Annotated in this window: 58 protein-coding genes and 3 tRNA genes (1 of these 61 running past the window's edge); 28 read left to right on the top strand and 33 right to left on the bottom strand. The window is 68.9% G+C overall.

Annotation, left to right across the window (positions count from 1 at the left end):
* Window positions 1-546: 546 nt before the first annotated feature.
* Window positions 547-1,236: an NUDIX hydrolase gene (locus tag IG04_RS44255; protein ID WP_051770697.1), complete on the top strand. Its 690-nt coding sequence runs from the start codon at window positions 547-549 to the stop codon at window positions 1,234-1,236.
* A 4-nt stretch (window positions 1,237-1,240) separates the two neighbouring features.
* Here the strand turns inward: IG04_RS44255 and IG04_RS0125895 are convergent, their stop codons facing one another.
* From IG04_RS0125895 to IG04_RS0125905, 3 genes are all read right to left on the bottom strand, one after another.
* Window positions 1,241-2,812, bottom strand: a complete 1,572-nt coding sequence (locus tag IG04_RS0125895) for a tyrosine-type recombinase/integrase (RefSeq protein WP_051770699.1) — start codon at window positions 2,810-2,812, stop codon at window positions 1,241-1,243.
* Window positions 2,813-2,925: 113 nt separating this feature from the next.
* Window positions 2,926-2,998 (bottom strand) — tRNA-Arg (locus IG04_RS0125900).
* Window positions 2,999-3,127: 129 nt separating this feature from the next.
* Window positions 3,128-4,207: a LacI family DNA-binding transcriptional regulator gene (locus tag IG04_RS0125905; protein WP_030479319.1), complete on the bottom strand. Its 1,080-nt coding sequence runs from the start codon at window positions 4,205-4,207 to the stop codon at window positions 3,128-3,130.
* A 72-nt stretch (window positions 4,208-4,279) separates the two neighbouring features.
* On the opposite strand from IG04_RS0125905, the gene IG04_RS0125910 reads away from it, so the two are divergent.
* Together IG04_RS0125910 and IG04_RS0125915 are read left to right on the top strand one after the other, a co-directional pair.
* Window positions 4,280-5,443 carry an MFS transporter gene (locus IG04_RS0125910; RefSeq protein ID WP_030479320.1) on the top strand — a complete coding sequence of 388 codons (1,164 nt, stop codon included), beginning with the start codon at window positions 4,280-4,282 and terminating at the stop codon, window positions 5,441-5,443.
* An 84-nt stretch (window positions 5,444-5,527) separates the two neighbouring features.
* Window positions 5,528-7,459: a bifunctional copper resistance protein CopD/cytochrome c oxidase assembly protein gene (locus tag IG04_RS0125915; RefSeq protein WP_030479321.1), complete on the top strand. Its 1,932-nt coding sequence runs from the start codon at window positions 5,528-5,530 to the stop codon at window positions 7,457-7,459.
* Here IG04_RS0125915 and IG04_RS0125920 read toward each other — a convergent pair.
* The 3 genes from IG04_RS0125920 to IG04_RS0125930 are packed head-to-tail and all read right to left on the bottom strand — an operon-like array spanning window position 7,456 to window position 9,789.
* Window positions 7,456-8,253 carry an ABC transporter permease gene (locus IG04_RS0125920; RefSeq protein ID WP_036015906.1) on the bottom strand — a complete coding sequence of 266 codons (798 nt, stop codon included), beginning with the start codon at window positions 8,251-8,253 and terminating at the stop codon, window positions 7,456-7,458. The two genes, IG04_RS0125915 and IG04_RS0125920, sit on opposite strands and share 4 nt — an antisense overlap.
* Window positions 8,254-8,261: 8 nt before the next feature.
* Window positions 8,262-9,185 (bottom strand): daunorubicin resistance protein DrrA family ABC transporter ATP-binding protein, encoded by a 924-nt coding sequence (locus IG04_RS0125925; protein WP_030479323.1) that lies wholly within the window; start codon window positions 9,183-9,185, stop codon window positions 8,262-8,264.
* Window positions 9,178-9,789: a TetR/AcrR family transcriptional regulator gene (locus tag IG04_RS0125930; protein WP_030479324.1), complete on the bottom strand. Its 612-nt coding sequence runs from the start codon at window positions 9,787-9,789 to the stop codon at window positions 9,178-9,180. The genes IG04_RS0125925 and IG04_RS0125930 overlap by 8 nt, the downstream gene beginning before the upstream one ends.
* 252 nt (window positions 9,790-10,041) lie before the next feature.
* On the opposite strand from IG04_RS0125930, the gene ssb reads away from it, so the two are divergent.
* The 4 genes from ssb (at window position 10,042) to IG04_RS0125950 (ending at window position 21,795) form a co-directional block, all read left to right on the top strand.
* Window positions 10,042-10,437 (top strand): single-stranded DNA-binding protein, encoded by a 396-nt coding sequence (ssb, locus tag IG04_RS0125935; RefSeq protein WP_159460530.1) that lies wholly within the window; start codon window positions 10,042-10,044, stop codon window positions 10,435-10,437.
* Window positions 10,438-10,696: 259 nt separating this feature from the next.
* The gene (ettA, locus tag IG04_RS0125940) at window positions 10,697-12,373 is read left to right on the top strand and encodes an energy-dependent translational throttle protein EttA (RefSeq protein ID WP_030479326.1); all 1,677 of its coding nucleotides are present in this window, start codon (window positions 10,697-10,699) and stop codon (window positions 12,371-12,373) included.
* Between the two features lie 18 nt (window positions 12,374-12,391).
* Window positions 12,392-16,471, top strand: coding sequence for a histone H1-like repetitive region-containing protein (locus IG04_RS48675; protein WP_030479327.1), 4,080 nt, complete (start codon window positions 12,392-12,394; stop codon window positions 16,469-16,471).
* A gap of 380 nt (window positions 16,472-16,851) precedes the next feature.
* Entirely contained in the window at window positions 16,852-21,795 is a 4,944-nt protein-coding gene (locus IG04_RS0125950; protein WP_030479328.1) for an NAD-glutamate dehydrogenase, read from the top strand.
* A 54-nt stretch (window positions 21,796-21,849) separates the two neighbouring features.
* Here IG04_RS0125950 and IG04_RS0125955 read toward each other — a convergent pair whose 3' ends face one another.
* Window positions 21,850-22,347: a DUF2975 domain-containing protein gene (locus tag IG04_RS0125955; protein WP_030479329.1), complete on the bottom strand. Its 498-nt coding sequence runs from the start codon at window positions 22,345-22,347 to the stop codon at window positions 21,850-21,852.
* A gap of 85 nt (window positions 22,348-22,432) precedes the next feature.
* Here IG04_RS0125955 and IG04_RS0125960 point away from each other — a divergent pair, with 85 nt between their 5' ends.
* Entirely contained in the window at window positions 22,433-22,864 is a 432-nt protein-coding gene (locus IG04_RS0125960) for an acyl-CoA thioesterase (RefSeq protein WP_030479330.1), read from the top strand.
* On the top strand, window positions 22,857-23,483 hold the full coding sequence (locus tag IG04_RS0125965; protein ID WP_030479331.1) for a DUF8010 domain-containing protein: 627 nt from the start codon (window positions 22,857-22,859) through the stop codon (window positions 23,481-23,483). The genes IG04_RS0125960 and IG04_RS0125965 overlap by 8 nt, the downstream gene beginning before the upstream one ends.
* Window positions 23,484-23,548: 65 nt before the next feature.
* Here IG04_RS0125965 and IG04_RS0125970 read toward each other — a convergent pair whose 3' ends face one another.
* The 4 genes from IG04_RS0125970 to IG04_RS0125985 all read right to left on the bottom strand — a co-directional run bounded on the left by IG04_RS0125970 (window position 23,549) and on the right by IG04_RS0125985 (window position 28,714).
* Entirely contained in the window at window positions 23,549-25,141 is a 1,593-nt protein-coding gene (locus tag IG04_RS0125970) for a glycoside hydrolase family 13 protein (protein WP_084402204.1), read from the bottom strand.
* A gap of 57 nt (window positions 25,142-25,198) precedes the next feature.
* Window positions 25,199-25,582: a globin gene (locus IG04_RS0125975; protein WP_030479333.1), complete on the bottom strand. Its 384-nt coding sequence runs from the start codon at window positions 25,580-25,582 to the stop codon at window positions 25,199-25,201.
* 118 nt (window positions 25,583-25,700) lie between these two features.
* On the bottom strand, window positions 25,701-26,531 hold the full coding sequence (locus IG04_RS0125980; RefSeq protein ID WP_051770738.1) for a mechanosensitive ion channel family protein: 831 nt from the start codon (window positions 26,529-26,531) through the stop codon (window positions 25,701-25,703).
* An 86-nt stretch (window positions 26,532-26,617) separates the two neighbouring features.
* On the bottom strand, window positions 26,618-28,714 hold the full coding sequence (locus IG04_RS0125985; RefSeq protein ID WP_051770704.1) for a prolyl oligopeptidase family serine peptidase: 2,097 nt from the start codon (window positions 28,712-28,714) through the stop codon (window positions 26,618-26,620).
* Window positions 28,715-29,001: 287 nt separating this feature from the next.
* Between IG04_RS0125985 and IG04_RS0125990 the strand changes: the two genes are divergently transcribed.
* Complete coding sequence (locus IG04_RS0125990; protein WP_030479336.1) at window positions 29,002-29,535, top strand: HNH endonuclease; 534 nt, start codon at window positions 29,002-29,004, stop codon at window positions 29,533-29,535.
* Between the two features lie 19 nt (window positions 29,536-29,554).
* On the opposite strand, the gene IG04_RS47265 is transcribed toward IG04_RS0125990, so the two are convergent.
* Window positions 29,555-30,079: a DUF2345 domain-containing protein gene (locus IG04_RS47265; protein WP_159460529.1), complete on the bottom strand. Its 525-nt coding sequence runs from the start codon at window positions 30,077-30,079 to the stop codon at window positions 29,555-29,557.
* Between the two features lie 270 nt (window positions 30,080-30,349).
* Here IG04_RS47265 and IG04_RS0126000 point away from each other — a divergent pair, with 270 nt between their 5' ends.
* Genes IG04_RS0126000 through IG04_RS0126010 form a run of 3 tightly spaced genes read left to right on the top strand, consistent with a single transcriptional unit; the run spans window position 30,350 to window position 32,284 of the window.
* Window positions 30,350-31,552 (top strand): MFS transporter, encoded by a 1,203-nt coding sequence (locus IG04_RS0126000; RefSeq protein ID WP_084402202.1) that lies wholly within the window; start codon window positions 30,350-30,352, stop codon window positions 31,550-31,552.
* A gap of 20 nt (window positions 31,553-31,572) precedes the next feature.
* Window positions 31,573-31,818 carry an aa3-type cytochrome oxidase subunit CtaJ gene (gene ctaJ / locus IG04_RS0126005; RefSeq protein ID WP_030479339.1) on the top strand — a complete coding sequence of 82 codons (246 nt, stop codon included), beginning with the start codon at window positions 31,573-31,575 and terminating at the stop codon, window positions 31,816-31,818.
* Entirely contained in the window at window positions 31,805-32,284 is a 480-nt protein-coding gene (locus IG04_RS0126010; protein WP_030479340.1) for a DUF5130 family protein, read from the top strand. The genes ctaJ and IG04_RS0126010 overlap by 14 nt, the downstream gene beginning before the upstream one ends.
* Window positions 32,285-32,334: 50 nt before the next feature.
* Here the strand turns inward: IG04_RS0126010 and IG04_RS0126015 are convergent, their stop codons facing one another.
* Together IG04_RS0126015 and pepN are read right to left on the bottom strand one after the other, a co-directional pair.
* Window positions 32,335-32,970, bottom strand: coding sequence for a GNAT family N-acetyltransferase (locus IG04_RS0126015; RefSeq protein ID WP_036015911.1), 636 nt, complete (start codon window positions 32,968-32,970; stop codon window positions 32,335-32,337).
* Between the two features lie 66 nt (window positions 32,971-33,036).
* Window positions 33,037-35,598 carry an aminopeptidase N gene (pepN, locus tag IG04_RS0126020; protein ID WP_030479342.1) on the bottom strand — a complete coding sequence of 854 codons (2,562 nt, stop codon included), beginning with the start codon at window positions 35,596-35,598 and terminating at the stop codon, window positions 33,037-33,039.
* Window positions 35,599-35,761: 163 nt separating this feature from the next.
* Between pepN and IG04_RS0126025 the strand changes: the two genes are divergently transcribed.
* The 5 genes from IG04_RS0126025 (at window position 35,762) to IG04_RS0126045 (ending at window position 40,844) form a co-directional block, all read left to right on the top strand.
* On the top strand, window positions 35,762-36,370 hold the full coding sequence (locus IG04_RS0126025; protein WP_030479343.1) for a mycothiol-dependent nitroreductase Rv2466c family protein: 609 nt from the start codon (window positions 35,762-35,764) through the stop codon (window positions 36,368-36,370).
* Between the two features lie 59 nt (window positions 36,371-36,429).
* Window positions 36,430-37,275, top strand: coding sequence for a DNA-3-methyladenine glycosylase family protein (locus IG04_RS0126030; protein WP_030479344.1), 846 nt, complete (start codon window positions 36,430-36,432; stop codon window positions 37,273-37,275).
* Between the two features lie 178 nt (window positions 37,276-37,453).
* Complete coding sequence (locus tag IG04_RS0126035; RefSeq protein ID WP_036015914.1) at window positions 37,454-38,806, top strand: aldehyde dehydrogenase family protein; 1,353 nt, start codon at window positions 37,454-37,456, stop codon at window positions 38,804-38,806.
* Window positions 38,807-38,846: 40 nt separating this feature from the next.
* Window positions 38,847-40,061, top strand: a complete 1,215-nt coding sequence (locus tag IG04_RS0126040; protein WP_030479346.1) for a GNAT family N-acetyltransferase — start codon at window positions 38,847-38,849, stop codon at window positions 40,059-40,061.
* Window positions 40,062-40,118: 57 nt separating this feature from the next.
* Window positions 40,119-40,844 carry a hypothetical protein gene (locus IG04_RS0126045; protein WP_030479347.1) on the top strand — a complete coding sequence of 242 codons (726 nt, stop codon included), beginning with the start codon at window positions 40,119-40,121 and terminating at the stop codon, window positions 40,842-40,844.
* A gap of 27 nt (window positions 40,845-40,871) precedes the next feature.
* On the opposite strand, the gene IG04_RS0126050 is transcribed toward IG04_RS0126045, so the two are convergent.
* Window positions 40,872-41,672: an Fpg/Nei family DNA glycosylase gene (locus IG04_RS0126050; protein WP_030479348.1), complete on the bottom strand. Its 801-nt coding sequence runs from the start codon at window positions 41,670-41,672 to the stop codon at window positions 40,872-40,874.
* A complete protein-coding gene (locus IG04_RS0126055; protein WP_030479349.1) occupies window positions 41,665-42,129 on the bottom strand; it encodes a ribose-5-phosphate isomerase in 465 nt (154 codons plus the stop codon). The genes IG04_RS0126050 and IG04_RS0126055 overlap by 8 nt, the downstream gene beginning before the upstream one ends.
* Window positions 42,130-42,156: 27 nt before the next feature.
* Here IG04_RS0126055 and IG04_RS0126060 point away from each other — a divergent pair, with 27 nt between their 5' ends.
* Window positions 42,157-42,822 (top strand): 2-phosphosulfolactate phosphatase, encoded by a 666-nt coding sequence (locus tag IG04_RS0126060; protein ID WP_030479350.1) that lies wholly within the window; start codon window positions 42,157-42,159, stop codon window positions 42,820-42,822.
* Window positions 42,819-43,427, top strand: a complete 609-nt coding sequence (locus tag IG04_RS0126065; RefSeq protein WP_030479351.1) for an MBL fold metallo-hydrolase — start codon at window positions 42,819-42,821, stop codon at window positions 43,425-43,427. The genes IG04_RS0126060 and IG04_RS0126065 overlap by 4 nt, the downstream gene beginning before the upstream one ends.
* On the opposite strand, the gene IG04_RS0126070 is transcribed toward IG04_RS0126065, so the two are convergent.
* The 3 genes from IG04_RS0126070 to IG04_RS0126085 all read right to left on the bottom strand — a co-directional run bounded on the left by IG04_RS0126070 (window position 43,408) and on the right by IG04_RS0126085 (window position 44,424).
* The gene (locus IG04_RS0126070; RefSeq protein ID WP_030479352.1) at window positions 43,408-43,743 is read right to left on the bottom strand and encodes a histidine triad nucleotide-binding protein; all 336 of its coding nucleotides are present in this window, start codon (window positions 43,741-43,743) and stop codon (window positions 43,408-43,410) included. The genes IG04_RS0126065 and IG04_RS0126070 overlap by 20 nt on opposite strands.
* 186 nt (window positions 43,744-43,929) lie before the next feature.
* Window positions 43,930-44,265, bottom strand: a complete 336-nt coding sequence (locus IG04_RS0126080; protein ID WP_030479353.1) for a VOC family protein — start codon at window positions 44,263-44,265, stop codon at window positions 43,930-43,932.
* An 88-nt stretch (window positions 44,266-44,353) separates the two neighbouring features.
* Window positions 44,354-44,424: transfer RNA gene (locus IG04_RS0126085), tRNA-Gly, on the bottom strand.
* Between the two features lie 63 nt (window positions 44,425-44,487).
* On the opposite strand from IG04_RS0126085, the gene IG04_RS0126090 reads away from it, so the two are divergent.
* The 5 genes from IG04_RS0126090 (at window position 44,488) to IG04_RS46680 (ending at window position 46,456) form a co-directional block, all read left to right on the top strand.
* Window positions 44,488-44,561 (top strand) — tRNA-Pro (locus IG04_RS0126090).
* Window positions 44,562-45,037: 476 nt separating this feature from the next.
* Window positions 45,038-45,379: a hypothetical protein gene (locus IG04_RS0126095; protein ID WP_030479354.1), complete on the top strand. Its 342-nt coding sequence runs from the start codon at window positions 45,038-45,040 to the stop codon at window positions 45,377-45,379.
* Window positions 45,379-45,609, top strand: coding sequence for a hypothetical protein (locus IG04_RS0126100; protein ID WP_157512999.1), 231 nt, complete (start codon window positions 45,379-45,381; stop codon window positions 45,607-45,609). Before IG04_RS0126095 ends, IG04_RS0126100 begins: the two co-directional genes overlap by 1 nt.
* Window positions 45,606-46,277, top strand: a complete 672-nt coding sequence (locus IG04_RS44265; RefSeq protein WP_051770708.1) for a DUF2637 domain-containing protein — start codon at window positions 45,606-45,608, stop codon at window positions 46,275-46,277. Before IG04_RS0126100 ends, IG04_RS44265 begins: the two co-directional genes overlap by 4 nt.
* Entirely contained in the window at window positions 46,274-46,456 is a 183-nt protein-coding gene (locus IG04_RS46680) for a hypothetical protein (RefSeq protein WP_144065734.1), read from the top strand. The genes IG04_RS44265 and IG04_RS46680 overlap by 4 nt, the downstream gene beginning before the upstream one ends.
* Before the next feature lie 46 nt (window positions 46,457-46,502).
* On the opposite strand, the gene IG04_RS0126110 is transcribed toward IG04_RS46680, so the two are convergent.
* The 4 genes from IG04_RS0126110 to IG04_RS0126125 all read right to left on the bottom strand — a co-directional run bounded on the left by IG04_RS0126110 (window position 46,503) and on the right by IG04_RS0126125 (window position 48,553).
* Complete coding sequence (locus IG04_RS0126110; protein ID WP_144065733.1) at window positions 46,503-46,688, bottom strand: hypothetical protein; 186 nt, start codon at window positions 46,686-46,688, stop codon at window positions 46,503-46,505.
* A gap of 279 nt (window positions 46,689-46,967) precedes the next feature.
* Complete coding sequence (locus tag IG04_RS0126115) at window positions 46,968-47,813, bottom strand: helix-turn-helix domain-containing protein (protein ID WP_030479358.1); 846 nt, start codon at window positions 47,811-47,813, stop codon at window positions 46,968-46,970.
* 9 nt (window positions 47,814-47,822) lie between these two features.
* Complete coding sequence (locus IG04_RS0126120) at window positions 47,823-48,344, bottom strand: DUF6879 family protein (RefSeq protein WP_051770710.1); 522 nt, start codon at window positions 48,342-48,344, stop codon at window positions 47,823-47,825.
* A complete protein-coding gene (locus IG04_RS0126125; protein ID WP_030479360.1) occupies window positions 48,344-48,553 on the bottom strand; it encodes a hypothetical protein in 210 nt (69 codons plus the stop codon). Before IG04_RS0126125 ends, IG04_RS0126120 begins: the two co-directional genes overlap by 1 nt.
* Before the next feature lie 197 nt (window positions 48,554-48,750).
* Here IG04_RS0126125 and IG04_RS0126130 point away from each other — a divergent pair, with 197 nt between their 5' ends.
* A complete protein-coding gene (locus tag IG04_RS0126130; protein WP_030479361.1) occupies window positions 48,751-48,954 on the top strand; it encodes a hypothetical protein in 204 nt (67 codons plus the stop codon).
* A 484-nt stretch (window positions 48,955-49,438) separates the two neighbouring features.
* On the opposite strand, the gene IG04_RS0126135 is transcribed toward IG04_RS0126130, so the two are convergent.
* From IG04_RS0126135 to IG04_RS46685, 6 genes are all read right to left on the bottom strand, one after another.
* Window positions 49,439-49,792 (bottom strand): hypothetical protein, encoded by a 354-nt coding sequence (locus tag IG04_RS0126135; protein ID WP_030479362.1) that lies wholly within the window; start codon window positions 49,790-49,792, stop codon window positions 49,439-49,441.
* Between the two features lie 694 nt (window positions 49,793-50,486).
* On the bottom strand, window positions 50,487-50,726 hold the full coding sequence (locus tag IG04_RS48680; protein ID WP_144065732.1) for a hypothetical protein: 240 nt from the start codon (window positions 50,724-50,726) through the stop codon (window positions 50,487-50,489).
* Window positions 50,723-51,427 carry a hypothetical protein gene (locus tag IG04_RS0126145; RefSeq protein WP_030479364.1) on the bottom strand — a complete coding sequence of 235 codons (705 nt, stop codon included), beginning with the start codon at window positions 51,425-51,427 and terminating at the stop codon, window positions 50,723-50,725. The genes IG04_RS48680 and IG04_RS0126145 overlap by 4 nt, the downstream gene beginning before the upstream one ends.
* Window positions 51,428-51,431: 4 nt before the next feature.
* Window positions 51,432-51,686, bottom strand: a complete 255-nt coding sequence (locus tag IG04_RS0126150) for a hypothetical protein (protein ID WP_030479365.1) — start codon at window positions 51,684-51,686, stop codon at window positions 51,432-51,434.
* Window positions 51,683-52,321: a hypothetical protein gene (locus IG04_RS0126155; protein WP_030479366.1), complete on the bottom strand. Its 639-nt coding sequence runs from the start codon at window positions 52,319-52,321 to the stop codon at window positions 51,683-51,685. The genes IG04_RS0126150 and IG04_RS0126155 overlap by 4 nt, the downstream gene beginning before the upstream one ends.
* Window positions 52,318-52,776 (bottom strand): helix-turn-helix domain-containing protein, encoded by a 459-nt coding sequence (locus IG04_RS46685; RefSeq protein WP_144065731.1) that lies wholly within the window; start codon window positions 52,774-52,776, stop codon window positions 52,318-52,320. The genes IG04_RS0126155 and IG04_RS46685 overlap by 4 nt, the downstream gene beginning before the upstream one ends.
* Here IG04_RS46685 and IG04_RS0126165 point away from each other — a divergent pair.
* Window positions 52,775-53,362, top strand: a complete 588-nt coding sequence (locus tag IG04_RS0126165; RefSeq protein ID WP_030479367.1) for a hypothetical protein — start codon at window positions 52,775-52,777, stop codon at window positions 53,360-53,362. The genes IG04_RS46685 and IG04_RS0126165 overlap by 2 nt on opposite strands.
* A 58-nt stretch (window positions 53,363-53,420) precedes the next feature.
* Window positions 53,421-53,972 (top strand): hypothetical protein, encoded by a 552-nt coding sequence (locus IG04_RS0126170; protein WP_030479368.1) that lies wholly within the window; start codon window positions 53,421-53,423, stop codon window positions 53,970-53,972.
* Between the two features lie 35 nt (window positions 53,973-54,007).
* On the opposite strand, the gene IG04_RS0126175 is transcribed toward IG04_RS0126170, so the two are convergent.
* The 4 genes in view from IG04_RS0126175 to IG04_RS0126190 are tightly spaced (each overlapping or abutting the next) and all read right to left on the bottom strand, a layout consistent with a single transcriptional unit that may run on beyond the window.
* A complete protein-coding gene (locus tag IG04_RS0126175; RefSeq protein ID WP_030479369.1) occupies window positions 54,008-54,214 on the bottom strand; it encodes a hypothetical protein in 207 nt (68 codons plus the stop codon).
* Window positions 54,211-54,840: a helix-turn-helix transcriptional regulator gene (locus IG04_RS0126180; protein WP_084402200.1), complete on the bottom strand. Its 630-nt coding sequence runs from the start codon at window positions 54,838-54,840 to the stop codon at window positions 54,211-54,213. Before IG04_RS0126180 ends, IG04_RS0126175 begins: the two co-directional genes overlap by 4 nt.
* Window positions 54,837-55,133, bottom strand: coding sequence for a hypothetical protein (locus tag IG04_RS0126185; protein ID WP_030479371.1), 297 nt, complete (start codon window positions 55,131-55,133; stop codon window positions 54,837-54,839). Before IG04_RS0126185 ends, IG04_RS0126180 begins: the two co-directional genes overlap by 4 nt.
* Window positions 55,123-55,313, bottom strand: partial view of a helix-turn-helix domain-containing protein gene (locus IG04_RS0126190; RefSeq protein WP_157513002.1) — the end only. It continues 595 nt past the right edge of the window; the window shows 191 of its 786 coding nt (coding positions 596-786); its start codon lies beyond the right edge, outside the window; the stop codon is at window positions 55,123-55,125. The genes IG04_RS0126185 and IG04_RS0126190 overlap by 11 nt, the downstream gene beginning before the upstream one ends.

Here is a 55,313-nt window from a genome sequence, read left to right on the forward strand (position 1 = left end):
CAGCGACAAGAACAAGACCACCGGGTAGAACATCACCAGGACCCACCACCTGCGGAATTACTTGAGCGCAGGCCCCGGGAATAACTTGAGCGTTCACAGCTTTCCAGCGCGCTCGGGCGGTTGGACGCGAGGGAGTTCCCAGGTGGATTCTGTGCGCGCAGTCGGCACAGTGGGCGGATCGCCTTCGTCAGGCCCCTCGTCGTCCTGGAGGTCCTCCAAGACGGCCTGAATCTCGTCATTCGCCCACACGGCCTCGTGTGCTGCCTCTCGGGCCAGTCGGACGTACCTACGTCCGAGCACGACCACGTATGCGAGTGGCAGCACGAGCCAGAGCACGAAGAGTGCGATTCCGCCCGCGTCCTTGGCCAGTTCGCTCCACACCGTCAACCACCCGCCTCTGTCCGCATGAACGAGGCACTCGAATGACCCGATTGGATCGGGTCTGTGCCAGACTGAAATCAAGCCTGACGTTGACCCAGGCGGTTGAACATGACACGCGGGTGCCATATGCGCGCCGTTTGGGCGCCACGGTGGCTGGAGGTTCGGATGACCGGGACGACGTTGACGGAGACACCGGCGCGCACGGTGCTCGAAGAGCGGATCAAGACCGGTCTGAAGATGACCTACGAGGAATTCGTGGAGCACGCGATGGAGTTCGCGCGCATCCACGACGAGCCGGGCACCCTCAGCGTGCGCCACCTTCTGCGGTTGGTCGCCGGCGTCCGGAAGGACGGAACGCCTTTGGGATCGATGCGTCCGGCGAACGCCCGGCTGCTGGAACGCATCTTCGACCTACCGATCTCTCAACTCCTCTCGCCGCCCGAACGAACGACCCGGCAAGCCGACGGTCACCCGTTGCGGGTCGCAATCGCGGTCGTGTTGAGAGGGTCCGAAGTCCTCGTTGTGCGTCGCCGCGGAGACGATCTTGGATCGACCTCGTGGCAGTTTCCGGCTGGAATGGTCAAGCCTGGTGCTGCCCCGGAAACGATCGCCGTGCGGGAGACGCTCAGCGAGACCGACGTTCATTGCGTCGTGCGTGGGGGACTCGGGACGCGGCTGCATCCGGCTACGCGGGTCCTCTGCGACTACGTGCTGTGCGACTACGTCGCCGGCGTCGCGAAGAACGTGGACGACTTCGAGAACGCCGACGTCATGTGGGTGGACAAGTCCAGCTTGGTCGGGCTCATTCCCGCCGAACGCATCTACCGGCCGGTGTTGAAGGCACTGGACCTGTAGCGCTTTACTTACCCGCACGCTTGCTCTTCAGGCTGACCACGTTCGCGAAGCTCGACTCACTCAGCGGGGCCACGACCGCGCGCTTTCCTCGGCTCGCTGTGACGAGCCCTGCGGCCTTCAGTTCGGCAACTGCGCGGTTCGCGGTTCCTGCCGCCACGTTGTAGCGCTGACAGAGTTCGACCACCGTCGGAAGGTTGTCACCCGGCTTCAACGCGCCGCACACGATCGCGCCACGCAAGTCAGCGGCGATCTGTTGGTAAGGGCCGCGAATTTCGGGCTCCACGGTCGTGGTGGCCGAACCGTCCATGTCGATGGTCACGGGAACGGTCGGCATCCTGCCCCGAAGATTTCCGGCCGCGCGCTGATCGGCTTCCGAGACCCAGGCTGAGTAGACCTTCAATGTCGTGGCACCGCCGCCACCGTGTCCCAGGCGTCCGGCCACCGTTCGAGGGTCCACACCCGCGCTGATGAGTTCGGTGGCCGAGTAGTGCCGCAGTGAGTGGAGATCGGTGTCAATGTCCAGCTTGTCGCAGAGTCGGGAGTACCGCTGCGACACGGTGTCCGGCTTCCAGTAGGTGCTGTGGTCGACCGAGTTCGAGAAGATCCGGCCGTCACGCTCGATCGTCTGGGCGAACTCCTTCGCGCTCTCCTCGCAGCGCTGGCGATACGCGCGGAGCAACGCCACCGTTTCCTGGTCCAGCGCGATTCGGCGTTGCTGGTGCGTCTTGGTGTCCTTCTCCCAGGTCTCCTTGCCTTCCTGGCCGATGCTCGTCTTGATCTGAAGCACCGCCCGGTCCAGATCCAGGAGGCTCCATCGAAGCGCGCACATCTCTCCGCGACGTGCACCCGTGACCATCGTGAGCCAGACGAACACGCCCCACGTGAAATCGCGGAACGCCGCGTTGAGGACGGCCGCCGCTTCCTCGGGCTCGGGAGGGTGAGGGTTAGGCGTGGGCGTCGGAGGTGCCTCCGCCTGGTCCAGTGGATTCACCCGGAGCCAGTCCCACTTGACGGCTCGCTTCAACGCGCCACCGAGGATCGAGTGAATCTGCCGAATGGTCGAGACGCTTAGGCCTTCGCAGCTATGCGGCCTGCACTTCTCGTTGCACGCATGGTCCCGTTTGGTTCGGTGCTCGATGAACTTTCCCTTGCCGCCGCAGTGAGCGCTGCAAGCGCGCAACGTCGCGTAGAACGAGTCGATCGTGTGAGCGTCCAGCTTCGCGACCTTCACATGCCCGATCAGGGGCTTGATGTGGTTTCGGATCTTCGACTCGTATCCGAGGCGCGTGCTCTTGTCGACGTTGATTTTCTCCAGGTAGTCGTCCATGAGCTTGTCCACGGTCGCGCTCGTTCGCGGACCACGCTGCTCGTCCACCTGATTGAGAAACCTCGTGCGTACCCGCTCCGCTTCCTTCGCGAGCTCGGGGTGCGTGTGCGGGATGGTTTCCGTGAGGAAGTGCTTCTTGCCCGTCAGAGCGTCTCTCCCGGCGTAGACGCGCACCTTCAGCGAGCCGCTGGGGAGCGGGAGGATCTCGCCCCGCTGCTGGGGCTTGGAGGGGGTCTTCCGAGGGCACATGGAGCCAGAGTACGACGCCTAGGCTCCACGTTTGGCTCCACAAACGGGGGCTAAGATCAAGAATGAAAGTGGCCGCTGACCTGTCTGTGCAGGTCAGCGGCCATATTTTCCAGTGCCCCTGGCAGGATTCGAACCTGCGACCTCGGGATTAGAAGTCCCTCGCTCTCTCCACTGAGCTACAGAGGCTGGAGGGGTGCGAAAGTGGCCACGAAGCGTGGCCACCGGTGCCCCCACCGGACACATCGTCCGGAGTCGATCGACTGTTTCGGCCCTACGTCCAAACGGGTGACGAAAACAGTCTAAACGTGACACGGATCACGTTCGTGGGGCCGTTGAGGCTCTCTCCACGAGGGAAACGTCGAGTCTCGTTGGCCGTGGTGGTCTCCCGCCGGCCAGTAATTTCAGCGCCAGCTCGCCGGCTCGGCGGCCCTTGTCGGCCAGGGGTTGACGCACCGTAGTCAACGGCGGGTCGCTGTAGGCCGCTTCGGGGACGTCGTCGAAGCCGACGACCGAAAGGTCTCCCGGGACGGTCAACGTCAGATCGCGGGCCGCTTGGAGGGCGCCGAAGGCCAGTTGGTCGGATGTGCACAGCAAAGCGCTCGGGCGCGGCGTGCGGGTGAGTAGCCACCGCGCGCCGAGACGTCCGAGTTCGCGATCACTGCCGCGCGCCTCCCACACCGGAACATTGTCCGGTTTCACCCCGTCTTTTTCCAAAGTGTCGAGGTAGCCGCCCAGGCGGTCTCGGCTCACTCGGAACGGTACGTCCGAACGGCGCTCGTGCGAGACCGGTCCGGATAGGCCGTCCGGGCGCAGTGCGAAGGTCAGGATGCCGAAGCGCAGGTGTCCCAGTGCGAGCAGGTGTGCCGCGGCCGCGCACGTGCCGGTGTAGTCCTGCACCTCTACTCGCGCTGAGTCCGGCAGTACCGGCTGGTCGATCACCACGAGCGGCAGTCCGCGGGCGGCGACGGCGTCCAGGGCCGGGGCCGAGTCGGGTAGTGAGTAGGCGACCATCACGTCTGCCTGTGCGCGCGACACGATCGATGGGCGCGGACCGCCCGTGGAGTTGCCTGGCATCAGCACGAGGCTGTGGTCGTGGCCGTCGACGGTCTGGGCCAGGCCGTCGAGCACGATCGACAGCGCCGGGTCCGAGAACGCGCCGGACAGGCCCTGCGGCAGCATGAAGCCCACGGCGGCGGACGAACGGGTCGCGAGTGAGCGGGCTACCGGGTCGGGGCCCGCGTAGCCGAGGGAACGCGCTGTTTCGAGGATGCGTTCGCGCAGTGTCGACGACAGCTGATCAGGCCGGTTGTACGCGTTCGACACCGTTGCCCTGGAGACCCCGACGGCTGCGGCGACGGTGTCCAGCGTCGGCCTGCGTCGGCGGTCGGAGTCCACGGACGCATCGTATGCGAGAGATCGCACCCCCACTGCTGGCGCTGCTGAAGCGCTTCAGTCATGCTGGAACGCATGTCCCCACGCCTGGCCACGTTCGTCGTCTTCCTCTTGAACGGGGCCGTCTTCGGCACCTGGGCCTCCCGCGTGCCCGCGCTCGCCGAACAGATCGGCGCGGAGGTGGGCAGCCTCGGCCTGGCGTTGCTCGGGGCGAGCATCGGTCTGGCGTTCACGGCCCCGTTGGCGGCACGGATCTGTGCGGTCCACGGGTCGCGTGGGGTCCTGATAGCGAGCAGCCTCCTCAGTCCGCTGCTTCTGCCCGTGCTCGCGCTGTCGGAGTCACCGCTGCAGTTCGGACTGACGCTCATCGCGCTGGGAGCGAGCGTCGCGGCGATGGACGTGTCGATGAACGTCGCGGCGGTCGTCGTCGTCCGCGCCTTGCAACGGCCGCTGATGCCGCAGTTCCATGCCGGCTTCAGTGTGGGCGGGCTCATCGGGTCGTTGGGCAGCGCCGCGGCCGCTCAGGCGCACTGGACGCCCATGAAGCACTTCGTCCTGGCGGCTGTCGTCGGCGTACTGGTGACCGCGCTCATCGCGAAGCGGATCCCCGGAGGAGTAGGGGAGCGTCATAGGGAAGAAGTCACCGAACGAGCGAACGTGCTCAAGAGCCCTGTCCTCTGGCTGTTGGCGAGCGTCGCGCTGTGCAGTGCCATCGCGGAGGGGGCGGCGGCGGACTGGTCGGCGTTGTTCATGGTGCGTGAACGCGGAATGGGCGACGCGGCGGGCGCATACGCCTATGCGGGCTTCTCCGTCACGATGGCGCTCGCACGGTGGTTTGGCGAACCGATCCAACGCCGCTTGGGCTCGCACCGCCTGCTCGCCGTGGGTGGAGGCCTGGCCGCAACGGGTCTGGCGCTCGCGGTGCTCGTCCCGTTCCCCGCGGCCGGCTACGTCGGGTTCGGGCTGGCCGGACTGGGGCTCGCGTTCTCGTTCCCCGTGGTCATGGACCTCGCGAGCGAGACCGGCAAACGTGCGGACGGCAGCGGTGGCGAGCGTGAACTCGGGCTGGTGACGACGATCGCCTACACCGGGTTTCTCGCGGGACCGCCGATCGTGGGCGGGCTCGCGCACGTCAGTTCTCTCGTGGTCTCGCTCGGGTTCGTGGCGCTCGTCACGGCGCTGATCATCCCGACGACCCTGCTGGCCCGGCGGGCGGCTAGGCAGGCGGCATCCGTTTGAGCGCTTCCACGCTGAGCAGCACGAGCAGGAGAAGGACAGAACGTCTCACACGGCGCAACACCAGAGGGTCGTAGGCTCCGGGGCGTGGCAATCGAACGCTCCACCAGAACGGGTTTGGTGCCCCTCGTCGTCATCGGCTTCTCAGTGGCGGCCCTCGCGGCCGTCGCGCTGAGCTCGTTCGAGAGCAACCCTCCAGTCGGGGTGCAGATCGTGCGAGTGCTGACCGAGACGGGCGCGGTGGTGACCATCGGCTCGTTGTTGCTGGCGGCGTTCCTCGTACCACCGCAGAAGTCCGGCACTCTCGCAGCGGACGGCTACGCCGCGATGCGCACCGCCGGGTGGTTCGCGCTCGTGTGGCTCGTGGGTGCCCTGCTGTCAGTGCCGTTCACCACAGCGGCCGCGATCGACCGTCCGGTGAGCTCGTTCAGCTTCAGTCAGATGGTCGCGACGGCGATGCTGCTGGAGCAGTCGAAGGCGTGGCTCCTGACGGCGATCATCGTGGCGTTGCTCGCTCTGGGCTGCCGTCTGGTGCTGTCGTGGGGATGGACGACGGTTCTGCTGTTCGGTGCCATCTTCGCGTTGGTTCCGGTCGCGGTCACGGGACACTCGTCGTCCGGCGGCTCGCACGACATGGCGACGAACAGCCTGTTGTTCCACCTCGTCGCCGCGGTGCTGTGGGTGGGCGGCTTGATCGCGTTGCTCGCGCACGGCAGGCGTGGCGGCGCGCACCTTCCCCTCGCCGCGACGAGGTTCTCGAAGATCGCGCTGGTCTGCTGGATCGTGATGGCTGTCTCGGGTGTGGTGAACGCGCTGGTGCGCATCACCCCGGTCGACCTCGTGACGTCCACCTACGGCTGGCTGACGCTCGGGAAACTGGCGTGCCTGCTGCTGCTCGGCGTGTTCGGCTACTTCCAGCGCGAACGCGGTGTGAAGGGCGTGGTCGACGGCAGGCCGCACGCGTTGCTCAAGCTCGCCGGCCTCGAAGTCCTGCTGATGATGTTCACCATCGGCCTGGCCGTGGCGCTGGCCCGCACGCCTCCTCCCGGCGGCAGCACCGAACTGCCCAGCCGCACGGAGATCGCGATCGGCTACGACCTCGACGGCCCGCCGACGCTCGCGGCCATCCTGTTCGACTGGCGCTTCGACCTGGTCTTCGGCACCGCGGCGCTGGCGATGGCCCTGCTTTACGTCCTGGGCGTGCGCAGGCTGACCAAGCGCGGCGACAAGTGGCCTGTGGGCCGCACGGTTGCGTGGCTGTGCGGGTGTTTCTCGCTGTTGTTCGCGACGTCGTCCGGCCTGGGCCGGTACTCACCGGCGATGTTCAGCGTGCACATGGAAGCGCACATGGTGCTGTCCATGCTGACGCCGATCCTGTTCGTCCTGGGTGGACCGGTCACGCTGGCGTTGCGCGCGTTGCCGGTCAGCAAGGAGGTACCGGGGCCGCGGGAGTGGGTGCTGGCGTTCGTGAACTCACCGGTCGCACGCCTGCTGACGAACCCCTTGGTGGCGCTGGCGTTGTTCGTCGGCTCCTTCTACGCCCTGTACTTCTCGGGGCTCTTCGAGGCCGCGCTGCCGTTCCACTGGGCGCACCTCGCGATGAACGCGCACTTCATCCTCGCGGGCTACGTCTTCTACTGGCCCGTGATCGGTGTGGACCCGTCCCCGAACAAGCTGCCGCCGCTCGGCCGGTTGGGGCTGCTGTTCGCGTCGATCCCGTTCCACGCGTTCTTCGGCGTCGTGCTGATGAGCTCCGCGAACGTCATCGGCGAGCAGTTCTACCGAGGCCTGGCGTTGCCGTGGGTGCAGAACCTGCTGGAGGACCAGCGGCTCGGCGGCGGCATCGCGTGGGCGGCGGGCGAGATCCCGTTGCTGGTGGTCATGGTCGCCCTGCTCACGCAGTGGGCGCGGCAGGACGGCCGTGACGCGAAGCGGTACGACCGCAAGGCCGACTCCGATGGTGGAGCCGACCTCGAGGCCTACAACGCGATGCTGCGGAAGATGGCCGGCAAGGACTAGACGGACAACGGCCTGCGGAAGCCGCGGACCGCGAAGAACGCGCCGATCGCCGCGATCACGCCGCTCGTGACCAGCGCGCCGGCCACGCCCGTGACGGGGTGGGCGAGCGCCAGGCTGCGGGCGGCGTCGACGGCGTACGTCAGCGGATTGACCTTCGCGACCGCCTGCAGCCAGCCCGGCAGGCCGCTGACCGGCACGAACGCGCTGGACGCGAACATCAGCGGGAACATCGCCAGGAAGCCGACGGTCTGCATGAGCTCGGCCTTGCGCACCCACGCGGCGATCGCGATGAACACCCAGCTCAGCGCCCAGCCGACGACCAGCGCCAGGCCCAGCGCGGCGAGGGTGCCGAGCATGCCGCCGTCCGGGCGGAACCCGAACACCAGGACGCCGAACGCGATCATCAGCACCAGCTGGAACGCCGTGCGGACGGCATCGGACAGGTTGCGCGCCAACAGAACCGTGCTCGGGCGAATGGGCAGCGAACGGAACCGTGCGAGCACACCGTTCGACATGTCCTGCACGAGCCCGATGCCGGACGCGAGAGAGGACTGCATCGCGGTGTTCACGAGGATCGCGGGTAACAGGAAGTTGATGTAACTCATGCCCGGCGGGAAGTTCGCCGTGGACGTGATGCTGCTGAAGATCTGGCTGAACAACGTCAGCATGATCAACGGCTGCAGGATGCTGAAGAAGACGAGAGCGGGCGTGCGCAGCAGTGCGCGCAGAGAACGGCCAGTCAGCACGAGGACTTGCGTCGGGTAGCTGCTGCCGTGCCAGGTCAAGGTCGCCATGATTCCCCCTAGTTCGCAGCGAGAGTGAGGTAGACGTCGTCCAGCGTTGGCTCCTTGAGGCCGATTTCATGCGCCTCCAAGCCGTTGTCGTCCAACGCGCGCACGACTGTCGCAAGGTCGCGTGACGCGCTGACGGGGGTCGTGAGCGTGAGGCCTTCCGCGACGGGGTGGAGCCCCACGGAGGTGATGGCCGTCAGTGCGGTGTCCACTTCGGACACCGAGTCGAGCGTGACGGTGACCGTGCGCTGGCCGACCTGGGCCTTCAGCTCGGCCGAGGTGCCGGACGCGACGACCTTCCCGTGGGACAGCACGGTGATCGAGTCGGCCAGGCGGTCGGCCTCGTCCAGGTACTGGGTCGTGAGCAGCACCGTCGTGCCGTCCGCGACGAGCTTCTCGACGATCTCCCACATCGCGAGGCGGCTGGCCGGGTCGAGACCGGTGGTCGGCTCGTCCAGGAACAGCACGTCGGGGTTGCCGACCAGCGACGCGGCCAGGTCGAGACGGCGGCGCATGCCGCCGGAGTAGGTCTTGGCGTTGCGCTTGGCGGCGTCGGTGAGGTCGAACTGCTCCAGCAGGTCGTCCGCACGCGCGTGGGCCTGCTTGCGGCCGGCGCCGAGCAGGCGGGCGATCAGGACGAGGTTGTCGTGGCCGCTGAGCTGCTCGTCGACGGCGGCGAACTGGCCGGTCAGGCCGATGCGGCTGCGGACCTCGTGGCTCTGCTTCACGACGTCGAACCCCGCGACCCTCGCGCTGCCGCTGGACGGGGGCAGCATCGTGGTGAGGAGGTTGACCAGCGTGGTCTTGCCGGCGCCGTTGTGGCCGAGGAGGCCGAGAACGGTGCCCTTCTTCGCGGTGACGCTCACGCCGTCGAGCGCGTTCACGTCGCCGAACTTCTTGCTCACCTCATGGGCTTCGATCATGAGCTCAGACATCTGTTCCCCCTGTTTTGAGTGCTCCGTGCAGGAACAGCTCCACGATGGCGGCGGGTTCGGCGGCGATCTGGCCGAAGCCGGAGCCCATGCGGTTCGTGAAGACGGCGCCGAGCAGCATCCGCCCGGCGAGATCGGGGCTGACGCGCAGTTCCGCGTCGCCGAACAGGCCGGCGACGGCGTCGGACAGCTGCTGCATGCCGATCGGCGGTCCCTTGTGCTTCTTGTGGTCCTCGTCGCGCGGCTGGTAGCCGGACTCGCGCAGCGCGCCGATGACACCCCACATGCGGTCGAGGTAGCCGCTGAACGTCGTCACTCCCGCGGTGAGCCGCTCTTCGAGGGGCACGTCCGCCGGGATCGCTTCGAGGAGCGCGACCTCTTCGTCGGAGTGCAGCGCGCGTTGGATGCACGCGTCGAGCAGCTCTGCCTTGTCCTTGAAGACACGGAACACCGTGCCTTCCGCGATTCCGGCCGCGGCGGCGATCTGGCTGGTGGTGACGTTCGCGCCGGCCTTCACAACGAGCGGCAGCGTGGCCTGGACGATCGCTTCGCGGCGGTCTTCCGGGCTCATCGCGGGGGCGCGGCGGCGGCGTGGTTCCTCTGACACGTCCGCAACTGTATGAGTGAGTACTCACTCATGTCAATGAGTGGGCGCTCACTCACTCGTCTCGCTCCAGCGCCGCGCTAGCACGGACCCCCGACAATCCTGCGGTTCGAGGCCGTTCAAGATCTCGACCTGTCCACAACCCGCGAGTTGCCCACAGATTCGCTGCCGCCCCACCCCGGCCACCCGCCTCCGGAGCAACCTGGACCAGAACCCCGCGACCTGGAGGCAAGCCCGATGTCCTGGAATTCCACCGTGATCACCGTTGTTGGCACTGTCGTCAGCGACATCACGTACAAGCACGGCGAGGACGGCAAGACGAACGCGTTCTTCCGCATCAACTCGACCGAGCGCCGGTACAACACGGCGATCGGCGACTGGGAGGACGGCGAGACGTTGTGGCTCGGTGTGTCGTGCTGGCGCAAGCTCGCCGACAGCGTGAAGACGACGCTGTCCAAGGGTGACCCCGTGATCGTCCAGGGCAAGCTGCGGATCCGTCACTACGAGAAGGACGACGTGAAGCGACAGGCGTTCAGCCTGGACGCGTTGCACGTCGGGCTGGACTTGAGCCGAGTGCAGTCACTGGGCTCCGCCCCGCTCGTTGAACCGCGAGCCGCCGAAGATCTGGCCGAGGAACCCGTTCCGTTCTGAGCCGTTCGGGGCAACCCGGTTCCGGAGTTCGGGAACCCGCCCGTACCGGCGTCGTCGCCGGAGAAGAATGCACGTACCGAGATCCACGAAGGAGGGAAGCTCGTAGATCGGGGCCGCCGGGAACCGATCGCCGAGAGTCGTTCACGTTCGAACGGAACGGGCTGGTCACCGAGTCGCGTGACGCTCGATCCGGACGTGCGCGCCTGCTTGTCGGCGACCGAGGTCAGGAGCCTCTGGGCACCGCTCTACGATCGCCGCCATGGCCGAGTTCATCTACACCATGAAAAAGGTGCGCAAGGCGCACGGTGACAAGGTCATCCTCGATGACGTCACGATCATGTTCTACCCCGGCGCGAAGATCGGTGTGGTCGGTCCCAACGGCGCCGGCAAGTCGAGCGTGCTCAAGATCATGGCGGGGCTGGACACACCTGGCAACGGTGAGGCCTACCTGGCCCCCGGCTACACGGTGGGAATCCTGCAGCAGGAGCCGCCGCTCAACGAGGAGAAGACCGTCCTCGGCAACGTCCAGGAGGGCCTGGGCGAGATCAAGGTGAAGCTGGACCGCTTCAACGAGATCGCCGAGCTGATGGCGACCGACTACTCCGACGAGCTGATGGAGGAGATGGGCAAGCTCCAGGAGGAGCTCGACCACGCGAACGCGTGGGACATCGACTCGCAGCTCGACCAGGCGATGGACGCCCTGCGCTGCCCGCCGCCGGACGCCGACGTCACCAAGCTCTCCGGTGGTGAGCGCCGCCGTGTCGCGCTGTGCAAGCTGCTGCTGAGCAAGCCCGACCTGCTGCTGCTCGACGAGCCCACCAACCACCTGGACGCGGAGAGCGTCCTGTGGCTGGAGCAGCACCTCGCGCAGTACACCGGCGCCGTGCTCGCCGTGACCCACGACAGGTACTTCCTGGACAACCTGGCCGAGTGGATCCTCGAGATCGACCGCGGCAAGACCCATCCCTACGAGGGCAACTACTCCACGTACCTGGAGAAGAAGGCCGAGCGTCTCGCGATCTCGGGCAAGAAGGACCAGAAGCTGCAGAAGCGCCTCAAGGACGAGCTGGAGTGGGTGCGCTCCGGCGCCAAGGCCCGCCAGGCCAAGTCGAAGGCGCGTCTCGACCGCTACGAGGAGATGGCGGCCGAGGCGGAGAAGACCCGCAAGCTCGACTTCGAGGAGATCCAGATCCCGCCGGGCCCGCGTCTGGGCAACGTCGTGGTCGAGACCGAGAAGCTCAAGAAGGGCTTCGGCGACCGGGTCCTGATCGACGGGCTGTCGTTCACGTTGCCGCGCAACGGCATCGTCGGCGTCATCGGCCCGAACGGCGTCGGCAAGACGACTCTGTTCAAGACGATCGTCGGTCTCGAGAAGCCGGATGCGGGCGTGGTCAAGGTCGGCGAGACGGTGCTGCTGTCCTACGTCGACCAGAACCGCGGCGGCATCGACCCGAAGAAGAACGTGTGGGAGGTCGTGTCCGGCGGACTCGACTACATCCACGTCGGCAACGTCGAGATGCCGTCTCGCGCGTACGTCAGCGCGTTCGGCTTCAAGGGCCCGGACCAGCAGAAGCCCGCGGGCGTGCTGTCCGGTGGTGAGCGCAACCGCCTGAACCTCGCGCTCACGCTCAAGCTCGGCGGCAACCTGATCCTGCTGGACGAGCCGACCAACGACCTGGACGTCGAGACCCTCGGCTCGCTGGAGAACGCTCTCGAGCAGTTCCCCGGCTGCGCCGTGGTCATCTCGCACGACCGGTGGTTCCTCGACCGCGTCGCCACGCACATCCTCGCGTGGGAGGGCACGGACGAGGACCCGTCGAAGTGGTACTGGTTCGAGGGCAACTTCGAGGGCTACGAGAAGAACAAGCTCGAGCGCCTGGGTGCGGACGCCGCAAGGCCGCACCGTGTCACGTACCGCAAGCTGACACGGGACTGAGAGGGCAACGGCGACGTCGTGGCGGCGAGGGGCGAGACGCAGGCGAACGTCGAGGTGAGCACGCTGGTCGTGCCCGCCTGGATGCTGCGTTGGCGAGCACCCGAGCTCGCTCTGGTGCTCGGCGAGCGCGCGGTTGCGCTCGCCTCCACCCGCCGCGACGAAGCCGACCGCCTGCGCGCGGAGTCGCTCGTGGTCTTCGCGGGCAACCGCATGGGCCGCGGCGTCCGCGTCACCGACAGGGCGATCGACGCCCTGAAGGCGGCGGAGGCCGCCGGTGAGTACGAGACCGCCTGGCTGCTGCGAGTCGAACTCGCGGCGTGCGCGCGGTCCGTGGGAGCCCCGCTGACGGGGTTCGCGGCGGTCACGCCGGTGCTCGAAGCGCCGGACGTGCCCGCGGAACTGCGGGCGTCCGCGCTGGTGCAGGCCAGCGAATGCCTCGTCACGGTCGGCCGCGGCGACGAGCCCACGCGGGCCCTCGCCGAGGCGGACCAGCTCTACGTCGCCGACGCGACACTCGACCACGACACACGGCTGCTCCTGCGCGGCCTGATCCGCGCGGTGCAGGCCGCGCAGCACCGGCGGTGGGGCGATCTCGCCGCCGCCATCGGTGCCGCGCGGGAAGGCCTCGACCTGCTGAACAGGTTCTCCGATCCGTGCGCGGACAGCGGCCAGGCCGCCGGCCGGCTCACGCTGGAGCTGGTGCTCTCGCTGATGGACGCGAACCGCCTGCTCGACGCGAGCGAGGTCGGCGCGCCGCTGCTCGACCGCCCGGTGCGTGCGCCGTCGGCGTCCGCGGTGGGGTGGTTGCGCCTGGCGCTGGCCACGCGCGTGCACCTGCCCGCCGGCAGGGTCGCGCTGGCAAGGGAGATGCTGCGCGAGGCAGCGGTGAGCGCCGAACGCCACCAGCTCGACACGGTGCTGGCCGAAAGCCTGCTCGCACTGGCCCACGTGCACGAGGTGTCCGGTGAACTGGCCGACGCGCTGACGAACCTGCGCTCCGCCCACGCCGCCGAACGCCGCCGTGCCCGCGCCGTCTACGCGGTGCGCGCCCGGCTCGCCGCCGAGTTCTCCGGCGTCCACCGCCAGCCCGCCGATCTGCACCAGCAGCTGGCGAGCGTGCTCCGTCCCGCCGAGGGCACGCAGGTGGTCACCGACGGCGTGCTGTCCGCCGCTCTGAAGCAACAACTCCGGCAGTGGCGCCCGGTCCAGGTCCGCAAGGGCGACGGGCTGAAGGTCAAGCGCGTGCGGCGCGCTGCCGAAGACATGACCGTGGAAGGTTTGTCCGCGGCCCGACAACACGCCGCCGATCGGTGGCGCATGGTCCAGCCGTTCGGCGAGCCCGATGACAAGACTCCGGAAGCCGTGGAACCGCCACCCGCACCCCTGCCGTCATCCTCTTCGTCATCCTCCTCCGACCGCACCGTCCCCGCCTCCGGCCTGATCGCGTCCGCGGGCGCGATGGTGAGCGGCCGCCGCCGTGCCGCCCGCGTGGCCTCCGGCGAGATCGACGACGACCGGCCGACCACCATCGCCGAAATTCCCATCACACCAGCGCTTACCGAGCCAGAGCCGCAGCAGGAACAGCCGCCGCTCACCATCGAGCAGGAACGCAAGCGCAAGGTCGAGCAGCAGCTCATGGAGCTGCAGCGCGAGGCCCGCCGCCAGATCGAGGCGGAACGCGCCGCCCGCGCCGAACAGCGCGCCCAGGCCGAACGCGAAGCCCAGGCCGCCGAGGAAGCCGCTCGCCAGGAGGCCGCACGTCAAGAAGCGGCCCGCGAAGAGGCAGCGCGTCAGGAAGCCGCCAGGCAGGAAGCCGCGCGGCGAGAGGAAGCTGCTCGGCAGGAAGCCGCCCGCCAGGAGACCACGCGTCAGGAACTGGCCAGGCAGGAATCCGCTCGCCAGGAAGCCGTGCGCCAGGAGGAAGCCCGGCGCGAGGCAGCGCGCCAGGAAGCGGTCCGCCGCGACGTCGCGCGTCAGGAAGCGGCGCACCAGGAGGTCACCCGCCAGGCCGTCGAACGCGAGAAGACCGCCAAAGAGGCTGTTGCCCGCGAGGAAGCGGCTCGTGCGAAGGCCGCCGCGCGCGCCGAGGCGTCCGGATCCCAGTCGGAGAGCGTGCTGGACATGCTCAAGGCCCAGGGCCTGCGAGCGGGCGGCCGCCGCCGCGCCCGTGACACCGAGCCCGAGGCCAAAACCCCGTCGTGGCGCGTGGAACCCCCGTCGGGCCTGCGCCAGGACAGCCCCGCCGCGGAACCGTCGCAGAACTACTTCGAGGACTCCGGCATCTCCGCGCGCCCCGGCTACTACGGCGACCCGGACAGCCCGGGCCGCTCGGGCCTCGCCGCGGCGTTCTCCCATCCGCCGGCGGCCCCGGACTTCGGCCCGCACGTCGACGAACCGGCGTACCCGCTGCAGACCCCGGCGGCCGGTTTCCCGGCCGCCGCCGACCCGGACGAGCGCAAGCTCCCGGACCTGGACTTCAGCGGTCTCGACTTCGGCACCCCGAAGCCGAAGCCCGTCGCCTCCATCCCCGTCCCACCCGTTCCGCCGGAAGCGCCGGACCCGGAGCCCGAGCACAAGCCGCTCCCGGACGACCCGATCCCGTCCGTGCCGGTCCCGGCCGAGATCCCGCCGGCCCCGGAACGGGACCTGGTGTCGGCGACGTTCCTGAGTTCGGCGGACGTGGACGACGACCCCTCGGACATCCCCACGACCCCGGTGCGCGTGCAGTCGCAGCCGGACCAGCCCCAGCCGGCGTCCGGTGCCCAGACCAGCTTCGGCACGCAGACCACCTTCGGCACCCAGTCCTTCGGCTCCCAGCCTGCCTTCGGTACCCAGTCGGGCTTCGGCGCCCCGGCGGTGCACAGCGCCCAGCCGGCCTACGGCACCGATGTGGCGTCCCCCGCCGGGCAACCGGCCGAGCTGGTTTCGCCTGACTCCGATGCGCCGACCGAGAAGAGCTTCCGCGCGGTCGGCGAGCCTGACCCGGCAGGCGACGCAACGCGCACTACTCCGGCGAGCGAGCCGCCCGACCGGTCGGGCCGCCCCAGCAGCCGCCGCAGGCCGAGCGACCTGAGCCTCGCCGACCTGCTGGCCGAAGCGCTGGTCGCCTACGAGACAGGCCGTCGCTCCGACGAGGAACTGCTCGAAGTCACGGACCTGAACTCCTCGGCCTGGTCGGCCACACCACCCGGTCCGGACGGCACAACGGCAGACCAGCCGGCCCGCCCCGCCGAAGCCGAGCCGCCTGCCGGCGCGGACCCGGCGCTACGGCCGGGGGAGTCGTTCGGCGCGGGCACCGATCTCCAGGCCGCCTCGCAGCCGGCCACGGAAGCCACGCCCAGCTCGGCCGCCTACGTCCAGCCAGGCGGCGCTCAGCAGGCCTCGCCGGACGCGGTGTCCGGTTCGGTCCGCTCGTTCGGTTCCCAGCAGGATTCGGCCGCGGAGGCCGTGTCTTCGTCGGACGCGCTGTACGGCGCGGGCCGTCCGTTCGGTGCGCAGCAGGACTCGACGGCGGATGCTGCGGCCTCGCCGGACGAGTTGTCCGGTTCGGGTCGGCGATTCGGCGCCCAGCAGGATTCGGCGGGGGACACTCCGCCGAGTTCGGAGGGGTTGTTTCGGCCGGGCCTGTCTTTCGGCGCCCAGCAGGATTCCGAGGCAGCGGACTCGAGGTTCGGTTCGGGGCAGCGTTTCGGTTCCCAGCAGGACCCGGTGGCGGAAACCCCAGCCAGTTCGGAGGGGTTGTTTCGGCCGGGTTCGTCCTTCGGCGCCCAGCACGACTCGCCGGCTTCGTCGGACGCGCTGTTCGGCTCGGGCCAGCGTTCCGGTGTCCAGCAGGACTCGGCGGCGAACACTTCGCCCAGCGCGGACGCGCTGTTCGGCTCCGGCCAGACCTTCGGTTCTCAGCAGCCCCCAGCGGAGTCGCCCGAGCAGCCGTCGATCCAGGAGTCCTACTTCCTCGCGCAGCCGGAGCCGGAGTCCGCGCAGGAGAAGACCGGGCCGATCGCCGCGGTGCCAGCGGCGTCGGACAGCGAGACCACCGGTCCGATTCGCCCTTTCCGGGCGGACGGGCCTGCCGGCTGGACGCTGCCGGGGGCGTGAGGTGGTCAGCACCACACCTCAAGCCTTGCCCAACCCCGCCGGCCCGGTGCCGGGCGAGGAGTCGCGGGAGCGGCTGCACGGCGACCAGTGGTGGGCCGGTCGGTGATGTTCTGCGGTTCGGCGGTGGTCACGATGCCGCCGGGCCCATGATCGGATGAAAGCTGCGGACCGACCGGGTGTCGGGGCCGGTGGAGTTCGCCGGTGCCCGGTCGTGTCCGTTGTGCGAAAAGCCTTGTCGCCACTGATGACGTGACTCGATTCAGCCCACGATTCAGTGGTCCGTCAGTGCCCCTCCCGTTGCCGGTGACGGCCGCCACCCCATCTAGGGTGGGGTCGGACCCGGCACACAGAGGTGCCGGATAGCGTGGAGTCGCCTGAACATGACCTCGACTGGAGCCCCGACCCGAACCGACGACGTCTCCGCGGCCACCGCCGCGGGTGATGGCAGTCCAACGGCCAGTCCTGAGCAGGTCCGTGACGAGCTGATCGAACGGGCCGCCGCCAATGCCCCCGAACTCGCCGATCTGATCCGCCTCTTCTACCGGCACGTGCCCGCCGAGGAAGTCAACGACGACGACCCGGTGGACCTGGTCGGAGCGGTGCGGTCGAACTACCAGCTCGCCGAGAGCCGTGTTCCCGGACGCGCTGCTGTGCGCATCCTGAACCCGACCCGCGGGACCGACGGGTGGCAGTGTCCCGTCACCGTGGTGCAGGTCGTCACCGACGACATGCCCTACCTCGTCGACTCGGTCGCGTCCGAGCTCACGCGGGGTGGCGTGCAGGTGCAGCGCATTGTGCACCCGATCGTCGTCGTGCGGCGTGATCCGGTCACCGGCGAGCGCACCGAGGTGCTGCCGACCGCCGATCCGGCCGATCCGCCCACCGACGCGCTGGCCGAGTCGTGGATGAACATCGAGGTCGACCTCATCACCGACCCCGATCGTGCCCGCGAGCTCGAGACGCGGCTGCTGTCGGTGCTGACCGACGTCCGCGAGGTCGTCGAGGACACCGACCGCATGGCCGCGACGGCGCTGCAGCTGGCCGAGCAGCTGGAGAAGGACGCGTCCGAGGCCACCGAGGACGGCTCGAAGCTGCTCAGGTGGCTCGCGGACGGGCACTTCACGTTCATGGGCTACCGGCAGTACGAGCTGGTGCGCGAGGACGGTGAACCGGCGCTGCGGGCCGTGCTCGCGAGCGGTCTCGGCGTGCTGCGCCAGGACAGCCTCGCCGCGCGCAGCCTCACCGCCGGGCCGGACAACGGCGCGCAGGCGCTCAGCCCGGACCTGCTGGTGCTGACGCAGGCGAGTGCGCAGAGCAGCGTGCACCGCAGCATCTACCCCTACTACGTGGGCGTGAAGACGTTCGACGCCGAGGGCAACGTCTCCGGCGAGCACCGCTTCCTGGGCATCTTCAGCACCACCGCGCTGCACGAGAACGTGCTCGACATCCCGGTGATCGAGCGCCGCGTGCGCGACGTGATCCACCGCGCGGGCTTCCCGCTGCAGTCGTACTCCGGGCAGCGGATGCTCGAGGTCATCCAGAACTACCCGCGCACCGAGCTGTTCTCGGTGGACGCCGAGACGCTCTACCAGGTCACGACGGGTGTCATCGCGCTCGCGGAACGCCGCCGGCTGCGGCTGTTCCTGCGCCGCGACCCGTTCGGCCGCTTCTTCTCGTGCCTGGTCTACCTGCCGCGCGACCGCTACACGACGACGAGCCGCCTCGCGATGCAGGAGGTGCTGCTCGCCGAGCTCGGCGGCCTGAACCTCGAGTACAGCGCGCGCATCGGCGAGTCCGCGCTGGCCCGCGTGCACTTCATGGTGCACACGGATCCCGCTCGCACGCTGGAGCCGGACGTCCACGCGATCCAGGTCAAGCTCGCTGAGGCCGTGCGCAGCTGGGACGACCGCATGGTCGAGGCCGTTGTCGGCGACAACGGCGAGCTCGGTGCCGAGTCGGCCACGGAGCAGGGCCAGCGGTTCGCCACGGTCTTCCCCGAGGCCTACAAGGAGGACTTCTCCGCCGCCACGGGTCTCGAGGACTACCGGCGCATCGAGGCCCTCGTCGAGGGCGACCTCGACATGGTCTTCTACGTGCCCGAGAACGCCGAGGCGGGGGAGCGGCGCTTCAAGCTCTTCGTGACCGGCGAGGGCATCACCCTGTCGGACGTGCTGCCGATGCTGCAGCGCATGGGCGTCATCGTGGTCGACGAGCGGCCGTACGAGATCGCGCGCGAAGACGGCGTGCAGTGCTGGATCTACGACTTCGGCCTGCGCATCGACAAGGCCGCGCTCGCCCAGCTGTCCGAGGCCGATCTCGACCACGTGCGGGTGCGTTTCCAGGACGCGTTCGCCGCCGTCTGGCGCGGTGAGGCCGAGGTCGACAGGTTCAACTCGCTGGTGCTGCAGGCCGGGCTCACCTGGCAGCAGGCCGCGATGCTGCGCGCGTACGCGAAGTACCTGCGGCAGGCGGGCACGCCGTACTCGCAGGACTACATCGAGGACGCCGTGCTCGGCCACACCAGCGTGGCCATCGCGCTGGTCGCGTTGTTCGAGGCCCGGTTCGACCCGAGACTCGACGACGCCACGCGCGCCGACCGCACCGAGACGATGGTCGTCGAGACCGGCAAGCTGATCGACGACGTCACGAGCCTCGACGCGGACCGGATCCTGCGCAACCTGCTCACGCTGATCAACGCCACGCTGCGGACGAACTACTTCTTCCGCGACGCGGACGGCAACGCGCGGCCGTACCTGTCGGTCAAGCTCGACCCGCAGGCCATCCCGGAGCTGCCGCAGCCGCGCCCGAAGTTCGAGATCTTCGTGTACTCGCCGCGCGTCGAGGGCGTGCACCTGCGCTTCGGCAGCGTCGCGCGCGGTGGTCTGCGCTGGTCCGACCGCCGCGAGGACTTCCGCACGGAGGTCCTCGGCCTGGTCAAGGCGCAGGCCGTGAAGAACGCGGTGATCGTGCCGGTCGGCGCCAAGGGCGGCTTCGTCGTCAAGAAGCCGATCGCCCCCACCGGCGACCCCGGCATCGACCGCGAGAACTTCATGTCCGAGGGCATCGCCTGCTACAAGATGTTCATCTCGGGCCTGCTCGACCTCACCGACAACCTGATCAACAACGAGGTCGTGCCCGCGTCGCAGGTCGTGCGTTACGACGCCGACGACACGTACCTGGTCGTGGCCGCGGACAAGGGCACCGCGACGTTCTCCGACATCGCGAACGGCGTGAGCCAGAGCTACGGCTTCTGGCTGGGCGACGCGTTCGCCTCCGGTGGCTCGATCGGCTACGACCACAAGGCCATGGGCATCACGGCCAAGGGCGCGTGGGAGAGCGTGAAGCGCTCGTTCCGCGAGCTCGGCGTGGACACGCAGACCGAGGAGTTCACCGTCGTCGGCATCGGCGACATGTCCGGTGACGTGTTCGGCAACGGCATGATGCTCTCGGAGCACATCCGGCTCGTGGCCGCGTTCGACCACCGGCACATCTTCATCGACCCGAACCCGGTCGAGGACACGTCGTTCGCCGAGCGCGTGCGTCTGTTCAACGTGCCGCGCTCGTCGTGGGACGACTACGACCGCTCGCTGATCAGCGAGGGCGGTGGCATCTTCCCGCTCACCGCCAAGTCGATCCCGATCTCCGAGCAGGCCCGCGTCGCGCTCGGACTCGACGAGGGCGTCGTGAAGCTGTCCCCGGCGGAGCTCAAGAAGGCGATCCTGCTGGCGCCGGTGGACCTGCTCTGGAACGGCGGCATCGGCACGTACGTCAAGGCGTCGACCGAGTCGCACGGGGACGTCGGCGACAAGGCGAACGACTCGATCCGCGTCAACGGCGACGAGCTGCGCGTCAAGGTCGTCGGTGAGGGCGGCAACCTGGGCCTCACCCAGCGCGGCCGCATCGAGTTCGCCCGCAAGGGCGGCAAGGTCAACACCGACGCGCTCGACAACTCGGCCGGCGTCGACTGCTCCGACCACGAGGTCAACATCAAGATCCTGCTGGACCACCTGGTCCGGGAGGGATCGCTGGACCAGTTGCAGCGCAACGAGGTCCTCGCCGAGATGACCGACGAGGTCAGCGACCTCGTGCTGGCGGACAACTACTCGCAGAACAACGTCCTCGGCGTCAGCCGGGCGCACGCCGCCCCGATGCTGTCGGTGCACGCGCGTCTCACGGCGGACCTGGAGCAGCGCGGCGCGCTCAACCGCAAGCTGGAGGCGATGCCGAGCGCGGCGGAGTTCAAGGCGCTGGAGAAGCAGGGTTCGGGCCTCACCTCACCGGAACTCTCCACGCTGCTCGCGTTCACCAAGCTCACGCTGAAGGAAGAGCTGCTCGCGAGCGACATCCCGACGATCGACACGTTCACCCGCAAGCTCCCGGACTACTTCCCGAGCCTGCTGCGCGAACGCTTCGGCGCCGAGATCCCGAACCACCCGCTGGCCAGACAGATCATCACCACGGTCGTCGTCAACGAGGTCGTCGACGGCGGTGGCGTGTCCTACGCCTTCCGCCTGGCCGAGGAGATGAGCGCGCCGGTGACGGACGCGGTCCGCTCCTACGCCGTCGTCACCCAGGTCTTCGACCTGCCGCGGATCTGGCGCGAGATCCAGGCGCTCGACACCGTGGTGCCGACGGACGTCCAGGACAGCATGGTGCTGGAGACCCGCCGCCTGCTGGACCGAGCGTCCCGCTGGCTGCTCTCCAACCGTCCCCAGCCGCTCCCGGTCGGCTCCACGATCAACCGCTTCCGCGGCGTAGTCGAGGAGCTCAGCCCCTTCGCCTTCGAACTGTTGCAGGGCAAGGAACTGGACGTCGTCGCGGGCAAGGCGGACCGGTACGTCGAACAGGGCGTCCCGGCCGAGCTGGCCCGCAAGGTGGCCGCGCTGCTCTACATGTACGGCCTGTTCGACGTCACCGAGATCGCCGAACTGGCCGAACGCGAGTTCGGCCCGACCGGTGGCGCGGGCCCGGAGCGCACGCACCGGGAGACGGCCGAGCTGTACTTCGCGCTGTCCGACCACCTCGACATCGACCACATGCTGGACTCGGTGACGAGCCTGGAGCGCGGCAACCGCTGGCACGCCCTGGCGCGGCTGGCTCTCCGCGACGACTTCTACTCGTCGCTGCGGGCCATCTCCGTCGACGTGCTGAGGGCGAGCGACGAGGGCGACACGTCGGCCGAGAAGATCTCCAAGTGGGAGCAGGCCAACGCTTCCCGCCTGGCTCGCGCGCGCGGCGCGCTGGAGGAGATCAACCGGGTCCACCAGCTGGACCTCGCGACCCTGTCCGTCGCCGCCCGCCAGGTGCGGAGCATGGTCAGGTAGCACCGAGCGAGAACCGGGGCGCCGCGGAATCCCTCCGCGGCGCCCCGGCCGTTCTCAGACGACCTGCTCCAGTTCGGCGCGCTGAGCGATCGCACGGCGCAGCCACTGCCGTCCGACCAGGACCAGCAGCGCGACACCGATCGCCGCGATCGTGCCGACGGCGGATCCCATCCACAGGCCCAGGACCTCCATGCCGTCCGCGGGCGAGGGAATCTCCGCGAACGTGACGTAGACGAACAACCAGGCGAGCACAACGGCTCCGGCGGCGATGGCACCGATCGCGATGTTCGTCCACGTGAGCGAGCCGGACTCGAACACGGTGTCCTCGCCCGCCCTGTGCAGCAATCCTCCCAGCGCCACCGCCAGAACCTGCAGGCACGCGACGAAGACGATCGCGGACACCACGAACGGCAGTCTCACCGACTCGTAGGGCGGGAAGAGGTCGACCTCGTTCGCCGCGGTCGCCGGTATCACCGCGACCTGCGCGAACAGGCCGCCCAGGAACGCGATGGCGAGCAGGGCCTGCAGGAAGAACACCACTACGCGAGACATAGATCGAGTATCGAGAGCTGCCTATCGATTTTCAATCGGCTGGTGTGGAGGTCCCGTGAAGGTCGGTCAACGGTAGGGTCCCTGCATGGGTGTCTTCGTCACTGGTGTGCGGCCTCGATGGTCGGACATGGATGCGTTCGGCCACGTCAACCACGCGAACACGGTGACGTTGCTGGAAGAAGCCCGCATCGAACTGCTGTTCACCGAGGCCGCCCGCCACGGGGTCAAGGAACTGGCCGAGGGCATGGTCGTGGCGAAGCTCGTGGTCGAGTACCTCGCGCCGATCGTGTTCACCGGCGAAAGCGTCGTGGTGGAGATGTCGGTGCGGGAGTTGAAGTCCGCGTCGCTGACGCTCGACTACGTGGTGCGCGGCAGCCGTGACGCGAACAGCCCGGTGGTGGTCAGGGCGGAGACGCTCATGGCGCCCTACAACGTGACGACAGCACGACCGCGCAGGCTGACTGAGGCCGAGCGCGACTTTCTCGCCGGGTGGCGGGCAGGGGGAAATGGTGCCTGAGCTGGTGTTGGCCGACGCGGCCGAGAGAGACGACCTCGGGGCGTTCGCCGCGCGGGCCGTGCGTCTCGAAGCGCAGACCGTTGTGCGGCTGCGCAACCGCGACGAGAAGTTGCTTGACGCGTGGGTGGCCACGCCGTTCGACGCGCTCGCGACGCGAACCGTTGCGGGACAAGCGACTCCGGCGGACGTCACGGTGTCCGGCTCGGAGCTGCTGACGGGCCTCGCGGTGATGCGTGACGAACGCATCGATCCGGGCCCCGCCAAGGACCTGATGTGGCGCTCGGCCCTGCCGCCCGCCGAGGGCTGGCTGATGGTCGACCGGCTGCCGGTCGAGGTCATCGCCAAACTGGCGGACGAGGGTGTCGAGGTGGCGCGGGAGAATGCCGGACCGCAGGGCACACCGCCGGCCTCGTTGCTGGACCAGACGGTGCTGACCGTCAGCGGATCCGGCCTGGACGTCAAGATCCCGCTGCGGGTCCTGTTCGCTTTGTCGGGCATGGGTTTCCTCGGCGAGGACGGCGACGTGCGGGTGACCGGGACCGACTCGTGGCTGCGGATCGACGCCCGTTACGGCGCGGTCGTCCGGCGCCGCCACTCCATGCTGCCGCTGCTGGTCTGACGCTCCTGAACGCGAAACAGCGCCCCGGGCCACGGCCTGGGGCGCTGTTTCGCGTTGCAGAAAACTCAGACGAGCCAGACGGCCGTGTCCGGCGGAAGCTGGTCACCGTCCATCGGACCGGACGACAGCAGCACCTGGCCGGGAGGCAGCGGCACGGACGCGCCCGAGGTGTTCAGGGCGCAGATCAGCCCGCCACCCTTGCGCCGGAACGCGAAGCAGCCGGCCGGAGCGCCGTACCACTCGAGCTCCTCACCGGCGAAGCCCGCGTTGGACTTCCGGTGCTCCAACGCCTCGCGGTAGAGCGAGAGCATCGAGCCCGGGTCCTCCAGCTGCGCCTCGGCCGTGAGGTGGTCCCACTCGTTCGGCTGCGGCAGCCAGGTGTTCACGGCCGTCGAGAACCCGAACGGCGGGCTGGTGCCCTCCCACGGGATCGGCACGCGGCAGCCGTCGCGGCCGCGCTCGGTGTGGCCGGAACGCTCCCAGGTCGGGTCCTGCAGGGCCCAGTCCGGCAGTTCCACGTTGGGCAGGCCGAGCTCTTCACCGTTGTAGAGGTAGATCACGCCCGGCAGCGCCAGTTCGACCAGCGCCATCGCGCGGGCCCGCTGCTCGCCCGGCGCGCCGCCGCCGTAGCGGGTCACGTGGCGCACGACGTCGTGGTTCGACAACGTCCACGTCGCGGGCGTGCCGGTCAGGGCGACCGCCCCGAGTGAGTGCTCGATCGCCGTGCGGACGGCGTCGGCGTCGAAACCGGCCTCGACCAGCCGGAAGTTGAAGCCCAGGTGCAGCTCGTCGGGACGGACGTAGGCGGCGAAGCGCTCGTCGTCCTTCACCCAGATCTCGCCCACGGCCATGGTGCCGGGGTAGCCGTCCATGACCTTGCGGATCATGCGGTGGATCTCGTGCACGCCGTCGTTGTCGAAGCGCGGGTCGTGCACGTCGTCGGACAGCACGCCCGGAACCTGGGTGCGGATCTCCATGTCCGGCAGGCCTTCCGGCTTGGCCATGCCGTGTGCCACGTCGATGCGGAAGCCGTCGACCCCGCGGTCCAGCCAGAACCGCAGCGTGCGCTCCAGGTCGGCGCGGACCTCCGGGTGCTCCCAGTTGAGGTCGGGCTGCTCCGGCGCGAACAGGTGCAGGTACCACTGGCCGTCCGGCACTCGGGTCCACGCGGGGCCGCCGAAGACGGAGACCCAGTTGTTCGGCGGCTGCGAGCCATCGAAGCCGCGTCCCTCGCGGAAGATGTAGCGGGCGCGTTCCATGCTGCCCGGACCGGCCTGCAGGGCCTCCTGGAACCACTCGTGCAGGTCACTCGAGTGGTTCGGGACGAGGTCGACCGTCACGCGGATGTTGTGCTCGTGCGCGTCCGCCACCAGCCGGTCGAACGCGGCCAGGTCGCCGAACAGCGGGTCGACGTCCCGCGGGTCGGCCACGTCGTAGCCGTGGTCGGCCATCGGCGAGCGGTAGAACGGGGTGAGCCACAAGGCGTCGACCCCGAGCAGCTCCAGGTAGCCGAGGCGGGAACGGATGCCGTCGAGGTCCCCGACGCCGTCGCCGTTGGAGTCGGCGAACGAACGCACGTAGACCTGGTAGAAGACGGCGTCACGCCACCAGGCGGACTCTTCGGCGATCTCGGGGGTGAGGTCGGAGGATCGGCGCACGGGGGGTCATCCTGCCATTCGTCTCGCTGCTAAAGGACCCGAACGGGTGATGGGCGGTCAGGACAAGCTGTTCATCAAGCTGTTCGCCGCCATCTCCATGTAGTCCCAGAGCTGCTTGCGGTGGGCCTCGTCCAAGCCGGCCTCGTCGACGGCGATCCTCATGCAGCGCAGCCACGCGTCCCGCTCGATCGGTCCGATCTTGAACGGGACGTGACGCATCCGCAGCCTCGGATGGCCCCGGTTGTCCGAGTAGGTGTGGGGTCCGCCCCAGTACTGCATGAGGAACAGCCGCAACCGTTCCTCCGCAGGTCCGAGGTCCTCTTCGGGGTAGAGGGGCAGGAGGATCTCGTCGGCCTTCACCTCTTGGTAGAAGCGCGCGACGACGCGGTGGAACGTCTCCTCGCCACCGACCTGTTCGAAGAAGCTCACGGGGTTACCCACGTACCCATCCTGACTCACGAGGGCCACCGCCTGCAGGCCGCCCCGGCTGTTGGCTCCGCCATAGGGTTGTGAACTGGCAGGACGCCGGATGATCATCGTCTCGAATGGGTGTTCTAACTCACTTGGCGGTGAAGCCCGCCTCTTCGAGGGCGGGCATCAGCTGCGCGCGCAGGTTGCGCTGGACCGCCCACTGGCGGCCGGGGCGCGTCTTCGCGGTGACCCGCAGGGTGATGCCGTCCGACGTGAACTTCTCGACGCCGAGCACCTCGGGCTTGGCCGTGATGTCCGCCTTGAGCGGGTCCTTGTCGGCCACCTCGGCGACCTTGCGCTCCAGCACGCTGGTGGCTTCGGCGAGGTTCGCGCCGTAGCTCAGCGGCAGGTCGACGACCGCGACCGCGAAGCCCTGCGACGAGTTGCCGACGCGCAGGATCTCGCCGTTGCGGACGTACCAGACCGTGCCGCCGGTGTCCCGGATCGTGGTGGTGCGCAGCGCAACGGCCTCGACGGTGCCGGTCGCCGGGCCCAGGTCGACGACGTCGCCGACGCCGTACTGGTCCTCCAGCAACATGAACATGCCGGCCAGGAAGTCCTTCACCAGGTTCTGGGCGCCGAAACCGATGGCGACGCCCAGGATGCCCGCCGAGGTGAGGATCGGCGTGATGTTGATGCCCACCACGATCAGGATCTCGAGGAAGGCGATGCCGAAGATCATGATCGTGACGATCGACTTCAGCACCGAGCCGATCGTCTTGGCACGCTGCTCGCGGCGCTCGGAGATCAGGTTTCCGAGCGCCTGGGGCGCCCGCTCGCGCAACGGCTTGAGCAGCCCCGGCTTCCTGCCTTCCTTGCCGGGCGTGGTGATCCGGTCGATGACCTTGCGCAGCAGAGCCCTGATCACGAAGGCGGCGATCAGGATCACGACGATCTTGATCGTGCCCGTGAGGATCATCGGGCCGTACTTGTCGACGAACGTGACCGCCTCGGCGGCCTTGTTCGTGACGTCGTCCACGGGACTGGTCACCTGGTCGTGCCCTCCTACAACTCCATGCCGGTGGCATTGGCCAAGAACGTCAGCTGGTCCACGGCGAGAGCCACCGTCCGGCTGACCGACCGGCCCGCGTGACCGACCTCGGTCTCGCGGCGGATCAGCACCGGGTGCTTGGTCGGATCACTTGACGAAGCGTGCTGCAGTGCCGCGCACATCTTCCTGGCGTGGTTGGGGTCCACACGAGAATCCGACTCGAACACCGTGAACAAGACCGAAGGGTACTCAACGTCCGTTACCACTCGGTGATAAGGCGAGTAGGAGAGCAACCAGCCCAGTTCCTCGGCAACGCCTGCGCTGCCGTACTCGTCGGCCCACAACCGTCCGAGCAGGAACTTCTCGTAGCGCACCATGTCGAGCAGTGGCGCTGAGCACACCACGGCCGCGTAGAGCTCGGGGCGCTGGGTCAGCGCGGCACCCACGAGCAGGCCGCCGTTGGAGCCTCCCATGATCGACAGCTGCTGCGGCGTCGTCCACCCGTCGCGGATCAGGCGTTCCGCGGCGGCGTGGAAGTCGTCGAACACGTTCTGCTTGTTGGCGCGCATGCCGGCGACGTGCCAGTCCTCGCCTTCCTCGTCGCCACCGCGCAACGACACGTGCACCCACACGCCGCCCGCCTCGACCCACGCGAGCGTCGTCGCGCTGTAGCCGGGACCGCGGCCGATCGCGAAGCCGCCGTAGCCGGTGAGCAGCGCGGGCCGGGGCAGGTCGGGCTTCTGCTCGCCGCTGACGACGAACATGTGGACCGTCGTGCCGTCCTTGGACGCGTACGCGATCTGCTGCGTCGTCACGGTGGGCAGTTCGACGCGACCCGGCGCGGCCTCGTGCAGCACCGTCTCACCCGTGGCCTTCGAGAACCGGAACACCGACTGCGGCGTCACGAAGTCCGTCCACCCGAACCACAGCGTGTCCTGGTCGTGGGGCGTCTGGGCGTCGACAACGGACATGCCGTGCAGCGAACCCGTGCCGGGCAGCGGAATCTCCTGCTTGTGCGCACCGGTCGCGGCGTCGTGCAGGTGCAGTTCGGACACCGCGTGCCTGGTGCGCAGGACGACCAGGTCGCCGTTCAGCCAGCGCACGCCGTCGAGGACCGAGTCCGGTTCCTCGGCGATGAGCTCGGTCCACTCGGTGGGGTTCGCGGGGTCGGCCACGCACAGCCGCTGCCGGGGAGCGCCGTGGTTGGTGTGCAGGTAGAGCCTGCCGTCGCGGGCGACGGACGCCGAGCACTGCACGCCCGCCTCGGTCAGGACCACGGGCACGAGCGCGCCGTCGCCGTGCAGGTCCGCGATCCACACGGAGTCGTGCTTCAGCGTGCTGGGGGCGCCGCTCACGACCAGCCAGCGGCCGTCGTGCGAGAGGTTCAGTGAGTAATAGAAGGTGTGCGCCTGGCCGTCACCGTGCACGTTGAGGTCCGTGTCCGGGTCCGTGCCGACGCGGTGGCGCCACACGCGGCGGTGGAACAGCTTCTCGTCTTCGGGGAGCAGGGCCGGGTCGAGCTGGCGCACGTAGTAGAACTCGTCGCCGCCCGGCAGCCAGCCGATGGAGGAGTAGCGGCACCGGTCGATCGGGCCCTCGACGTGCTCGCCCGTCGCGACGTCCATGACGTGCAGCAGCGAGTGCTCGTTGCCGCCGATGGACACCTGGTACGCGAGGCGCTCGCCTTCGAGGCTGGGGGACCAGCCGTCCAGGGTGGTCCGGCCGGACGGGTCGAGCGCGCTCACGTCGAGGAGCACGCGCTCGGTGCCGTCGCTCTCGCGCACCATGACGACGGGGTGGTCCTGCTCGGGGCCGCGGCGGGCGAAGAACGCCCTGCCCGCGCGCCAGGTCGGCGTGGACACCGAACCCGTGCGCATCAGCTCCTTGAGGCGCTCGCCCAGGCGTCCGCGGCCGGGCATCGCGTCCAGCCAGGAACGTGCGAGCACGTCCTGCGCCTGCGACCACTCCGCGGTGCGGGGGTCTGCCGTGTCCTCGAGCCAGCGGTACGGATCCGCGACTTCGCGCCCGTGGATCTGCTCGGCGAGGTTTAGCCGCTCGGCGATCGGGTAAGTGATCGTCGCAGGCAGTGGAGTGGAAGGTGCCTCTGTCACCTTGTCAAGAGTAGCGGGCTCTTGAAAACCATCTCCGATAGGGAGCTGGTTCACTCCAGGTTCGATCACACATCCATGACGCGTCACTTATCACACGTGATTTTTTCCTGGTAAGTGTGGTCTCCTAGGGCTGAACCGGTGGAGGTGGTCGCGTGCCAGACCGACAACCGACCCCTATCGGCGGCTCGCCACCAGGCGAGACGGCGCCGACGGTCCTCCCATGCCGAAATCAGCCCGACCTTCGGGCAGTGCCGGCTGGGGATCGAGATGGGGGAGGTTCCGGTCCGATGCCGGCGGTCTTCCCCTGGGGAAGACGCAAGGTCCTGCTGCTGAACGCCACGTTCGAGCCGCTCACGGCGTTGTCACTGCGCCGCGCGGTCGTCCTCGTGGTGTGCGGGAAAGCCGAAGTCGTGCACGGAGACGCCTCCGGGCTGGTGCTGCACTCGTCGAAGTCCGAGGTGCTCGTACCGTCCGTGATCCGGCTGAGCTCCTACGTTCGCGTGCCTTATCGCGGTCGCGTGCCGATGACCCGTGCCGGGCTCATGCACCGCGACCGTTATCGCTGCGCCTACTGCGGCGGGCGGGCCGAGACGATCGACCACGTCGTGCCGCGCTCGCGTGGCGGACCTCACACCTGGACCAACTGCGTCGCCTGCTGTGCGAAGTGCAACCACCGCAAGGCGGACAAACTGCTGTCCGAGCTGGGCTGGCGGCTGCGCGTCGTTCCCGCGGCGCCGCGTGGCCCGCACTGGCGGCTGCTCGCCGGGGTGGCCGAGGCTGATCCGCAGTGGTTGCCGTACCTGGGTGAACCGGCGGCCTGATCCCGCTGTTCGAGCTGGGTCAGGCCGCGAGGGAGAAGTCGTTCTGACGCGCGGTGATGCGCACGGAGTCCTGCTGTGCCGTGATGCGGACCGAGTCGTCCATGGTGATGCGGACGCTGTCCTGCTGGGCGGTGATGCGGACGCTGTCGTCGTGCGCCGTGATCCGGACCGAGTCGTCGTGCGCCGTGATGCGCACCGAGTCGTCCATCGTGATGCGGACGGAGTCCTGTGCCGTGATGCGGACGCTGTCGTCATGGGCCGTGATGCGCACGGAGTCGTCCATGGTGATCCGGACCGAATCCTCACGCGCAGTGATCCTGACGGAATCCTGCTGAGCGGTGATCCGGACGGAGTCTTCACGCGCGGTGATCCGGACGGAATCGGCACACGTGATCCTGACCGAATCGCTCGCCGTGATGCGCACCGAGTCCGCCATGGTGATGCGGACGGAGTCGCGGGCCGTGATGCGCACCGAATCGGTCGCGGTGATCCGAACGGAGTCGTCCATCGTGATCCGGACGGAGTCACTGGCGGTGATACGCACTGAATCGTCCTTGTAGCTCGGAAGAGTGAAGGTCACGGCCTGGGGGCGGGTCATCGTGAACATTTTGTGTCCTCCAGCTCGTTCGGGGCGGGTGCGCAAGACCCGTATAGGTGAAAAGCTAAGAGCTGAGTGTTCCAGGAACAAGACCCCAAACCGGCACCCGTTCGCCTCCGACCGGGTGAGGACTGACCGGGTGTAACCGCTGCGCCGCACGAGAGCACACGCTGCCCTTACTGGCCGGTATGGACACGCTCTGTAGCGTTCAATCTGATGGAACGTGATGTGCGTCATACGGCAAAAGGCGTGCATGGACGGGGTTTTCGAGCGTTCACCGGGGCCTGGGCGGTGTCGCTCGTGGGCGACGGCGTGCGCGTCGTCGCGCTGCCCTTGTTCACCGCCGCCAGCACCCGCAGCCCGCTCGCGGTGTCCGCCGTGGCCGTCGCACTCACCCTGCCCTGGTTGCTCGTCGCGCTGCCCGCGGGCGCCCTTGTGGACCGTTGGAGACCGAGAACCGTTGTCGTCGCGGCACATTGGCTGCGCGCCGGGGTGACCGGACTGCTCGCGCTGGCGGTCCACACTGGACACGCGACGGTCGTCGTCTTGTGCGCCACGGCTTTCGTGCTGACCTCCGCGGAGACGTTCGCGGACTCGGCGTCGCAGGTGCTGCTGGTCGAGCTCGCGGGACCGGACGAGCTGGAGGCGGCCAACGGCCGGTTCGTGACGGTCGAGACGATCGGCATGGACCTCGCCGGCCCACTGGCCGCCGCGGTGCTCTTCTGGTGGGCCCCGGCGGCCTGTTTCGCCCTCGACGCGCTCTCGTTCGTCGTCGCCGCGGTGCTCGCGTCCCGCGTGCCGGACGTCGCTCCCGACCGCTCCGGAAGCGATCTTCGCGCACAGCTGGCCGAGGGGGCCCGTTTCCTCGTGCGGACTCCTGGCCTGCGGTCACTGGTAGTTGCCGTTGCAATCACAGCTGTCTGCGCGGCCGCGATCAACGCCATGCTGGCGCTCTACTCCATCCAGGTACTCGGCCTCGCCGAACCGGTGGTTCCGTTCCTCGTCGTGTGCATGGCGGCCGGTGCTCTGCTAGGTGCCCGGCTGTCTCCTCTGCTCGCGGCGCGGTGGGGTGCCGGACGGGTCATGGTCGGATTCCTGGCGCTGCTCGGCGCCGCGTTCGCCTTGTTCGGCCTCACGCCGTGGCTGCTCGTGGCGGTCCTCGCGTGCGTGTTGTTCGGTGTGGCGTCCGCCGGCTGGAACGTGTTGTCCGCGACCCGGCGGCAACGGCTCACACCAGGTCCGATGATGGGCCGCGTGACCAGCGCTTATCGGGTGCTCGCCTGGGGTCTCTCGCCGCTGGGAGCGGGCCTCGCCGGTCCGCTGGCCGACGCGACGTCGCTGGGCACCGTCTACGTCGTGGCGGGCTCGATCGTGGGATTGACCGCGATCTTGCTGGCCCGGCCTCTCGCGCGCGGCTGAGTTCGGCTACCGTACCCGCCGTGACCATCGTGGAGACCGTTCTCGTCTTCGCGCTGATCCCGCTGGCGATCTACGGCGTGATCACGCTGCTGACGGTGAGGCCAAAGGCCACCCGGATTCCCCGGTACAGGCCCGGCCAGGAGTGGGGCTATGCCCCGGTGTGGTGGAGCGCGAACCCGGCAGGGTTGAGCGCTGAGCACCACAGCGCCGCCGAGTCCGGTACCTCGGACTCGACCGCCAAGGGAGGCGCACGTGGCAACTGGTAAGGCGATCGAGGCCGTCGACCCGTCGACGTTGCCCGTCGGTGCCGTCGTGACGAACAGCGGCCGTGTGTCCGCGGCGAAGATGTACGAGCCGCAGGCGCCGGAGCTGCCGTTCACGCCCTCCCAGCTCGCGCAGCTGGACGAGGCGCTGACGCTCTCCAGCCGCACCACGGGCCTCGACTTCAGCGTGTACCTGGGCGAGCTGGGCTCGAACGCCCACGAGCGCGCGCGAGAGCTGCACGGCTCCACCGAGAGTCCGTCGCACCACGTCCTCGTGGCCGTGTCGCCGGGTGAGCGCGTCGTCGAGATCGTCACGGGCGAGGAGTCGCACCGCCGTCTCGCCGACCGCGGCGCCAAGCTCGCGGTGATGAGCATGGTGGCGTCCTTCAAGGAGGGCGACCTCGCGGGTGGCCTCGTGTCGGGCCTGCGCATGCTGACCGACCAGGCGGGCAACTCGCCCCGTTCCTGATCTTCCGCTTTCGGACGCCCCCGGCACCGTGCCGGGGGCGTTCCGCGTGTCTACGGGCTGACGTCGTTACGCGCGACCACGAGGTCGGAGATCCTCTCCCAGCCGAGCCTGCGGTAGAGATGCACGCCGTCGGTCGACGAGAACAGCAACCCGGTCCTCGCCCCGTCCTTCATCGCCTCGCGGACGAGCGTGCCCATCACGACGCTGCCGAGGCCACGCCGCCGGTGCGCGTCCGCGGTCTCGATGCGGTGCGCGACGGCGTCCTCGCCCACGACGGCCATCAAACCGCTGGCCGCCACCTCGCCGTCCGCCAGCACCCGCACGCCGATCACCGGGCTCCTGGTCACCTCCACCGCGTAGCCCGCGGGCGGTTCCGGTGCCGGGTGGCCCGTCAGCGCGCGCCTCATGAACGTCTCGTCCGGCCGTGCCACGACCATTCCGGCCGCTTCGAGTTCCGCGCTGACCCTCTGCGGCGTGTGCGTGGGGACGCTCAGCCAGTTCGGTTCGCTCGTGGCTGCCACGATCCTGGCCATCGCGGTGGTCTCGGCGTCGTCCGTCGCGATCCATTCGAACCGCCGCTGCGGCCGGTCCACGTGGACGACCAGGTAGCCGTCGCGGTACTCGGACGTCAGCCCGTCGGCCGCGATCCAGCCGCGGTGCCAGCGCTCCACCAGTTCACCGATCATGCTTCCCGACGTTATGCGAAAGCCCCGCGACACGCGAACGTGTTGCGGGGCTTCCACTTCAGCTCGTCAGGAGCGGTCGAACTCCTGCGCGGCGAGTGCCCGCACGATGCCCGCCCGGCCCTCGGACACCAGGCGGCGCAGTGCCGGCGGGTGCTCGTCGTCCAGCCACGCGTCGGCGGCCTCCACAGTGGACTTCGCGATCGACCACGCCGGGAACATGCCGACCACCATGGACTGCGCGCGCTCGGAGGAGCGGCGGTCCCACACGCCCTTGACGTCGGCGAAGTAGCGCTCGACGTACGGCGCGAGCAGCTCCTTCTGGCCGGGGTGCGAGATGCCCGCGATGATCGCCTCGCTGACCGCGTTGGGCAGGTCGTCGTCGTTGACCGCCCGGTCCCAGGCCTCGTCCTTGGCCTCTACGGTCGGGCGCAGGGCGCGGGTCGACTGGGCGCGGCGGTGACCGGTGGAGGTCGGGTCGCGCTCCTCCTCGGCGTTGATCTCCGGCAGGTCCGCCTTGCCGTGCGCGACGAGTGCCTGCAGCAGACGCCAGCGCAGGTCCGTGTCGACGTCGAGACCTTCCAGCACCGCGGTGCCGTCGTACCAGCCGCGCAGAACGTCCACAGTGGAGTCGTCGAGCACCGACGAGGTCAGCGCGTTCACGAACGCCAGCTGGTGGTCGGAGCCAGGCTCGGCCGCCTGCGCCAGTTCCAGCGCCTTCGCCACGAACCGGCGCCAGCCCTCGGCACGCCACGAGCTGTCCGCGTAGGACGACAGCGAGGTCTGCGCCTGCAGCAGAAGCCGTTGCACCACACCGACCTCGGACTCGGAGCCCAGACCGCCGAGCACCAGGTTCACGAAGTCGCGAGCCTTCAGCTCGGCCTCACGCGTCATCTCCCACGCGGCCGACCAGCACAGCGTGCGCGGCAGCGGCTCGGCGATGTCGGAGATGTGGTCGATCAGCGCGGCCAGCGAGTCCGGGTCCAGGCGCATCGTGCAGTACGTGAGGTCGTCGTCGTTGACCAGCACGATCTTGCCGCGGTGCACGCCGACCAGCTCGGGGACCTCGGTGCGGTCGCCCGTCACGTCCAGCTCGTGGCGGTGCGTGCGGACGAGCTTGCCCGTGCCGTCGTCGTCGTAGACGCCGATCGCGATGCGGTGCGTGCGCAGTTCGCCGGCACCCGGACGCGCGCCGCCCTGCAGCACGGCGAACTCGGTGAACTTGCCGGACGCGTCAACGGTGAACTTGGGGCGCAACAGGTTCAGGCCCGTCGTCTCCAGCCACTGCGCGCTCCACCACGACAGGTCGCGGCCCGACGCCTCCTCCAGCGCACCCAGCAGGTCGGCCAGCGTGGCGTTGCCCCAGGCGTGCTTGCCGAAGTAGACCCGCAGGCCCGCCAGGAAGTTCTCCAGCCCGACGTACGCGACGAGCTGCTTGAGCACCGAGGCGCCCTTGGCGTAGGTGATGCCGTCGAAGTTGACCTCGACCGCCTGCACGTCGGAGATGTCCGCGGCGACCGGGTGCGTCGAGGGCAGCTGGTCTTGCCGGTAGGCCCACGACTTCTCGATCTTCGCGAACGTCGTCCAGGCCTGGCGGTACTCGGTGGCCTCGGCCTGCGCGAGCACGGACGCCCAGGTGGCGAACGACTCGTTCAGCCACAGGTCGTCCCACCAGCGCATGGTCACCAGGTCGCCGAACCACATGTGCGCCATCTCGTGCAGCACGGTCTCGGCGCGCCGCTCGTAGAGGTAGCGGGTGACGCGGCTGCGGAAGACGTAGTCCTCCAGGAACGTGACGCAGCCCGCGTTCTCCATCGCGCCCGCGTTGAACTCCGGCACGAAGCACTGGTCGTACTTGCCGAACGGGTACTGCACGCCGAAGGCCTTGTGGAAGAACCCGAAGCCCTGCTTGGTCTCGGTGAACAGCCGCTCGTGGTCCATGTGGGGAGCGAGCGAGGCGCGGCAGTAGATGCCCAGGGGGATCTTGAAGTCACCCTCGACGAACTCGTCGCGCCACTCGGCGTACGGACCGGCGACCAGGGCCACGATGTAGGTCGACATCGGCTTGGTGGTGGCGAACGTGTGCACGTCCGCGCCGCCCTCGCCGGCCTCGGTGGCGGTGATCTCGCCGTTCGAGATGACCTTCCAGTCGTGCGGCGCCGTCACCTTCATGGAGTAGACGGCCTTGAGGTCGGGCTGGTCGAAGCACGCGAACATGCGCTTGGCGTCCGCGGTCTCGAACTGCGAGTACAGGTACACGCCGCCGTCGACCGGGTCGACGAACCGGTGCAGGCCCTCGCCGGTGTTCATGTACCGGCAGTCGGCCTCGATAGTGAGCTCGTTGGTCTCCGCGAGGTCCGGCAGCCTGACGCCGTCCTCCTCGCGGTAGTCGGAGACGTCGAGCTCGCTGCCGTTGAGCACAGCGCGGTGCACGGTCGCCGCCACGATGTCGATCCACGAGGAAGCACCCGGAGTCCGGCTGCGGAACACCACGGTGGTGGTGGAGCGGAACGTGTCCGAACCCGGCTTTCCGCCGCCGTCGGTCAGGTCCAGCTCGATCCGGTAGGACTCCACTTCCAGCAGCTCAGCACGGTCCTGAGCCTGGTCGCGGGTGAGGTTGGGCGCGGCCACTGGTCACCTCGTCTGCCGCGCGGGTGGTTACGCGCTGACGTCGTCGGGAATGGTTATGACTCCCGCATCCAATCACGGAACCGGCGCTCGGGAAGAGATGACAGGGTGATCTGGTTGGGCTGATGGGGCGATAACGCCACCGACCGTCACTAAAGGGGCACGCATGACCGACAAGGCGAAGGTCGACTTCTACTTCGACCCTCTTTGCCCGTTCGCCTGGATCTCCTCCCGGTGGATCCTCGAGGTGGAGAAGGTCCGCGACATCGACCTGAGCTTCCACGTGATGAGCCTCGCCGTGCTGAACGAGGGCCGCGACCTGCCCGAGCAGTACCGGGAGCTCATGACCAAGGGCTGGGGTCCGGTTCGCGTGGCGATCGCCGCGGAGCAGAAGTTCGGCAACGAGGTGCTGCCGAAGCTGTACGCCGCGATGGGCACGCGCATCCACAACGAGGGCAACCAGGACTTCGACGAGGTCATCAAGCTCGCGCTGGCCGATGCCGAGCTGCCGGCCGAGCTCGCCGAGGCCGCGCACTCGACCGAGTACGACGAGGCGCTGCGGGCTTCGCACCACCGCGGCATGGACCCGGTTGGCATGGACGTCGGCACGCCGACCATCCACATCGACGGTGTCGCGTTCTTCGGCCCGGTGCTGACGAAGATCCCGCGGGGCGAGGAGGCGGGCACGATCTTCGACGGTGCCCGGATGCTCGCCGGCTTCCCGTACTTCTTCGAGCTCAAGCGGACCCGTTCGGGTGAGCTCGACTTCAGCTGAGGCCGTCCGGCCTCCTCGGCCGGATTTTTTGTCAGGGGTGCTCGCTAGCGTCTCCGGACATGGCAGATCTTCGCGTCGAAGTCGCAGTTCAGGGGCCCTGGTCGCTGGCGACCTCCAGGGCTTTCTGGGAGGGCTTCACGCCGTCGGCGTTGCCTGAGCACGAGGGCGAGGCGCTGCGGGCGACGTTCCTGGTCGAAGGTGAGTGGCGCCGTGCTGCGGTCTCCGTGACCCAGCGCGGCGCCACTGCTGTTCTGTCCCTGTCCGGCGACGGTGATCTCGACCTGGCGGCGGCCCAGGTGTGCCGGTTCCTGTCGCTGGACGTCGACGGGCGGGCCTGGCCGGAGGTCGCGCTGCGTGATCCGGTGATCGCGTCCGCACAGGCGTCGTTGCCCGGTTTACGGCCGTGCGGCTTCTACTCGCCGTACGAGGCGGCGGCCTGGTCGGTGCTGGCGCAGCGAGTCCGCATGTCGCAGGCGGCCGCGGTGAAGGCTTCGCTGCTGCGGGACGGCGTGTTCCCCGCGCCCGCGGAGTTGCTGGCCCTCGACCTGGACCTGCCCGGCCGCAAGCCCGAGTACCTGCGGGCGGTGGCCGGGGCGGCGCTGGACGGGCTGCTGGACGCGGTGACGTTGCGCTCGATGAAACCCGCGGCCGCCGTGCTGGCGGTGCAGCAGGTCAAGGGGCTGGGGCCGTTCGCGGCCGAGCTGGTCGTGCTGCGCGGGGCGAACGCTCCGGATGCCGTGCCGCACAACGAGTCCCGGCTCACCGACGAGGTGGCTGAGCGGTACGGGCGGCCGTTGGCGGAGGTGTCCGAGGCTTGGCGGCCGTATCGGACCTGGGCCGCGGTGCATCTGCGGGTGCTGCGGGAGCGGCGGCTGGGAGGTGCGATGGCTGCTTCGGGCCGGTGAACGGCCGGCGGTCTGTTCTGCATCGGCGCTGGAGTCGTTGCCTGCGCGGCTTCTTCAACCACCGGCCTGACCACCGCTTCACCCGTTCAGCACCCCGGTCGGCGTGACCCGCGCAAGCAGATGTGACAGTCTGGAGCTCATCAGCGTCAGAAGTGTCATATCCGCCTGGAGGGCTCTCGTGATCGAGGTCGTCAACCCCGCCACCGAGGAAGTCATCGGCACGCTCGCCGAGGGCACGCCGGCCGACGTCGACGCGGCCGTGGCCGCGGCGGTCAAGGCCTTCCCGTCGTGGGCGGAGACCTCGGCGGACGAACGGGCGAAGGTCGTCCGGGCGATCATCGACGGGCTGAAGGAGCGGGCCGGTGAGCTCGCGGCGGCCATGACCTGGGAGATGGGGACACCGCTCACCTTCAGCCAGAAGGTGCAGGTCGCGAACCCCGTCGCCATCGCCGAGGGTGTCGCGGACGTGCTGGAGCGCGGGTACTTCGAGCCCGAGGAGATCGGCAACTCGCTGGTCTTCCGCGAGCCGGTCGGGGTGGTCGCGGCGATCACGCCGTGGAACTTCCCGCTGCAGCAGATGGTCGCGAAGGTCGTGCCGGCGCTCGCGGCGGGCAACACCGTGGTGCTCAAGCCGAGTGAGCTCGCGCCGCACACCGCCGACCTGCTCGCCGAGATCGTCACGGCGGCCACTCCGGCAGGGGTGTTCCAGCTGGTGCACGGCACCGGGGCGGTGGTCGGTGAGGCGCTGGCCGCGCATCCGGACGTGGACATGGTGTCGTTCACCGGTTCCACGAAGGCCGGGCGGCGGGTGTCCGCGGTGGCCGCGGAGACGGTGAAGCGGGTCGCGCTCGAGCTGGGCGGCAAGTCCGCGTGCGTCGTGCTCGACGACGCCGACTTCGGGCGGGCGGTGAAGATCGCGGTCGCGAACTCGTTCATGAACAACGGTCAGGCGTGCAGCGCGTGGACCCGGCTGCTGGTGCCTGCCGAACGTCATGACGAGGCCGTCGAACTGGCCGCGCAGGCCGCGAGGAAGTACACGCCCGCGGATCCGGCCGACCCGTCCACGCGGATCGGGCCGGCGGTGTCGAAGGCGCAGCGCGATCGGGTCGTCGGGTACATCCGCAAGGGTGTCGAGGAAGGTGCGACGCTGGCCGCCGGTGGGCCCGAAGCGCCGTTGCCGCAGGGGTTCTACGTCGCGCCGACGGTGTTCGGTGGGGTGACGCCGGAGATGACGATCGCGCAGGAGGAGATCTTCGGGCCGGTGCTGTCGGTCATGCCGTACGCCGACGAGGACGACGCGGTGCGGATCGCGAACTCCACCATCTACGGGCTGGCGGGTGCCGTGTTCTCCGCGGACACCGAGCGCGCCCTCAGGATCGCCCGGCGGCTGCGCACCGGACAGGTCGACATCAACGCCGCCGCGTTCAACACGAGCGCGCCGTTCGGCGGTTACCGGCAGTCGGGCAACGGGCGCGAGTTCGGCAGGTTCGGGCTGGACGAGTTCTGCGAGGTCAAGTCGGTCCAGCGGTAATTGAGCTGCGAGTCGCGCCGTACCCGCGTATCACTGGGGCATGGCTGACTCGGCGCTGAGCATCCGGACCATCGACGAATCCGACCTCCCCGGCTTCCAGCGGGTGATGGCCTGGGCGTTCCTCGGCGATCATCTGGGCGAGGACAGCAAGTGGCTCAAGGTCATCGAACGGGACCGGGCGCACGCGGTGTTCGACGGCGACGAGCTGATCGGCACCGCCGCGCTCCTGACCCGCGAGATCACCGTTCCCGGTGGCCGTCAGGCGCCTGCGGGCGCGGTGACCGTGGTGTCGGTGAAGCCGGGCCATCGGCGTCGTGGCGTGGCGTCGTTGCTGATGAAGACGCAACTGCACGGCATGCACGAGAACGGTGAGGCGCTCGCGATGTTGTGGGCGTCGGAAGGCTCCATCTACCGCAGGTACGGCTACGGCGAGTACTCGACGAGCATTGCCATGCTCAGGATGCCCACGCGTATGGCGTTCCACCCTGGTGTGCACGTCAGCGACGCACGGATCCGTCAGGTGTCGCGAGAAGAAGCACTGCCCGTCATGCGTGAGTTCCACGAGCAGGTGCGGACCACACGGGTCGGCTGGCTGAGCCGCGTCGAACACACCTGGGACGTGCACCTCGGGGACCGCGAGGCCGACCGCGACGGGCTCACCTCGTACCGCTACTGCCTGCATCCCGAGGGCTATGTGGTGTTCCGGGTCAAGGCGAACGGCGATTCGGGCGGACCGGCCAACGAACTGCACGTGCGCGAGCTGGTCTGCACGACCGAACAGGCCTACGCCGACCTCTACCGGTTCCTGCTGGACATGGATCTCGCCGGGGAGATCTCCTTCTTCACCGCCTGGGACGACCCGATCACGCACATGGTCGACAACCCGCGGAAGGTGCGGCGCGAGGCCTCGGACGCGTTGTGGATGCGCCTCGTCGACGTAGACCGGGCGCTGCCGCTGCGCGCTTATTCGTCCGATGTGGACAGTGTGCTGGAGGTCGAGGACTCGTTCTGCCCGTGGAACTCCGGCCGCTGGCGCTTCACGGTCAAGGGTGGCGAAGCGACGGTGACGCGCACCGAGGAACCAGCCGACGTGTCGCTGGACGTCGCCGCACTGGGAAGTGCTTTCCTCGGCGGCGTACGGCTTTCCGTGCTCAAGCGGGCACACCGCGTGGTCGAGCACACGCCCGGACACGTGGACGCGCTGACGATCGCGTTCCTCGGTGTGACTGAGCCGCACTGCCCCGAGGTGTTCTGACGGAACTCACGGCGGTGGTTGCTCGTTGACGGTTTACCTGGTGTGGGAGGTAAAGCCGTGGGCACCATCGTGTGGGTCGTAGTGCTGGTACTGCTGGTCGCAGGTGTGTTCTACCTGGTCAGCCAGAGCAACGCGCGCAAGGCGCGGGAGCTCGACGACGCCAAGGCGGAAGCCCGCCGCTGGGTCGAGCGGCTGGGTGGGCAGGTGATGAGCCTCACCGGCAGCAACACCGCCTCGACGCAGGCCATGGCGGACGCGTCCGAGCGGTTCACCGCCGCCGGCTCCCAGATGGAGCAGGCCCGCACGATCCCGCAGGCCCGGCTGGTCACCGAGACCGCGATGGAGGGCCTGCACTACGTGCGCGCGGCGCGTGAGGCCATGGGCATGGACCCCGGCCCCGCACTGCCCGAGAGCGCGAGCCAGAAGCGGGCGGGTGCCGTCAGCGAGAACCGTCAGGTCGCCGTCGAGGGCCACCAGTACGCCGCGTCGCCGCACTCCGGTTCGGGCACGCCCTACTACTACCCCGGTGGGATGGTCGCCGGACGCCCGGTGCCGCGTGGCTGGTACTCCGAGCCGTGGTGGAAGCCCGCGCTCGTGGCCGGCGCGTGGGGCGTGGGCACGTTCCTGCTGATGGACGCCATGTTCTCCGGCATGCACGGTGTCGGCGACATGGGCATGGGCGACGCCGGCATGGGAGACATGGGTGACATGGGCGGTGCCGCCGACGCGGGCGACGCCGGTGGCTTCGACTTCGGCGACATGGGCGGTGGCTTCGACTTCTAGTGCGGTGACCACGTCGTGGTCAGCGCACTAGGGCTGACAGGCAGGGCACCAGAAGAGGTTGCGGGCCGCCAGTTCGGTGGTCATGACCTCGGTGCCGCAGACCAGGCACGGCTCCCCGGCACGGCGGTAGACGTACACCTCACCGCCGTGCCGATCCACGCGTGGCGCGCGGCCCATGGCACGGGGCATGTGCTCGGCGCGGACGGTGTTGATCTGCCCGACCTTCACGCCGTCCTTCATCAGGACGACCAGGTCCGCCCAGATCACGTCCCACAGCTCGCGGCTGACCTTGTTGCCGACCAGCAACGGGTTCACGTTGTGCCGGAACAGCACCTCGGCGCGGTAGACGTTGCCGACACCCGCGAGGACGCTCTGGTCCATCAGCAGCACGGCCAGCGACTGCTTCGACCGGATGATCCGCTCGTAGGCGCGGTCCGCGTCGGCGTCGCGGCGCAACGGGTCGGGCCCGAGCCGGTCGCGGATCGCCTTGACCTCGGCGGAGTTCAGCACCTCGCACGCGGTCGGGCCGCGCAGGTCCGTCCAGTGCGTCTCGCCGGCCATCCGCATGCGGACCTGGCCGACGGGCAGCAGGACCGGCATCGGCGACTCGGTGAACGTCCCGTAGAGACCGAGGTGGACGTGCACGATCGCGTCCGGGCCGTAGACGTGGAACAGGTGCTTCCCGTGCGCCTCGGCGCGAACGAGCGTGCGTCCGTCCACAAGGGACGCCGAGAAGCGTCCCTGCGGACTGGTGACGGACACGGGCCTGCCTGCGTACCGGCGCTGGTGCAGCCGCGCGAGGCGGTGCAGCGTGTGGCCCTCAGGCACGGTCTTCGACAGTGCTCTCTTCTTGGGCCATGACCTGGTCGATCCGGCGCTGGTGGCGCGGCTCGCCCGAGAACGGCGTCCTGAGGAACGCCGACACGATCTCGGTCGCCTCCTCGGCGGTGTGCTGGCGGGCGCCGATGCCGACGAGCAGGGCGTCGTTGTGCTGGCGGGCGAGCTGCGCGGTGTCGACGTTCCACGCCAGCGCGGCGCGGGCGCCCTTCACCTTGTTCGCGGCGATCTGCTCGCCGTTGCCCGAGCCACCGATCACGACGCCGAGGCTGCCGGGGTCGGCCACGACCTTCTCGGCCGCGTCGACGCAGAACGACACGTAGTCGTCCAAGGCGTCGTACTCGTGGGCGCCGACGTCGACGACCTCGTAGCCCTGCTCGGTGAGAGCCGTGGACAGGTGGGACTTCAGCTCGAAGCCAGCGTGGTCTGCTGCCAGATAAACGCGCACGTCAAGGAGTCTGACACGCTGGTGGGTGTGTTCAGCCAGGAGGGGTACCAGCTGAGGCTGGAATGGGGGCCCGAGGGCGTCAACGCCCTGCGGGACTGTGACGTGCTGGTCATCGTCGACGTGCTGTCGTTCACGACGTCCGTCGACCTGGTCGTGGGCAACGGCGGCCAGGTGCGCCCGTCGCGGTGGAAGCCCTCGTCGGGAAGGACTCTGCGACCAGCGTCACTAGCCGGGGAGACCGGACTGGTCGAGCTGCCGTCGCCGAACGGCTCGAACCTGTGCTTCCTCGCCGCCGAGACCGGCGCCCACGTGCTCGCGGCCTGCCTGCGCAACGCCACGGCGGTGGCCAGGCGGGCGCAGGCGCTGGGGGAGACCATCGGGGTGATCCCCGGCGGCGAGCGGTGGGGCCTCGACATCCTCAACGCGGGCCCGCGTGAGTTCGGGCCGTTGCGGCCGTGCGTCGAGGACTACCTGGGTGCCGGGGCGGTGCTGGCCGCGCTGACGGGGAGGGCGTCGCCGGAGGCCAGGCTCGCGGCCACCGCGTTCCGGACCACCGACGTCCCGGCCGCGGTGAGGGGCTGCGGGTCGGGACGGGAACTGGTCGAGAACGGCCACTCCGCCGACGTCGATCTCGCGGTGCGGATCAACGTCAGCAGCGCTGCTCCCGTGCTCGTGGACGGGGTGCTGCGGTGATCGAGATCGCGGACGGGATCTTCGTCCGCCGGCACGCCGAACTCGACCTCACGCTCGGTCTCGTCACCGGGGCGGGAGAGTCGCTGCTCGTCGACTCCGGCATGGACTTCGCCCTCGCGCGCGAGGTCAGGCCGTCGCGGATCGTGTTGACCCACAACCACTTCGACCACGTGCTGGCCACCGAGGCGTTCCTGCCGTGCGAGGTGTGGGCGCACGAGGGCTGCGTGGTGGACGAGTCGCTGCTCGAAGACCGCGCCAAGCACTACGACGAACCGTTCGAGGGCACGCTCGTCGCGCCCACGCACACGTTCCGCGACACCGTCACGCTGGACGTCGGCGGACGCCGGGTCGACCTGCACCACTTCGGCCCCGCGCACACCTCGCACGACGTGGTCGTGCACGTGCCGGACGCCGGCGTCGTGTTCGCGGGCGACCTGGTGGAACAGGGCGCTCCCGCTCAGGCGGGCCCGGACGCGACGCCGTCGAACTGGCGCCACGTCCTCGACCTGCTGCTGGAGCTCGAACCGCGGATCGTCGTGCCGGGCCACGGTGACCCGGTCGACGCGAGGTTCGTGCGCGAGATGGCTATCCCGGAGGCCACGTGAGACCGCGTCCACCGAGGACGTGGCAGTGCACGTGGAAGACGGTCTGGCCGCCGTCCCTGCCGGTGTTGAAGACGAGGCGGTAGCCGGACTCGTCGACCCCCTCGGCCTTCGCGACCTGGTGCGCGGTGGCGAGGATCTGCCCCGCGAGCACCGGGTCGACGTCGCCGATCGCCGTGTGGTGTTCCTTGGGGATCACCAGGACGTGCGTGGGCGCCTTGGGGTCGATGTCGCGGAACGCGAGCGTCGTGTCGGTCTCCGTCACGACGGTCGCCGGGATCTCGCCAGCGACGATGCGGCAGAACAGGCAGTCGGTCACAACGGCATCGTATTGGTCCCGATGGACCCTGTTGCCGTTGCTCGCCACCGGCTCATCATGGCGGCGTGAAGGGCGCCAAACTGCTGGTCGTCGTCCGGTGCCTCATCAGCTTCGCGATCGGCGTGCTGCTCGTGGTACTCGCGATCCGCTTCGGTGAGGTGCTCTGGCGGGCCGTCCAGTAGCGGCTCAGCGGACGAAGCAGAACTCGTTGCCCTCGGGGTCGCGCATCACCTGGAAGCTGCCCTTCTCGTCGGTGTGCACGACACCTTCGCGGGTGGCCCCGAGGCTCACCGCCTTCACGACCGCCGCCTCGATGTCCTCGACCTCGAAGTCGAGGTGGAGCCGGTTCTTCACGTCCTTGTGCTCCGGCACCGGCTGGAACGACATCCGCACGCCACCGGGCGGCTCGACGTGCGCCCAGCCGTGCTCGCGGTCCACCGGCTCACCGCCGAGCAGTCCCGCCCAGAACCGCACGAGCCGGCTCGGGTCGTTGCTGTCGAGCACGATCTGTTCGAGCCTCACGTCTCCACCAGGTTCTCTCGGCCCATAGAAAAGACGAGAGGCCGACCCGGTCTGCGCTCTCCGCAGACATGGGCCGACCTCGGTCGCGAGCGGGCGACGGGAATCGAACCCGCGTAGCTAGTTTGGAAGACTAGGGCTCTACCATTGAGCTACGCCCGCATGCCGCCCCTCTGCAGGGGCTGCAATTAATACCTTAGCGGGTGGCGGTAAGCTGAGTGCAACCGGGGCGTGGCGCAGCTTGGTAGCGCACCCGCTTTGGGAGCGGGGGGTCGCAGGTTCAAATCCTGTCGCCCCGACGGTTGTAAGTACAGATCAGGGCCGGTTCTCCTGCTGGGAGAACCGGCCCTGACTCGTCTCCCAGGGTGTTTCGGGAGAATCTGGGGAGACGATCTTGTTCGCTGGGGAGAAGCTTGTCTCCCCAGGTCGCGCCCTAAGTCTGTTGCGGGCGCTGGGGAAGCTTCGCTCCGGGACGTCGCGCGAGCCACTCCATGAACGCGCGGAGTGCTGACGAGCGGTCGTGTCCAATCTCCCCGCACGCCTCGCCGAACTCGGCCCAGAGGTCGTCTTCCACTCGGATTGGGCGCACAGGGGTTTTCCCCTCGCCTCGTGCCCTTGCTGCCATGAGCGCGCCTCCTGTGTGTATCTACACAAAGAGGCTACGGGGGCTTGTCGTGTATGTACACGACGGGCTAACGTGTATCTACACGAAGCGGCCCCCGGCGGTGCGGGAACACCAACCGAGGGCCTTGATCGGACACTGGAGGTCCGACCCATGGACGACCGTACCTTCATCACGACTGCCCCGGACGACGACGGCCTGGTGACCGTCCACTTCGGTGGCGAACAGCCCGCACAGGGCTACCGCATCCCCACGCCCGCCGAGGTCGCCGCGGAGCAGGCCGGCGGGCGTGTGCACCTCACCTACTCGGAGCCCATCACCGTCAGCCACCCGACCGGCTGGACGAGCCCGCCGCGCTGCATCGAGGACAGGGTGATGGCCGAGCAGCTGCGCGACGCCACGAACTTCCTCAGCGGTCCGGACGCGGCCAAGCGGCGCACGTGGACGATCGCGCCGTGCGACGGCTCGGCGAACCGGTGCAGGGGCGGCCGGTGATGACGAGCGCGCAGGAGACGACCAACCAGCCGCAGCAGCGGCGAAGGATCGAGTGCAAGGACGCGCTCGGCCGCGCCCGCACGCTTGAGGTGTTCCTGAACGACGAGGGGCGCCTGTGCTTGTCCGTTCCGGTCGGCGGTTCGGCTCAGCTCGACTGGTTCGACGTCGATGTGCTGTCCGCCTACGTGGACGTGCTGCGGCGTCAGATGCCAGGAACGGGGGCCTGGTGACTGCGGTCCTGGACTCCGGCGCTGACCTCCACGAGCGGGCACGGCAGGCTTACCGCGACAGCAGGGAGAGCGGTAAGCCGCTGTCGGGGCAACAGCTCGGAGAGCAGTTCGGCCGGTCCCGTTCGTGGGCCCGTGACCGAATCGCCGAAGTGCGTGCCGCCGAGAACGTCGCCGAGGTGGCTGCCGCTGTCGTGCCGGTGGCGGCCACACCGGAGCCCGAGCCGGTCGCCGAGGTCGTGCAGACGCTCGCGGGCGGTCGTGCAGTCGCGTGGATCGGGTTCGTGTTCGGCTCGGTGATGTCGGTGGCAGCCAACGTGCTGCACACCTGGCTGCCACTGGCGGACATGCCCGCCGGGTGGACACCGGGCGTCGCCCCGCAGATCGGTGCGGCGGTGTGGCCGATCGGGCTGCTGCTGTCCGTCGAGGTGCTCTCGCGGGTCCCGTGGCCGCGCGGCTGGGCCTGGTCGCTCGCCCGCTACGGCGGCGCCGGCACGGTCGCCCTCGGCTCCGCGGTGATCTCCTATGGGCACCTGCGGGATGTGCTGCTCGCTTGGGACTACGGGCCGACGGGTGCACACGTAGGCCCGCTGGTCCTCGACGGCCTGATGATCATCTCTGGTTTCGCGCTGCTCGCCATGAGCAGCCATGACAAGACGGCGAAGCGATGACTCCCGCAGGCGAGATGCGCGAGGCTCTTCGAGCCGGACGCCTTGCAGCACAGGAGAAGCGGTCGCCCGCGAACCCGTACAACGGGACCGGTGCGACCGCTCGTGAGCGCGTGCTTACCCGCATGTGGCGAACCGGCTACTCCGCAGGAAACCTGGCGCGGGTCGATCCGGCCGGCTGACCGGGAAGGCACGACGACCATCAACGAGCCTTCCCGGTGCGGTGCCCTACTTGGACACCGCGGCCCCGCCGCCGTGCGGCTGATTCGGGTACTTGCACCAGGCGTAAGCCTCGGCCAACTGCGCGATGCTGTGTCCAGAGTTCATCTTGGGAGCGAGGACGGCGATCTGCTTCAGCAGCGCCGCCCTCGCCTGGTCGGCAAGCGCGCCGACGTCTTCCTGTTCGGTGGTCATGTTCTCGCAGACGGCTGACGACATCTGAGGTTGCGCGTCGGGGACGCGTTCATCCGATCGTGCGGCATGTCGGCTGAGCCAGCTCTTGAGGTGAACTGGCGGCGGCCAGGCGACTAGTGACGTCGGAGCGAGAAGTACAGCGAGTTGGTGCCGCACCGCTGAACTGAGCGGGGGAGCAGCAGCGACGAGCTTGGCTACGTAGGCGTCGAGTGCAGGATTCGGGGGTGGGACGGCCATCCCCGGATCCTGTCGCTCTGTCGGGCGTCTCGCGCGGGGAGATCAAGCACTCGGTGGAAGTTCACTCGCCAGGCGCAGCAGCAGGGTTCGCGCGGCGTCACCTTCGACGGCCGCGGACCACAAGAGGTCGGTCACCTTGCCGTAGGTGGCGACCTCGTCAGGATCGGTGATGCGCAGCTCGGCCGTCACGGTCTCGACCATCACGACCTGGTCGACGATCCAGTAGCCGTGCATGAGCATGTACGGCAGGCGCACGTGCGCGGGCAGAATCCCGAACCGCACGTTCGGCGTGCCGATGGCGGCGACCAGGCGGTGAATCTGGCCGGCCATCACGTCCGGTGGCGCGACCGGGTGCAGAAGCGCGGACTCGGTCACGAGGATCTCGATCGTGCGGCCAGGCTCGTAGAGGACCTGCTGGCGGCGCATCCGGGTGCGGACCGCTTCGGCGATGTCCTGTCCGCCGCCGTGGACGTTGGCGTGAACGAGCAGCACGTGACGGGCGTACTCGGGCGTCTGCAACAGGCCAGGAACGACACCGACGTCCACGGCGCGGATGACCTTGGTCTTCGCGTCGAGTTCGATCGCGAGTTCCTGCCGGGCCTTGTGGCCTCCGCGCACCTGGGCCTTCCACGTGCGGTACGCGTCGTGGACGGCAGCGAGTTCGGTGCGAAGCTCGTCCGCCACGTCTTCGGGTGGACGCATGCCGGCGAGCCATGCTTCAAGGTCAGCTTCGCTCGCCGGCTGTCGGCCGTTCTCCACCTTGCTGAGCTTCGGTGCGTTCCAGCCGATGCGCGCGGCCAACTCCTTGGCTTCGAGGCCGGCGGCTTCACGCAGCTTCCGGAGCCGCTCGCCGAACTCCTCCTTGCGCTTCTCGAAGGTGGTAGCCACGTCTCTCCGTCATCGGCTCGCGAAGTACTCCCTGAACGGCACCGCATCCTTCCATGCCCGGTCGCGAATTTCGCGAAACCGCTCGACGTCCTGTGGCGAGGTCACCGCGTCGGCGTAGCGGAAGCCGTTCTCGTCGAAGTGCATCACCGCGGCGAGCTCGTCATCGAGCAGCCAGAAGTCCTGCTCAGGGAGGTCGAGCTCGCGGGCGCGATCGAGCGTCATCACGCGGATGTCCTCGCCCGCGTCGATGTTGTGTTGGGTGAACGACAGCTCGAACCGCAGATAGTCGGTGAGTGGCTCGGTCAGCACCCGGATCCGGCCGTACCGCTTGCCCGCCTTGACGTTCGTCTCGACTGTCGCCCACCAGCCGCGCATGAACGACAGGTCCGGTTCGTCCCCGGCGAGGAACTGGCGGAGCGCCTCCTGCTCCTCGGGCTCGCGGTAAACGCCCTGGGCTTCCCATCTCCATGCCGAGTGTTGGAAGTCGCGCAGGGCATCTGACCAGGCGTCGCCGATGAGGTGCTCGAGCATCAGGCGCCGTCCTTGGGGGCGAAGCTGAGCAGCGCGGCGGGGATCTCGACGGCCGTCTCGTGATCGGGCAGGCCGCGGGCGCGCAGGGTCGCCAGCGCGTCGGGGTCCGTGATCTTTTCGCCCTGCACGACGTAGGTACCGCGGTCGGTCTTGTACAGGTTGGGGCAGTTGCCGCCGCCGGACGTGGTGCCCAAGAACGTGAGTTCCATCTGGTGAGCCCTTTCTCGCGTGCCGCGACTTGCGGCAACTGCGATCGAACCGCGCCCCAAGCCCTAGCCGCTTGCCCCAATTGGGTGGTAGAGCGTGTCAGTTTCTCGAAATTCTTGAGAGTTGCGCAGCGAGCGGGCAGGCTGACGCCCGTGCCAAGCCCCACAGCAGGGCTGACCCGATCTGCAAGGAGGTGCTCATGGAAGCGGAGTGGGCCCGGATCTCCGGCAAGGACGCGTTCGGTCGGCCAGCAGCCTTGCTCGCTGAGCCGCGCAACAGCGGCACCAGAGTCCTCGTCTCCACACCTCCCGCCGGCGTGCTGCTCGATCACCACGAACTCGATCTCCTGATCGAACGGCTCGGCCACCTGCGCAACGGCATGCCCGGTACGCGGAATGCCTAAGCCGACCCGTGAGTCCACCGGCCGTTCTCCAGAGCGGCCGGACATGCGCGGCGGGAGGCTGGCTTCGAGGATCGTTCGGAGCACAACCCCCGTCGCGCCCACAGGACTGGCGTCAACCCCCGAACAGGACGCGCGAGCGCGGGCGTCCTGTTGCGTCAGTACGGCGCGGTGCCCCGAGTTGGCGACCTTCCGCTCGAGGCACCGCGCCCACCACTCCCACAAACCCCGGCGCGGCGGCGCGCCGGGCCGCACGGCTGGACGTGCGTGCGCGGCCAGAGCCGGCCGCAGCACCTGCCGCCGTGCCGGCGTGGCACCGCGAGCCTTCATCTCGCGGTGCCACGCCCCTCTCCTCCGGAAGGAACCGGTGAGGCAATGAACATCGGCCTGTTCGTCGATGGCATAAGCACGTTCGTGGTCGTGTGGGGTGGACTCGCGTGGGGGCACCACATCACGTGCGACTGCCGCAGCTGCCCGCGTGGCCGGATCAACGTGTGGGCGCGGTCGGCTCGATTCCTGCCTGGGAGGCCGTGATGGGCGACGTGTGGGGTCCGACGAGCGTCACCGTCACGCGCAGCGCCGAGGGCGCCGACGAGGCGGTGCGGTGCAGCTTCTGCGGCGGGGTCTTCAGCCGTCCCAAAGAGAGCGGCCTCGGCCACGCGGCGGCCGTCAGCTCCACGCTGTCGGCGGCCGGCCCTGGTTCGAGCTCGGCGAGGACCTGGCCCTCGTCGACGGCGGCGAACGCCGAGGGGGTGCCTTGCCCGCCCGACGCCGAGGTCACCACCGTGGAGAAGGCGAACCGGTGGAAGCGCCGATGACGGCGGCCACGACCGGCCGACATCGCGGAGGACGTCCCCTCGCCGAGCTGCTCGACGAAGCCGCCGCCGAGGACTGGGACACCAGCCTCCTGTCAGTGCACGCGCGCCGTCACCGGCCGTACGTCGCGATACCAACCTTCCCGAGCCGGTGGAAGTGGACGGGCAACCTCCACGACACCTCCAGAGGATCGAGTGTTAACGGCAGTCGGTGACGTCGCCGCGACCTACTGCTCGTGCGGCGCCCGCGTACTAGGGGTGAATCGGTACGCGGGGCCTCACCTTGTGGCATGGCTTCATGGGGTGATCAGGCGTGACGGCGCGTGTTTTTCTTGGTCCGAAAGGGTTGCAGGCTAGATCGAGCAGTAGCGCGCAACGTCCTGATGACCGATGACCTATACGAGCGCCCAAATCCGGGCACATCACCAGGGGGAGAAGTGGACAGAAAACAGGTCAGCATGTTGACCGCGGCCGGTCTCGCCGTCGCCACGCTATGCGCGGGCGTGGCTCTCGCGTTCTCCGGCAACGACGACCAGCAGCCCGCGCGGGACACGCTCCCGGTTGGACAGCTCGTCGACGTGCCCGTGTCGAGCACGCCGAGCAGCAACGCGGTGACGAGCTTGAGCAGCCCCGAGAGCGTCCCGCCGGTGGCGCCGCAGAAGCCAGCGACGCCCCCGGTACAGCAGGCTCAGGACGATCCGGCACCGACTACTCCGGCCGTCAGCCCGCCGGCTGATCCGCCTGCCCCTGAACCGCAGCCGGGCGACCCGCCGCGTCCTGCGGATCCGACACCAACGACGTCGATCCCGGTTCGCTGCCTGGGGCCACAGGACACGACACCTGGGTGTATTCGGTAGGAGGCAGCACGCCGCCGTCCTCGGCCCGCTGCTCGCCCTGCATGAGCGGGGCGAGCATCTCGGCCGGCATCGGCGGGTCGGGCACTGGCGATGGCGCGGTCACGACTGGATTCCTCCTGCCTCGCGGATGTGGGCGGTGATGGAGCCTGCGCCGGAAGCCACGCGGCCCTGCACGTCGAGATTCAGCGGGGCCATGTGGGAGCCCGTCACCGCGAACGTCGCGTACGCGATCGTGAGGACCCCGTTGGCGATGGCTCCGGACGCCAGCGTCACGCCGTCCTGCTGGACCCGCCACTCGCCCGTGGTTCCGACCGTCGCGCCGACCCGCAGCGTCATGTTCACCCGCGGGTGTTGCTTGTAGTAGCGCACCTCGTCGAGCGTTACGAATGACCCTGAGGTGGTCTTCGGCATGACGTTCCAGTCGGTCTGCCCGTGAGGAAGCGGCAGATACGGACGCGCGAGACCTTGACCAGAGAACGCGTCGTCAGCGACCACCTGGTTCTGTGCTCCATCGGTGAGCGCCCAGTACTGCTGGCCAGGGCCCGCGAAGTACGTGTAGAGCACGGGCGCTCCACCTTCGCGGCGAAGGAGGGCAACCTGCCGGCCTTCGGAGTCGGGTCCGAAGTACATGATCTCTACGCCGTTGTCGTCGACCATGCGGAAGAACGCGTCGTCGAGCAGCGTCAGCCCGCCCTTACGGATCACCGCAGAGCTGAGACCGACCTTCTTGTAGACCTCCGTGACCCGTTGCTCAAGCCTCTTGATCCGGTCGACGATGTTGCTCGGGTGCAGCTCCAGACCCATGCAGTCACACCCCGTCTACTGCGTTGTTCCTGCCGAGCAGTTCGTCGACGGCGCCGGCCTCTACGGCCTTGGCGATCTCACCGGGCGTCATGCCGCGCAGGTCGTTATCGCTGAGCTGTGTGTCCGGGCTGAACGACCGCGGTACGTGGGCGCCCAGCAGCTCGGCCAGCTCGCCGGCCGCGTGCGCGCGGGCGACCTCCTGGGGTGACGCTGCCTTGGCCCACGCCTCGTCTCGCTGGGGTGCCTGCTGGGTGGTCACGCCTGCCCCCTCAGGAACTCGTGCAGGTCGTGGTAGCCGAAGGGGCCGATGAGGTCCGGCATGAAACTGCCGAACGACCCGCCGCCGGCTTGCAAGCCGAACTCGGTGCCGATCCGTTTGACGGCCGCGGCAACGAGCGGACCGGCGTCGATCTTTCGCAGGCTGCGGTTTCCCACCATGACGTGGCCCTGATTCTTGGACCATCCAAGGTGGGCGTGCTCCTTGGCCGGCGTCTGCTCGGTGCTCGGCACGCCGAGCTGCGTCATCTGCTCGCGGTACCGCTGGACGTCGGCGTTGCGGTCGGCGCAGGCCTGCGCGAACGCGGTCACCGCGGTCTCGATGTTGGCGAGTAGCTGGTCGAACGCATCGGGGTCGGTTTCGTGGGCGCGGAGTTCGGCAGCCAGCGCGGCGAGGTTCTGCTGACGCTCGTCCTCGCGTGCCTTGGCCGCTTTGCGCTGGGCGGCCTCGACGCGAAGCCCGGCGAACCGGCCGAGCTTCTCGGCACTGTCCAGCTCGTCGGGGGAGATGTCTTCGCCGTTGCGGACCCGCTCGGCGAGCGTCGTGGCGAGCGTTTCGGCCTCGGCGGCTTCCTGCTCGGCCTGCCGCACGAAGGTGGCGGGATCGGTGTCGGTCATGCGGTGGTTCCTCCGCGGTAGGTGTCGAGGCTCGTCGGGTCGATGAGCCAGCCGGCCTTTGTGCGCCGGGCGGTGATCCGGCCGTGCTCGGCGAGGCGCCTCACGTACCTCGCCGAGCACTCCAACCGTTCGGCCGCTTCAGCGACGGTCAGTAAGTCCACTGTGGCTGATCGGATTGGCGGGGTTCCGGATGCGGAACTGCGTTCGGGGACAACGGGTTCCGCTGTCGCGGAGGTTCGCGCGGAGGCGTGGTGTAGCTCTTCGAGGAACCGCAACGCCGCGGCCGAGGGCAGGGCACCGCCGCCAGTGCGGACGCGCGCGTTGAGGCCGAGCACGAGCGTGCGGAGGATGTCCTCCTCGAGGCCGAGCGGTACGACAACAGGTTGTGCCACTCGGCGCGGCCCGGCGTGGTCAGCGGCTACTTGCCGGTGTTGCTCGCTACGGTCACCGGCCATGCAGACCGCCGTGTCGATCGTTGCCATTGTCCTGTCCGCGTTGTCGCTCGGATGGCAGTTCGCCATGTTCGCGATGAGCGGAGGTCGTGCCAAGGCACAACTGCTCGCCGGAGCGATGAACGCCCGCGGCGACATCATGACGGCGTCGATGCGCAACTGGACGGAGGTGTGGAGCGACCGTGCGGCCGAGCAGGGCTACATACATCGAGTGTTTGCCGTACGTGTGCGGAACACTGGCCGCATGGCGATCACTGTCGAACGCTGGACGTTCACTGTCCTGAAGGTGGCTCGCAGGGCTGACCAGATCGGCATGATCTCGTTGTTCGACGCTATTTCGGCGACGCGGAAGCGGTCGGTCATGAGTTTGGCGCCCTTGGGGGCGGCGTTGTCCGGGCCGGAGCTTCCACATCGGATGGAGGCGGGAGATAAGCAGGTCATGTGGGCCTTCGACGCGGACGAGGTACTCCGCTTCGCCGCAGTTGCCCGCGATGCGTTCAACATGCCGGCTGCACTGCCGATCATCGCCACCGTCGAACTCGGTAACGGCCGTGTGTACCGCTCCGATCGAGGTTGGGTCCGTCCGTAGGCGCTGCTCTGGCGCGGCTCCCTGAATCGGGGAAGCGGCGCGGCTACGGTCAGCGGCCATGCACAAAGCCGCCGATGCCGTGAACGGCCTCCAGATCGCGACCTTCGTCGTGGCCGTGGTCGCCATCGTCATGTCCGCATTGACCTTGACTTGGCAGGTCGCGAACTACCTGCTCACCGGAGGCCGGCCGAAGGTTGAGCTGCGCGTAGGCGCCATCCACGAGAGCGGCCAACTCGTGCACGGGCCGGTCAGGAACCTCAGCGCTGAATGGGCGCAGAGGCATGCCCGGCAGGGCTTCACTCGCCCCGTACTCGTCGTGCAGGTCCGGAACGTCGGACGGTTGCCCGTGACGATCGCCGAGTGGAGTGTCACAGCAGAACCCGCAGGCGCGGCGTTCCAGCCGATCGGCGAGTCCATTGGACCTGACTTGCCGTACAAGTTGGAACCGGGCGCGTCCGAAACATGGGCTTTGGAGCTCCACACAGTCGAGACGCTGGTGTCTGTAACCGCGGAGACCTTCGAGGTAGCGAAGGGCAAGACCACGGTCCGTGGAAAGGTCGGCCTGGGTGACGGACGCACGTACGAGACGCCGGAGTCGATCAAGATGTAGCGGCTGACCACCTTGCCGACCGGTCGGCAAGGTGGTCACCGTTCCTCCTCGATCTCGATCATTTCCGCTGGTTGAGTGAGCCAGCGCTGGCCGACCGCATCGCGGAAGATTGCGATCTCGCGGTGCGTTCGGGGTGCGCGGAGGTGGGTGTGGATCTCGTGCTCGCGGACGAAGCGGCGCAGCTCGGCACGACGCGCGCGGACGTCGCCGACGGGCCGCTCGTCGTGGCCTTGGTCGGTCACAGACCCCACCCGGCCCGGATCTCGTGCTTGCCGAGGCGAAGGATCACCGCGGGCCCGGCCTGGGCGCGAAGTCGACGCGCTTCCTCGAGGAGCCGCGCGGCTTCGTCGAGCGCGGCAGGGTCGTCGAGGAGCTGCATGCCGCGGCGGTACGCGGCGTCCGCCTGGCGGTGAAGCTCGATCGGGCGGGCGATCTCGTCCGGAAGTGGCCGTGCGCCGGTCAGGATCGCGTCGTGGCCTCGTTTCCGGCGCTGCCGAAGGGTGCCGGGGGTGTCGGGCCGCAGGGAGGCGCCAGCGGCCTTACAGAGCCGGTTTCCGAGCGGCCTCGGCCGTTCCGGGTTGAACACGGCGGCGATCGCACGGAGCAGGCCTTCCCGCGGCCGGATCTTCCCGCTCTCCACTCGCTGGATCGTCGAGCGGGCGCAGCCGACCGCACGCGCCAGGCCGCGCGTCGAGTAGCCGGCCTTCACGCGCTCGGCGCGCAGCAGGACGCCGAGCAAGGCGGCCAGGCGGTCGCGCTCGTCGACGGGCACGTGGCCGGCCGACCAGTCGCGACCACCTGGTGGGAGCGCAACGCGCCCGTGCGCGCGCGAGGGGCCCCCGTCCGCCGCGCGTCGGACTGCGGTCATGTGGTGGCCTCGGTGGTCTGTTGTGGGCGAGCGATGAGGGCGGCGCGGACGGCCTTGATGCCTGCCTGGTGGTCGCCTGCGGGCCGAGCCGCGGGGATACCGAGGTCTGCGCGGCGTCGGTGTGGGGCGAGGTGTGGGCGGCAGGTGAGGCAGGGGCGGGGGTGGTCGGCGTTGCGGTCGAGCCACCCCTGATCGCAGGCGTGCGGAAGGCGGTGGACGGTCTGCTGTGGACGGTCGGCGGTCACCGCTTGGTTCTCGTTGTCGTCGGTCTCGCCGTAGCGGTCATGAGGCATTGCTGGTCACCTCCTCGGTTCGGTATGCGCGGTAGATGGCTCGGTTGAGGGCTTCGCGGTGTCTTGGGCTGGTGGTGACGCCTTGGCCGAGTCCGAGGGCTTTCCGTGCGGCTCGTCGGGTGTTGCTGAAGCGCACGTCGTCCTGAGCCTTGAGGGCGTCGACGCGGTGCCGGATCTCGT

The organism is Lentzea albidocapillata (assembly GCF_000719115.1).
GTDB lineage: Bacteria > Actinomycetota > Actinomycetes > Mycobacteriales > Pseudonocardiaceae > Lentzea > Lentzea albidocapillata.

Coding starts and splice junctions, on each gene's coding strand:
- IG04_RS44255 (WP_051770697.1), top strand. CDS start 547: ATGACCGGGACGACGTTGACGGAGACACCGGCGCGCACGGTGCTCGAA.
- IG04_RS0125895 (WP_051770699.1), bottom strand. CDS start 2,812: ATGTGCCCTCGGAAGACCCCCTCCAAGCCCCAGCAGCGGGGCGAGATC.
- IG04_RS0125910 (WP_030479320.1), top strand. CDS start 4,280: ATGTCCCCACGCCTGGCCACGTTCGTCGTCTTCCTCTTGAACGGGGCC.
- IG04_RS0125920 (WP_036015906.1), bottom strand. CDS start 8,253: ATGGCGACCTTGACCTGGCACGGCAGCAGCTACCCGACGCAAGTCCTC.
- IG04_RS0125925 (WP_030479323.1), bottom strand. CDS start 9,185: ATGTCTGAGCTCATGATCGAAGCCCATGAGGTGAGCAAGAAGTTCGGC.
- ettA (WP_030479326.1), top strand. CDS start 10,697: ATGGCCGAGTTCATCTACACCATGAAAAAGGTGCGCAAGGCGCACGGT.
- IG04_RS0125950 (WP_030479328.1), top strand. CDS start 16,852: ATGACCTCGACTGGAGCCCCGACCCGAACCGACGACGTCTCCGCGGCC.
- IG04_RS0125955 (WP_030479329.1), bottom strand. CDS start 22,347: ATGTCTCGCGTAGTGGTGTTCTTCCTGCAGGCCCTGCTCGCCATCGCG.
- IG04_RS0125960 (WP_030479330.1), top strand. CDS start 22,433: ATGGGTGTCTTCGTCACTGGTGTGCGGCCTCGATGGTCGGACATGGAT.
- IG04_RS0125980 (WP_051770738.1), bottom strand. CDS start 26,531: ATGATCCTCACGGGCACGATCAAGATCGTCGTGATCCTGATCGCCGCC.
- IG04_RS0125990 (WP_030479336.1), top strand. CDS start 29,002: ATGCCGGCGGTCTTCCCCTGGGGAAGACGCAAGGTCCTGCTGCTGAAC.
- IG04_RS0126000 (WP_084402202.1), top strand. CDS start 30,350: ATGGAACGTGATGTGCGTCATACGGCAAAAGGCGTGCATGGACGGGGT.
- IG04_RS0126015 (WP_036015911.1), bottom strand. CDS start 32,970: ATGATCGGTGAACTGGTGGAGCGCTGGCACCGCGGCTGGATCGCGGCC.
- IG04_RS0126025 (WP_030479343.1), top strand. CDS start 35,762: ATGACCGACAAGGCGAAGGTCGACTTCTACTTCGACCCTCTTTGCCCG.
- IG04_RS0126030 (WP_030479344.1), top strand. CDS start 36,430: ATGGCAGATCTTCGCGTCGAAGTCGCAGTTCAGGGGCCCTGGTCGCTG.
- IG04_RS0126040 (WP_030479346.1), top strand. CDS start 38,847: ATGGCTGACTCGGCGCTGAGCATCCGGACCATCGACGAATCCGACCTC.
- IG04_RS0126095 (WP_030479354.1), top strand. CDS start 45,038: ATGGACGACCGTACCTTCATCACGACTGCCCCGGACGACGACGGCCTG.
- IG04_RS0126100 (WP_157512999.1), top strand. CDS start 45,379: ATGACGAGCGCGCAGGAGACGACCAACCAGCCGCAGCAGCGGCGAAGG.
- IG04_RS46680 (WP_144065734.1), top strand. CDS start 46,274: ATGACTCCCGCAGGCGAGATGCGCGAGGCTCTTCGAGCCGGACGCCTT.
- IG04_RS0126110 (WP_144065733.1), bottom strand. CDS start 46,688: ATGACCACCGAACAGGAAGACGTCGGCGCGCTTGCCGACCAGGCGAGG.
- IG04_RS0126120 (WP_051770710.1), bottom strand. CDS start 48,344: ATGCTCGAGCACCTCATCGGCGACGCCTGGTCAGATGCCCTGCGCGAC.
- IG04_RS0126125 (WP_030479360.1), bottom strand. CDS start 48,553: ATGGAACTCACGTTCTTGGGCACCACGTCCGGCGGCGGCAACTGCCCC.
- IG04_RS0126130 (WP_030479361.1), top strand. CDS start 48,751: ATGGAAGCGGAGTGGGCCCGGATCTCCGGCAAGGACGCGTTCGGTCGG.
- IG04_RS0126135 (WP_030479362.1), bottom strand. CDS start 49,792: ATGTCGGCCGGTCGTGGCCGCCGTCATCGGCGCTTCCACCGGTTCGCC.
- IG04_RS0126145 (WP_030479364.1), bottom strand. CDS start 51,427: ATGGGTCTGGAGCTGCACCCGAGCAACATCGTCGACCGGATCAAGAGG.
- IG04_RS0126155 (WP_030479366.1), bottom strand. CDS start 52,321: ATGACCGACACCGATCCCGCCACCTTCGTGCGGCAGGCCGAGCAGGAA.
- IG04_RS0126165 (WP_030479367.1), top strand. CDS start 52,775: ATGCAGACCGCCGTGTCGATCGTTGCCATTGTCCTGTCCGCGTTGTCG.
- IG04_RS46685 (WP_144065731.1), bottom strand. CDS start 52,776: ATGGCCGGTGACCGTAGCGAGCAACACCGGCAAGTAGCCGCTGACCAC.
- IG04_RS0126170 (WP_030479368.1), top strand. CDS start 53,421: ATGCACAAAGCCGCCGATGCCGTGAACGGCCTCCAGATCGCGACCTTC.
- IG04_RS0126180 (WP_084402200.1), bottom strand. CDS start 54,840: ATGACCGCAGTCCGACGCGCGGCGGACGGGGGCCCCTCGCGCGCGCAC.
- IG04_RS0126185 (WP_030479371.1), bottom strand. CDS start 55,133: ATGCCTCATGACCGCTACGGCGAGACCGACGACAACGAGAACCAAGCG.